Annotated in this window: 50 protein-coding genes, 1 pseudogene and 1 riboswitch (2 of these 52 only partly in view); of the genes and pseudogenes, 21 read left to right on the top strand and 30 right to left on the bottom strand. The window is 71.8% G+C overall.

Annotation, left to right across the window (positions count from 1 at the left end; translation table 11 throughout):
• Positions 1 to 731: the 5' portion of a RecQ family ATP-dependent DNA helicase gene (locus tag ACIQI8_RS35595; RefSeq protein ID WP_402360015.1), read on the bottom strand. 1075 nt of this gene lie to the left of the window's left edge; 731 of the gene's 1806 nt are visible here — the first part of the coding sequence; it begins with the start codon at positions 729 to 731; its stop codon lies off the left edge, out of view.
• 285 nt (positions 732 to 1016) lie between these two features.
• Positions 1017 to 1895 (bottom strand): helix-turn-helix domain-containing protein, encoded by an 879-nt coding sequence (locus ACIQI8_RS35590; protein ID WP_402360012.1) that lies wholly within the window; start codon positions 1893 to 1895, stop codon positions 1017 to 1019.
• Positions 1896 to 2150: 255 nt separating this feature from the next.
• Here ACIQI8_RS35590 and ACIQI8_RS35585 point away from each other — a divergent pair, with 255 nt between their 5' ends.
• Entirely contained in the window at positions 2151 to 3131 is a 981-nt protein-coding gene (locus ACIQI8_RS35585; RefSeq protein WP_402360009.1) for an aldo/keto reductase, read from the top strand.
• A 53-nt stretch (positions 3132 to 3184) separates the two neighbouring features.
• Positions 3185 to 3589 (top strand): nuclear transport factor 2 family protein, encoded by a 405-nt coding sequence (locus ACIQI8_RS35580; RefSeq protein WP_402360006.1) that lies wholly within the window; start codon positions 3185 to 3187, stop codon positions 3587 to 3589.
• Between the two features lie 116 nt (positions 3590 to 3705).
• On the opposite strand, the gene ACIQI8_RS35575 is transcribed toward ACIQI8_RS35580, so the two are convergent.
• Entirely contained in the window at positions 3706 to 4194 is a 489-nt protein-coding gene (locus tag ACIQI8_RS35575; protein WP_402360003.1) for a beta-class carbonic anhydrase, read from the bottom strand.
• A gap of 338 nt (positions 4195 to 4532) precedes the next feature.
• Between ACIQI8_RS35575 and ACIQI8_RS35570 the strand changes: the two genes are divergently transcribed.
• Positions 4533 to 5402, top strand: coding sequence for a TauD/TfdA dioxygenase family protein (locus ACIQI8_RS35570; protein ID WP_402360001.1), 870 nt, complete (start codon positions 4533 to 4535; stop codon positions 5400 to 5402).
• Between the two features lie 163 nt (positions 5403 to 5565).
• On the opposite strand, the gene ACIQI8_RS35565 is transcribed toward ACIQI8_RS35570, so the two are convergent.
• Positions 5566 to 6321, bottom strand: coding sequence for an anti-sigma factor antagonist (locus ACIQI8_RS35565; protein WP_402359998.1), 756 nt, complete (start codon positions 6319 to 6321; stop codon positions 5566 to 5568).
• 134 nt (positions 6322 to 6455) lie between these two features.
• Between ACIQI8_RS35565 and ACIQI8_RS35560 the strand changes: the two genes are divergently transcribed.
• On the top strand, positions 6456 to 6842 hold the full coding sequence (locus ACIQI8_RS35560) for a helix-turn-helix transcriptional regulator (protein WP_402359996.1): 387 nt from the start codon (positions 6456 to 6458) through the stop codon (positions 6840 to 6842).
• Between the two features lie 49 nt (positions 6843 to 6891).
• On the opposite strand, the gene ACIQI8_RS35555 is transcribed toward ACIQI8_RS35560, so the two are convergent.
• Positions 6892 to 7236: a DUF308 domain-containing protein gene (locus ACIQI8_RS35555; RefSeq protein ID WP_402359993.1), complete on the bottom strand. Its 345-nt coding sequence runs from the start codon at positions 7234 to 7236 to the stop codon at positions 6892 to 6894.
• 492 nt (positions 7237 to 7728) lie between these two features.
• Here ACIQI8_RS35555 and ACIQI8_RS35550 point away from each other — a divergent pair, with 492 nt between their 5' ends.
• Positions 7729 to 10251 carry a flippase-like domain-containing protein gene (locus ACIQI8_RS35550; RefSeq protein ID WP_402359990.1) on the top strand — a complete coding sequence of 841 codons (2523 nt, stop codon included), beginning with the start codon at positions 7729 to 7731 and terminating at the stop codon, positions 10249 to 10251.
• 194 nt (positions 10252 to 10445) lie between these two features.
• Here the strand turns inward: ACIQI8_RS35550 and ACIQI8_RS35545 are convergent, their stop codons facing one another.
• Both ACIQI8_RS35545 and eno read right to left on the bottom strand, forming a co-directional pair.
• The gene (locus tag ACIQI8_RS35545; protein ID WP_402361326.1) at positions 10446 to 11285 is read right to left on the bottom strand and encodes an alpha/beta fold hydrolase; all 840 of its coding nucleotides are present in this window, start codon (positions 11283 to 11285) and stop codon (positions 10446 to 10448) included.
• Between the two features lie 78 nt (positions 11286 to 11363).
• Positions 11364 to 12653 (bottom strand): phosphopyruvate hydratase, encoded by a 1290-nt coding sequence (eno, locus tag ACIQI8_RS35540; RefSeq protein WP_402359987.1) that lies wholly within the window; start codon positions 12651 to 12653, stop codon positions 11364 to 11366.
• A 100-nt stretch (positions 12654 to 12753) separates the two neighbouring features.
• Between eno and ACIQI8_RS35535 the strand changes: the two genes are divergently transcribed.
• Complete coding sequence (locus ACIQI8_RS35535) at positions 12754 to 13638, top strand: winged helix-turn-helix transcriptional regulator (protein ID WP_402359984.1); 885 nt, start codon at positions 12754 to 12756, stop codon at positions 13636 to 13638.
• 145 nt (positions 13639 to 13783) lie between these two features.
• Positions 13784 to 14227, top strand: coding sequence for a cyanase (gene cynS, locus ACIQI8_RS35530; protein WP_402359981.1), 444 nt, complete (start codon positions 13784 to 13786; stop codon positions 14225 to 14227).
• 34 nt (positions 14228 to 14261) lie between these two features.
• On the opposite strand, the gene ACIQI8_RS35525 is transcribed toward cynS, so the two are convergent.
• The 3 genes from ACIQI8_RS35525 to ACIQI8_RS35515 all read right to left on the bottom strand — a co-directional run bounded on the left by ACIQI8_RS35525 (position 14262) and on the right by ACIQI8_RS35515 (position 16431).
• Positions 14262 to 15188, bottom strand: a complete 927-nt coding sequence (locus ACIQI8_RS35525; protein ID WP_402359978.1) for a GNAT family N-acetyltransferase — start codon at positions 15186 to 15188, stop codon at positions 14262 to 14264.
• Positions 15189 to 15272: 84 nt separating this feature from the next.
• Positions 15273 to 15743, bottom strand: a complete 471-nt coding sequence (locus ACIQI8_RS35520) for a carboxymuconolactone decarboxylase family protein (protein ID WP_402361323.1) — start codon at positions 15741 to 15743, stop codon at positions 15273 to 15275.
• A 76-nt stretch (positions 15744 to 15819) separates the two neighbouring features.
• Positions 15820 to 16431 (bottom strand): TetR family transcriptional regulator, encoded by a 612-nt coding sequence (locus ACIQI8_RS35515; RefSeq protein WP_402359975.1) that lies wholly within the window; start codon positions 16429 to 16431, stop codon positions 15820 to 15822.
• Between the two features lie 105 nt (positions 16432 to 16536).
• Here ACIQI8_RS35515 and ACIQI8_RS35510 point away from each other — a divergent pair, with 105 nt between their 5' ends.
• The 3 genes from ACIQI8_RS35510 to ACIQI8_RS35500 all read left to right on the top strand — a co-directional run bounded on the left by ACIQI8_RS35510 (position 16537) and on the right by ACIQI8_RS35500 (position 19873).
• On the top strand, positions 16537 to 17223 hold the full coding sequence (locus tag ACIQI8_RS35510) for a class II aldolase/adducin family protein (RefSeq protein ID WP_402359972.1): 687 nt from the start codon (positions 16537 to 16539) through the stop codon (positions 17221 to 17223).
• Positions 17220 to 18146: a carbohydrate kinase family protein gene (locus tag ACIQI8_RS35505; RefSeq protein ID WP_402359969.1), complete on the top strand. Its 927-nt coding sequence runs from the start codon at positions 17220 to 17222 to the stop codon at positions 18144 to 18146. Before ACIQI8_RS35510 ends, ACIQI8_RS35505 begins: the two co-directional genes overlap by 4 nt.
• A 242-nt stretch (positions 18147 to 18388) precedes the next feature.
• Positions 18389 to 19873: an MFS transporter gene (locus ACIQI8_RS35500; protein WP_402361320.1), complete on the top strand. Its 1485-nt coding sequence runs from the start codon at positions 18389 to 18391 to the stop codon at positions 19871 to 19873.
• Between the two features lie 21 nt (positions 19874 to 19894).
• Here the strand turns inward: ACIQI8_RS35500 and ACIQI8_RS35495 are convergent, their stop codons facing one another.
• Complete coding sequence (locus ACIQI8_RS35495; protein WP_402359966.1) at positions 19895 to 20788, bottom strand: EamA family transporter; 894 nt, start codon at positions 20786 to 20788, stop codon at positions 19895 to 19897.
• A gap of 68 nt (positions 20789 to 20856) precedes the next feature.
• On the opposite strand from ACIQI8_RS35495, the gene ACIQI8_RS35490 reads away from it, so the two are divergent.
• Positions 20857 to 21717 (top strand): LysR family transcriptional regulator, encoded by an 861-nt coding sequence (locus ACIQI8_RS35490; protein ID WP_402359963.1) that lies wholly within the window; start codon positions 20857 to 20859, stop codon positions 21715 to 21717.
• On the opposite strand, the gene ACIQI8_RS35485 is transcribed toward ACIQI8_RS35490, so the two are convergent.
• The 5 genes from ACIQI8_RS35485 to ACIQI8_RS35465 form a co-directional block, all read right to left on the bottom strand.
• Positions 21692 to 22540 (bottom strand): LuxR C-terminal-related transcriptional regulator, encoded by an 849-nt coding sequence (locus ACIQI8_RS35485; RefSeq protein WP_402359960.1) that lies wholly within the window; start codon positions 22538 to 22540, stop codon positions 21692 to 21694. The two genes, ACIQI8_RS35490 and ACIQI8_RS35485, sit on opposite strands and share 26 nt — an antisense overlap.
• 122 nt (positions 22541 to 22662) lie before the next feature.
• Entirely contained in the window at positions 22663 to 23880 is a 1218-nt protein-coding gene (locus tag ACIQI8_RS35480) for a GDSL-type esterase/lipase family protein (protein WP_402359957.1), read from the bottom strand.
• Positions 23881 to 23913: 33 nt separating this feature from the next.
• Positions 23914 to 24483: a TetR/AcrR family transcriptional regulator gene (locus ACIQI8_RS35475; RefSeq protein WP_402359954.1), complete on the bottom strand. Its 570-nt coding sequence runs from the start codon at positions 24481 to 24483 to the stop codon at positions 23914 to 23916.
• 138 nt (positions 24484 to 24621) lie between these two features.
• Entirely contained in the window at positions 24622 to 26286 is a 1665-nt protein-coding gene (locus ACIQI8_RS35470; protein WP_402359951.1) for an NlpC/P60 family protein, read from the bottom strand.
• Between the two features lie 8 nt (positions 26287 to 26294).
• A riboswitch (cyclic di-AMP (ydaO/yuaA leader) is annotated at positions 26295 to 26469 on the bottom strand.
• A gap of 215 nt (positions 26470 to 26684) precedes the next feature.
• Positions 26685 to 27074, bottom strand: coding sequence for a DUF5997 family protein (locus ACIQI8_RS35465; RefSeq protein WP_402359948.1), 390 nt, complete (start codon positions 27072 to 27074; stop codon positions 26685 to 26687).
• 58 nt (positions 27075 to 27132) lie between these two features.
• Between ACIQI8_RS35465 and ACIQI8_RS35460 the strand changes: the two genes are divergently transcribed.
• On the top strand, positions 27133 to 27927 hold the full coding sequence (locus ACIQI8_RS35460; RefSeq protein WP_402359945.1) for a LysR family substrate-binding domain-containing protein: 795 nt from the start codon (positions 27133 to 27135) through the stop codon (positions 27925 to 27927).
• Between the two features lie 30 nt (positions 27928 to 27957).
• Here ACIQI8_RS35460 and ACIQI8_RS35455 read toward each other — a convergent pair whose 3' ends face one another.
• Positions 27958 to 30780 (bottom strand): beta-L-arabinofuranosidase domain-containing protein, encoded by a 2823-nt coding sequence (locus ACIQI8_RS35455; RefSeq protein WP_402359942.1) that lies wholly within the window; start codon positions 30778 to 30780, stop codon positions 27958 to 27960.
• Between the two features lie 191 nt (positions 30781 to 30971).
• Between ACIQI8_RS35455 and ACIQI8_RS35450 the strand changes: the two genes are divergently transcribed.
• Positions 30972 to 33575, top strand: coding sequence for an ATP-binding protein (locus tag ACIQI8_RS35450; RefSeq protein WP_402359939.1), 2604 nt, complete (start codon positions 30972 to 30974; stop codon positions 33573 to 33575).
• Positions 33576 to 33715: 140 nt separating this feature from the next.
• Complete coding sequence (locus ACIQI8_RS35445) at positions 33716 to 35104, top strand: FAD-binding oxidoreductase (RefSeq protein ID WP_402359936.1); 1389 nt, start codon at positions 33716 to 33718, stop codon at positions 35102 to 35104.
• Positions 35105 to 35307: 203 nt separating this feature from the next.
• Here the strand turns inward: ACIQI8_RS35445 and ACIQI8_RS35440 are convergent, their stop codons facing one another.
• Positions 35308 to 35784 (bottom strand): Lrp/AsnC family transcriptional regulator, encoded by a 477-nt coding sequence (locus ACIQI8_RS35440; RefSeq protein WP_402359933.1) that lies wholly within the window; start codon positions 35782 to 35784, stop codon positions 35308 to 35310.
• Between the two features lie 193 nt (positions 35785 to 35977).
• On the opposite strand from ACIQI8_RS35440, the gene ACIQI8_RS35435 reads away from it, so the two are divergent.
• Both ACIQI8_RS35435 and ACIQI8_RS35430 read left to right on the top strand, forming a co-directional pair.
• Positions 35978 to 37492: an FUSC family protein gene (locus ACIQI8_RS35435; protein ID WP_402359930.1), complete on the top strand. Its 1515-nt coding sequence runs from the start codon at positions 35978 to 35980 to the stop codon at positions 37490 to 37492.
• A gap of 124 nt (positions 37493 to 37616) precedes the next feature.
• The gene (locus tag ACIQI8_RS35430; protein ID WP_402359927.1) at positions 37617 to 38648 is read left to right on the top strand and encodes a lactonase family protein; all 1032 of its coding nucleotides are present in this window, start codon (positions 37617 to 37619) and stop codon (positions 38646 to 38648) included.
• Positions 38649 to 38739: 91 nt separating this feature from the next.
• Here ACIQI8_RS35430 and ACIQI8_RS35425 read toward each other — a convergent pair whose 3' ends face one another.
• From ACIQI8_RS35425 to ACIQI8_RS35410, 4 genes are all read right to left on the bottom strand, one after another.
• Positions 38740 to 39663, bottom strand: a complete 924-nt coding sequence (locus tag ACIQI8_RS35425) for a sirohydrochlorin chelatase (RefSeq protein ID WP_402359924.1) — start codon at positions 39661 to 39663, stop codon at positions 38740 to 38742.
• 119 nt (positions 39664 to 39782) lie between these two features.
• Entirely contained in the window at positions 39783 to 40796 is a 1014-nt protein-coding gene (locus ACIQI8_RS35420; RefSeq protein ID WP_402359921.1) for an N-acetylglucosamine kinase, read from the bottom strand.
• A complete protein-coding gene (locus ACIQI8_RS35415; protein WP_402359918.1) occupies positions 40793 to 41470 on the bottom strand; it encodes a uracil-DNA glycosylase in 678 nt (225 codons plus the stop codon). Before ACIQI8_RS35415 ends, ACIQI8_RS35420 begins: the two co-directional genes overlap by 4 nt.
• Before the next feature lie 130 nt (positions 41471 to 41600).
• On the bottom strand, positions 41601 to 42686 hold the full coding sequence (locus ACIQI8_RS35410; RefSeq protein WP_402359916.1) for a WD40/YVTN/BNR-like repeat-containing protein: 1086 nt from the start codon (positions 42684 to 42686) through the stop codon (positions 41601 to 41603).
• Positions 42687 to 42979: 293 nt separating this feature from the next.
• Here ACIQI8_RS35410 and ACIQI8_RS35405 point away from each other — a divergent pair, with 293 nt between their 5' ends.
• On the top strand, positions 42980 to 43579 hold the full coding sequence (locus ACIQI8_RS35405) for a hypothetical protein (protein ID WP_402359913.1): 600 nt from the start codon (positions 42980 to 42982) through the stop codon (positions 43577 to 43579).
• A 3-nt stretch (positions 43580 to 43582) separates the two neighbouring features.
• On the opposite strand, the gene ACIQI8_RS35400 is transcribed toward ACIQI8_RS35405, so the two are convergent.
• Together ACIQI8_RS35400 and ACIQI8_RS35395 are read right to left on the bottom strand one after the other, a co-directional pair.
• Positions 43583 to 45595, bottom strand: a complete 2013-nt coding sequence (locus ACIQI8_RS35400; RefSeq protein WP_402359910.1) for a HEAT repeat domain-containing protein — start codon at positions 45593 to 45595, stop codon at positions 43583 to 43585.
• Between the two features lie 115 nt (positions 45596 to 45710).
• Positions 45711 to 47372, bottom strand: a complete 1662-nt coding sequence (locus ACIQI8_RS35395; protein ID WP_402359908.1) for an acyl-CoA dehydrogenase family protein — start codon at positions 47370 to 47372, stop codon at positions 45711 to 45713.
• 71 nt (positions 47373 to 47443) lie between these two features.
• Here ACIQI8_RS35395 and ACIQI8_RS35390 point away from each other — a divergent pair, with 71 nt between their 5' ends.
• Positions 47444 to 48220 (top strand): PaaX family transcriptional regulator C-terminal domain-containing protein, encoded by a 777-nt coding sequence (locus ACIQI8_RS35390; RefSeq protein ID WP_402359905.1) that lies wholly within the window; start codon positions 47444 to 47446, stop codon positions 48218 to 48220.
• Positions 48221 to 48229: 9 nt separating this feature from the next.
• On the opposite strand, the gene ACIQI8_RS35385 is transcribed toward ACIQI8_RS35390, so the two are convergent.
• Entirely contained in the window at positions 48230 to 49024 is a 795-nt protein-coding gene (locus tag ACIQI8_RS35385; RefSeq protein WP_402359902.1) for a pectate lyase, read from the bottom strand.
• Positions 49025 to 49056: 32 nt separating this feature from the next.
• Positions 49057 to 50037, bottom strand: coding sequence for a polysaccharide lyase family 1 protein (locus tag ACIQI8_RS35380; protein WP_402359899.1), 981 nt, complete (start codon positions 50035 to 50037; stop codon positions 49057 to 49059).
• 431 nt (positions 50038 to 50468) lie between these two features.
• Between ACIQI8_RS35380 and ACIQI8_RS35375 the strand changes: the two are divergent.
• Positions 50469 to 51323: pseudogene (locus tag ACIQI8_RS35375) on the top strand (cellulose binding domain-containing protein); the annotation flags it as partial.
• Positions 51324 to 51336: 13 nt separating this feature from the next.
• Here ACIQI8_RS35375 and ACIQI8_RS35370 read toward each other — a convergent pair.
• Complete coding sequence (locus ACIQI8_RS35370; RefSeq protein ID WP_402359896.1) at positions 51337 to 52416, bottom strand: NADH:flavin oxidoreductase/NADH oxidase; 1080 nt, start codon at positions 52414 to 52416, stop codon at positions 51337 to 51339.
• Between the two features lie 92 nt (positions 52417 to 52508).
• Between ACIQI8_RS35370 and ACIQI8_RS35365 the strand changes: the two genes are divergently transcribed.
• On the top strand, positions 52509 to 52877 hold the full coding sequence (locus ACIQI8_RS35365) for an ArsR/SmtB family transcription factor (RefSeq protein WP_402359893.1): 369 nt from the start codon (positions 52509 to 52511) through the stop codon (positions 52875 to 52877).
• Here the strand turns inward: ACIQI8_RS35365 and ACIQI8_RS35360 are convergent.
• Both ACIQI8_RS35360 and ACIQI8_RS35355 read right to left on the bottom strand, forming a co-directional pair.
• On the bottom strand, positions 52797 to 54185 hold the full coding sequence (locus tag ACIQI8_RS35360; protein WP_402359890.1) for a nucleobase:cation symporter-2 family protein: 1389 nt from the start codon (positions 54183 to 54185) through the stop codon (positions 52797 to 52799). The two genes, ACIQI8_RS35365 and ACIQI8_RS35360, sit on opposite strands and share 81 nt — an antisense overlap.
• Before the next feature lie 126 nt (positions 54186 to 54311).
• Positions 54312 to 55655, bottom strand: coding sequence for an FAD-dependent oxidoreductase (locus tag ACIQI8_RS35355; protein WP_402359887.1), 1344 nt, complete (start codon positions 55653 to 55655; stop codon positions 54312 to 54314).
• Between the two features lie 197 nt (positions 55656 to 55852).
• Here ACIQI8_RS35355 and ACIQI8_RS35350 point away from each other — a divergent pair, with 197 nt between their 5' ends.
• The gene (locus tag ACIQI8_RS35350) at positions 55853 to 56320 is read left to right on the top strand and encodes a DUF6214 family protein (protein ID WP_402359884.1); all 468 of its coding nucleotides are present in this window, start codon (positions 55853 to 55855) and stop codon (positions 56318 to 56320) included.
• 66 nt (positions 56321 to 56386) lie between these two features.
• On the opposite strand, the gene ACIQI8_RS35345 is transcribed toward ACIQI8_RS35350, so the two are convergent.
• Positions 56387 to 56515 carry the final stretch of a DUF305 domain-containing protein gene (locus ACIQI8_RS35345; RefSeq protein ID WP_402359881.1) on the bottom strand. Its footprint extends 522 nt past the window's final position, so only the last 129 of its 651 coding nucleotides appear in the window; the start codon falls outside the window, past its right edge; its stop codon occupies positions 56387 to 56389.

Genomic DNA, 56515 nt, shown 5'->3' with positions numbered 1-56515 from the left:
GTCCCCGCGTAGAGGATGCCCGGCTTCTCCTCGACGGCCGCCCGCTCCACGACGAACCGCTCCTTGGCTGCTCTGTCCTGGAAGGCCGTCACCTCCAGGTGGATGTTGGGGCGGTCGAAACCGGCGACTATCTCCACCGGGTCGTTCATGCCGAGACGTTCGGCGATGTCCCGCCGTACCGGGGCCGCCGCGTTCGCGGTCAGGGCGAGCACCGGCGGGTTGCCGAGCCGCCGACGGGCATGGCGCAGCCGCAGGTAGTCCGGCCGGAAGTCATGCCCCCAGGACGACACGCAGTGTGCCTCGTCCACCACCAGCAGCCGGGGCCGCACGGCGGCGAGCCGGTCCGTGACGTCCGGCTTGGCGAGCTGCTCGGGAGCGAGGAAGACCACGTCGACCGAGGAGGCGCTGATGCGGGCCCATGCCGTCTCGTTGTCGCTCCGGCGCTGCGCGGAGTTGATGGCGGCGGCGCGCAGCGCGCCGGAACCGAGCAGGCTCTGCATCTGGTCCCGCTGAAGCGCGATCAGCGGCGAGACGACCACGACCGGACCGCCCAGCAGGACCGCGGGCACCTGGTACACGGCGGACTTGCCCGCACCGGTCGGCATGACGGCCAGTACGTCACGCCCCTTCATCACGGCCTTCATCGCGCTCAGTTGGGCCGGACGCAGCTGCTGCCAGCCGAAGACCCGACGGGCGATGCCGCGCAGACGACGGGACGTGAGTGCGAACATCGTTCTCCTCGAAGAGTGGGCGACCAACCGCCGGGTGTCTGGCGGCTACCCCGGTTCGCCGGAATATCGCCTCACGCGCTCAGGTCGCCCACATCAAGATCCCCACGGCGCGCGCCTCGACCGGCACGCGCAGGCCCGCCGCTCCCGGGGGAGTGAAGCGGCGGGCTCCCTTCGCGGGGAGAACAGACCGTACGCCCCAACCTCGCGAATCGAAAGATGTCGGACGCAAACGGGCACGCGACCGCATCCGCATGTGCACCCGCGGCGAACGCGCCAACGCCGCCCTCAAGAGGCGTCGGTCCGTTGGTCGTCGGCGTTCCAACTGGCCAGGAGGCGGATCGCGTCGGCTTCGGGGGTGCCGGGACGGGGGGTGTAGACACTGATGATCTGGCTGGAGGCGGCGTCGATGCGGAGGGTCTCGTAGGGCAGCGTGACCTCCCCGATGAGGGGGTGGCGGAAGGTCTTCGCGCCGGCTCGGGCGGTCCGTACGTCGTTGGTCGCCCAGCGCGTCCGGAATTCCGTACTGCGGGTCGCGAGCTCTCCGATCAGTTCGGTCAGGTCCGGGTCGTGGGGGTGACGGCCGGCCTCGATGCGCAGTATCGCCACAGTGTCGGCGGTGATCCGGTCCCACTCGGGGAACAGGTCCCGGGCCCGGGGCTCGTCGAGGAACAGGAAGCGGGCGCTGTTCGTCCGCCCGGGCAGGTCGAACACGGGGGCGAGGAGGGCGCGCCCCAGTGCGTTGACCGCGAGGATGTCGAACCGGCCGTTGAAGACCACCGCGGGCAGATGGTCCATGGAGTCGAGCAGCACCCGGATTCCGGGGGTGACCAGGTCTTTCGCCGTCCCGCGGCGCCGCTTGCGGGCCGCGGGGGTCAGCGCGGCCAGCAGCCGGCCGAGGTGGGCGCGTTCGTCGTCGTCCAGACGCAGGACACCGGCGACGGCGTCGACGACTCCGGCGGAGGGCCCGGTCGCCTGGCCGCGTTCGAGCCGCACGTAGTACTCCGGGCTGACCCCCGCGAGCAACGCGACCTCCTCCCTGCGCAGGCCTTTCACCCGACGGCGGGCGCCCTGCGCAGGAAGGCCGACGTCGGCGGGGGTGACCCGGGCGCGGCGGGTGGTGAGGAACTCGCGGACCGCCGCCCGTGCGGCCTCCTTCTCGTCCATGCGATCAAGGGTAGGCCCGGTCCGCCGCCCGGAAGGGGTCCCTGCGAGTACCCCTTTTCGCAGTGCCTGTCGGGATGTGGGGGACGGATGTTGGCTGGATGCCGGTGGGGGACGGGAACCGGGATCGGGATCGGGACCGGGAGCGGGAGCGACCTCGACTTTGATCGCGGCCCCGACTTTCGTCTCGACATTTCGACATTTCGACATCTCTACATTTCGGCAATTCGACGCTCTCGACGAGAAACGAGTTCTCTGATGCAGCACGCCATGCTGGGGAGCCTGCGGGTTTCCCGGATCGGTCTGGGTGCCATGTCCATGGCCGGCACCCTTCTCTCCGGCGGCGGCCTGGACGACGCCGAATCCATCCGTGCCGTCCATCGCGCGCTCGACCTCGGCGTCACCCACATCGACACCGCTGAGAGCTACGGCCCGTACCACAGCGAGGAGGTCGTCGGTCAGGCACTGGAGGGTCGGCGCGACCAGGTCGTCCTCGCCACGAAGTTCGGCATCCTGTCCCATGCCGGGGACGGAACCGACCTGTTCGACAGCAGTCCGGCCAACATCCGCACCGCCGTCGAGGGTTCCCTGAAGCGTCTGCGCACCGACCGGATCGACCTCTACTACCAGCACAGGGTCGACCGGAACACCCCCATCGAGGAGACCATCGGCACCGTGGCCGAACTGGTCGCCGAAGGCAAGGTCCTGCACATCGGCCTGTCCGAGGCATCTCCGGACACGATCCGCCGTGCCCACGCCGTGCACCCGATCTCCTCGCTGCAGACCGAGTACTCCCTGTGGACCCGCGACGTCGAGACCGAACTGCTGCCCCTGCTCCGCGAGTTGGGCATCGGCCTCGTCCCCTACGCGCCTCTCGGGCACGGGTTCCTGACCGGCGAGATCCGCACGCCGGAGGAGATCCCCGACGGCGACTGGCGCAAGACCAATCCGCGTTTCGTCGGCGAGGCCTTCCACCAGAACCTGCAACTCGTGGAAGAAGTACGGAACATCGCGGCCGAGGTCGGTGCCACCCCGGCCCAGATCGCGCTGGCGTGGCTGGTGGCCCAGGGCGGGGACATCGCCCCCATCCCCGGCAGCCGGCGCGTCGCTCGCGTCGAGGAGAACACCGCGGCCGACGGTGTCGCCCTGACCGTCGGCCAGTTGCGGCGGCTCGACACCCTCACACCGGCCACCGGTGCCCGGCACGACGACTTCAACGAGTCCACGATCGACCGCTGAACCCCAACGGGGTTCTCGACTCACCAGAGCCTTCGCCTCAGAGGAGATACGCCATGTCCGCAGCCACATCACCGACCGAGCAGAACCGCGCTGTCGTCGAAGCCATGTTCGCGGCGGCGAACCGCGGTGACGTCGAGGGAGTCTTCTCCTACCTCTCCGAGGACGTCGCGGTCATCGAGCCGGTGTTCCTGCCCTTCGGGAAGGCCTACCACGGCAAGGACGAGTTTCTCGGCCTCGCCCAGATCCTGCCGAACTACCTCGACGTCTCCAAGATCACCGTGCACTACACCATCGCCGACGGCGACCGCGTCGCGGCATGTGTCGGCATCACGGACGTCGCGACCGGTGAACTGACCCATTTCATCGAACAGTTCACGCTCAAGGACGGCAAGATCATCGAGAACCGGGTGTTCTACCACAACGTCGGAAGCATGATCGACCAGCCCAGGGTCGTGTAGCCACCAGCCATTGCGCCGCTGTCATTGCCGACGCCGTTCTCTACGGCGTCACCAACCGGGAGCGGCCCCTCACGCCGGGCCCGTCCGGGACCTCGGCGTGAGCGGCTGCCCGGCTGTCAGTTGACCTCGTTGAGCTTCCCGGTCGCGACGTCGAAGACGAAGCCCCGGATGCGGTCCTTGTGCACGACGAAGGGGTCGGCCTTGATGCGCGCGATCGACTGGCGGACGTCCGTGTCGAGATCGCCGAAGGCCTCCGCCGCCCAGGACGGACGGATACCGGTGTCCTCCTCGACCGTGGCCTTGAACCCGTCGTCGGTGAAGGTGAGCATGCCGCAGTCGGTGTGGTGGATGAGGATGATCTCCTGGGTGCCCAGCAGGCGTTGGCTGATCGCGAGCGAGCGGATCTCGTCCTGGGTGATCACGCCGCCCGCATTGCGGATGACGTGTGCCTCGCCGTCGTTCAGGCCGAGGATCGCGTACACGTTCAGCCGGGCGTCCATGCAGGCCACGACGGCGAGTTGCTTCGAAGGCGGCAGCGGGAGCGGGCCGGAGAAGGTCTCGGCGTAGCGGGCGTTGTTGGCCAGCAGTTCATCGGTCACGGACATGGTGGACCTCTGTTCTCGAGTGTTCTGAAGGGTGCTGCGCGGGCGGCGGGAACGGCGCGCGGCAACAGAACACGTCGAAGACGTAGACACGACGCGAGGGCCAGAAGCCCGTCAGCGTGGTGGCGAAGGTCGGCACCCGACCAGTGAACCTTTCGGTACCGAGGGCTGGCAAGGAAACGTGTGTTCGGGGGGCCGGCCGGTCGAAGGTTGATCGGCGGCGGATCGGCGGCAGATCGGCGGCAGGCCGGCGGGCCGGCGACGACGCCGATCGTTTCACCTTCGTGAACATCGCACCCGCGAGAGCGCGATCGGCAGATCCGGGGATCAGGATCGACACCATGACAGTCATCACCGACGCGGCGGCCGGCCTGCGCATCACCCCGCTCGGGCCGAGCTTCGGCGCCGAGGTGCACGGAGTCGACCTCGGCCGCCTGGGAGACGAGCAGGTCGCGGCGGTCCGGGCCGCGCTCGTGGCGTACAAGGTGCTGTTCCTGCCCGGCCAGGGAATCGACGACAACGCGCAGATCGACTTCGGCCGGCGCCTGGGCGAGGTCACGGCGGGTCACCCGGTGCACGACTCCGGTGACGTGCCCGACGAGGTGTACGCCCTGGACAGCCAGGACAACGGGTTCGCGGACGTGTGGCACACCGACGTGACGTTCATGCGGCGTCCGCCCGCGATCTCCGTACTGCGGGCCGTGGTCCTGCCGCCGCACGGCGGGGACACGTCGTGGGCCGACAGCCAACTCGCCTACGAGTCGCTCTCACCGGGACTGCGGGCGCTGATCGATCCGCTCACCGCCGTGCACGACGGCAGCCGCGAGTTCGGGTACTACCTGGCGCGGAAGCGCGGGGGACGCGGCAATGTCTGGGAGGGCGAGGTGGTCACGGCGCTGGCCCCCGTGGAGCATCCGGTGGTCCGCGTGCATCCCGAGAGCGGGCGCAAGGGCCTGTTCGTCAATCCTGGCTTCACCTCGCACATCGTCGGTGTCTCGGAGCACGAGAGCCGCGGGATCCTCGACATCCTCTACGCCCATCTCGTCAAGCCCGAACACACCGTCCGCCACCGCTGGCAGCCGGGCGACGTCGCCCTGTGGGACAACCGCGCCACCTCGCACTACGCCAACCGCGACTACGGCGACCAGCACCGCGTCATGCACCGGATCACCCTTCGCGGAGACGTTCCTGTGGGACCCGGGGGTCAGTGAGTCGGGGCCTGCCGGTGTCGATTCGCGCCGCCTGGATTCCTACCGCCTGGATTCCTACTGCCCGGACACCCTCCGCCTCGGTTCCCACGTCCGTCCCTCGGGTCCTCCGATGGTGTCCTCGGGTGATGCGGTCAACTCGGTTATGAAGACGGCGAGTTCACTGTCAGCCGCCCCACGGTGCCGCCGGCTCCGCTTGGACTCTGTCGACCGTCGCGGCCACCTGCTGCTGGAAGGACTCCGGGAGGGCGGCTCCCGTGACGGCGCCCACCAAGTCGTCGGCGACCTGATGGAGTTTGGTGTTGGTGTTCTGCGAGAGCGTGACCAGGACCTTCCAGGCGTCCTCGGCGCTGAGGCCGAACGAGGCCATCAGTACCCCGCGGGCGAGGTCGATCACGGGCCTGGTCTGCATGGCGCGTCGGAGCTGGACGAGTTCGATGCGCAGGTCCTGGTCGGCCTCGCCGAGTGCGATCCCTTCCGCCTCGGCGGGCGCACCCGATGCCGTAGGACCTTCCTCGTCGTCCTCGTCCAGGACGGCGAAGAGAGAGCGCGTGCCGGTGATCGAGAGGAGTCGGTGCACGACCGTGCTGGCGACCTGGATTGTGACGGTCCTGCCCGCGTCGAGAGCGCGCCGGCGAATGCTCAGGAGCGTGTTGAGGCCGGAGCAGTCGCAGAACTCCACGCCGCTCAGATCGAGGTCGATGCCGTGGACCGACCGGCCGAGGGCTTCGCGCAGAGCGTCGTGCAGGGCTTGCTCGGTGTGGATGTCGAGCACCCCGGACACGACCACGAGCGTCCAGTCGCCCGCGGGGTGTGTCTCGATCCCCAGCGGCGGCCGGCGACCGCTCGACGACGGGGCCGACTGTGTGAAAGCGACCTCGTCAACCGCTGTGCATGGCGTTGAAGGTGCTCGATCTGGCATGGCAGCCGCTCCGTGGGGGTCCGCGCGTGTTTCACCACCCCAAGACTTGCTCCGGGACGGCGCGTACGTCAAGAGATACAGGAAATCTGGTTCACCCTTTTGAATGCGCGAATCAAACGGCTTACGATGTGGGCATGTCTGGAGTACCGGAATCACACACCGGTTGGACGTTTCTCACCAACCACGCCCGCGTGCTGGCCGCGATCGCCGAGGATCCCACCACGCGCATCCGCGACATCGCCGCGCGCTGTCGACTCACGGAGCGCGCCGTCCAGAAGATCGTTTCCGATCTGGAGGACGGCGGCTATCTCAGCCACACCCGACAGGGCCGCTCCAACACCTATCGCATCGAGCGGGGGACCAGTCTGCGCCACCCCGCCGAGGCGGGGCTGACGGTGGCCGAGCTGCTGTCCCTGCTCGCGCAGCACGATGCCGCCCATGACGAGGGGCGGCAGGAGCGCCGAGAACTGCAGGACGCGGCGGGCGGCCCACAGGGGTGGACGGCCGAATCCGACCGGTGACGCCGGCGGCAGGGCCGACGCCCCACGGCGCCGCCCCCGCCGGAGCACGTTACGGCTGGACGCTGACCCGATCGGACCTGCTCGCCCCGGTACGGCGGCTGCGCGGATCGAACACGCCGAAGACCGCCGAGGCGCCGTAGAAGATGCTGAACAGCCCGAGGACGGTGGCCGGCGAGCCCGCGCCGATTTCCGGGCCGACGAGCAGCACGAACGCGGGCCGATCGAGACCGCGCGCCGGCAGCGGGAACAGGGTTCGCTCGCCCGCCGATTCGCCGCGCTGGAAAGCGAGGGCGATCTTTATGGCGCCCGTCGTCAGCGCCCACGCGGCGATCCGGATCGTGAGCGCGAGCGCCGTGCTGCCGGGCCATGCCGGCGCGACGACGTCGGCCGCCAACGACGGCACGGCGAGCAGCAGCCGGCCGAAGACCTGCCCCCCGGGTCGCCGGCGAAGGGCGGGTGCCGTCCCTCGCCGCGCTCATGAACGCGTAGACGGCGAAGAGGGTCACGTACGAGGGTGTCGACTCGTGTCTGGCATGCAGCGGGGGCGCGTCGCACGGTGCCCGACCTCGCCCGAGCTCCCGGTGCCCGACCTCGACCGAGCCCCCGGTGCCGGTCGCGGCCGTGGCCTTTGCCGTGAACGGTGGAGTCGCGGCCGTTCGCCGCGATCTGTCACACGACCGCGACCGCGACCGCGACCGCCACCTCAGCCTCGACCTGCTCACGACCGACGAGACCCGAGCGGCCGTCGCGGGACGCGTTGCAGTCATGTGAGGGATGCGCGGACCATGTTCTGAGGAGAGCATCGGGTCCGCCCGAGTGGGGGAGGACGCTGGGAGGAGACGCGAGTGCCGCGTCCCGCGTTGTCGGCAGGTCGACGAGGAGCCGCGTGATCAAGGTGATCGGAGACGGGACCGGCCGCCCGGCGTCGGAAGCCGGTGGAGCGCCGGACGGCTCCCCGGCGCCGGTGATCGACGTTCCGCCGCCACGGGCCGTGCGCCGGGCGGCCGATCTGTGGCGGCTGCTGGTGTCCCTGGCCGTCCTGGTGGTGACGGTGCTGCTGGCCGTCGCGACCCGTGACTTCGCCCGCGCGGCCCAGGACGGGCTGCTCAGCACGGTGACCGCCCTGCCTCCCGCGCTGCGGGACGGCCTCGTGGGAACGGTCCAGGTCGTCGCCGTGCTCGCGCCGGTCGCCACCCTGGCGGTGTGGTGCGTACGGCGGCGGATCGCGCCGGTGCTGCGGGTCGTGCCCGCGGCCGCCCTGGGCGCGCTGGCCGCGTGGTCGCTCACCCACCTGGCGTTGGCGCACAGCAGGCCGGACGGCTGGCCGGAGGTGCTGGTCGGCCGGGGCGGACTGGTCGGCGCGGGTCGGCCGTCGGCCGTGTACCTGGCGGCCTGCGCGGCCGCGGTCGTGGCCGCGGGGCCCTGGCTCGGGGCGCGGCTGCGGCGGACCCTGTGGGGGCTGACCTGCGTGTGCGCCGTGCTGAGCGTCGCCGCCGCGGGGATCGTGCCGCTGGACGCCGTCGCCGCGCTCGCCGTCGGTGGCACCGCCGGGTCCGCCGTACTGCTGATGATCGGCGCACCGCCCGACCGCCCGTCGGCGCGGGCCGTCGCCGACGCCCTTGTCGCCTCCGGGATCCCGGTCGCCACCCTGCGTGAGCTGCCCGCGACCGAGCAGCGGCCGGGGGAGGGAACCGTCTACCGGGCCGAGACCACCACCGGATCCCGCCTTGCGGTACGGGTGCTCGCCGCCGAGGAGCACAACCGCGATCTGTTCAGCCGGCTCGCCCGGCGGACCCTCCTGCGCCACCCGTCGGCCGCTGCCGTCCAGTCGGCGCTGGGGGCGGCCGAGCACGAACTGCTCATGCTGGTCTTCGCCGCCCGCACCGGCGCCAGGGTGGCCGAACCCGTGATGGCGTACCCGGTGGCCGCGGGTGGCGCGCTCGTGGCGACCGTGGACAAGGACGCCCGCGCGCTGTCCGCCCTGACCGACGAGGAGTGGACCGACCCCGTCCTCACCGGGGTGTGGACGTCAGTGGCCCGGCTCCAGGAACACCGGCTGGGACACGGGGAGTTGCGCCCGGAGCACGTGCTGGTCGAGGCGGACGGCGGGAGCCGGCTCGCCGCGTTCGCTCGCGGCCGGCTCAACGCGCCGCCCGAGATGCTCGGCGGAGACATCGCCGAACTGCTCGCCACGACCGCGATACGGGTCGGCCCCCGGCGCGCCACCGCGTGTGCGCTCGCCGGTCTGGGACCCGAACGCCTGGCGACCGCGCTGCCCTACCTCCAGCCGCTCGCGCTGATGGGCCCCGCGCGGCACGAGGTCGCGCGGTACGACGCCGCCCGTGCGCGGGCGGACAGTCGCGGGACCGGCCGGCGCACGCTGCGTGCCGGCGGGCGGCCCAGCCTGCTGCACGACCTCGCGACCGAGGTCGAGACGGCCGCCGGCACGAAGGCGGTGCCGCTCGCGCATCTGGCCCGCTTCACCTGGAAGAGCGTCCTGGGGCTGGTGGGCGCGTTCCTGATCCTCCACCTCGTCCTGCCGCAACTGGCCAACTTCCCGGCGGCGGTTGACGCGCTGCGCGACGCGAACTGGTGGTGGCTGCTCGCGGTGCTGCCCGTCACCTTCATCTCTCAGGGGTTCTCGACCTGCCTGCAGTTGGGCACCATCCCCGACCGCCTGCCGTTCCGTCCCACCTACCAGGTGCAGTTCGCCAGTTCGCTCCTCAACCGGATCACGCCGAGCAACGTCGGCGGCATGGCGCTCAACCTGCGCTATCTGCAGAAGACGGGGATCGAGACCGGCGCGGCCACGGCATCCGTCGGGCTGCAGAGCCTGGCAGGCGCCGTGTCCAACACCGTGGTCGCCGCGGTCTTCTTCGCCTGGGCGGGACGGCACCATGCCGGCGTGCACCTGGACCTGCCCGACAGCCGCTATCTGCTGTGGGCCCTCGCCCTGGTGCTCGCCGCCGGAGCCCTGCTCGCCTTCACCCCGCGCGGCCGTCGCTTCCTGCACGAGAAGGTGTGGCCGTTCCTGCGCGCGGCCGGATCGACCGTCGCCGGCATCGCGACCGAACCGTCCAAGGTCGTCGTGGGTGTCGTCGGCGCCCTCGGCCTGCCGCTCATCCAGGTGGTCGGCCTCGCCATGAGCGTCCACGCGCTCGGCGGTGACCTGCCCTTCGTCCAGATCGGCGCCGTCTACATGGCAGCCCGGCTGATCGCTAACGCGGCTCCCGTACCGGGGGGTCTGGGTGCGCTGGAGGCCGGACTCATCGCCGGCCTGACGGCCCTCGGCGTGCCGGCCGGGGCGTCCACGTCGGCCGTCCTTGTCTACCGGCTGCTCACCTTCTGGCTGAACGTCCCGTTGGGTGCCGTGGCCTTGAGCGTGGTGCAGCGGCGGGGATACGTGTGACCCGTGCGGTCGGCGATCGGACACGGGCGCGCTGCGGTTCAGGCGCAGCGGGGCGGTTTCTGGCGCAGCGATCCGGTCGCAGGTGCGGTCCCCTGACTCACGACCTCCGCCGAGGTTCTCCGGGCGCGGAGGGCGGCCGACAACCTGTCCGTCGTCCTCGGGGCGATTCGGGGTGTACCGGTCGAGAGGTGGACTCAGTCGCCGTACGCCCGCAGATGTTCGAGCAGCAGTCGGTTCAGCGTCTCGGGCGCCTCCTCGGGGATCCAGTGACTGACGCCCGGGAGGGTCTCGAACCGGTACGGCCCTCCGACCCACTTCCCGGTCTCCCGCGCCGCCGCCGGCCCGAACGCGATGTCCTCCGGGCTCCAGACATACAGCGTGGGTACGTCGATGACGCCGATCGCGGCGTCGGGGCGGCCGGACCGGTACCAGTTCAGGGCCGCGGTCAGAGCGCCCGGCTCGGACAGATGCCGTACGTAGGCGTCGGCACTGTCCTGCGGGATCCTGCCGGCGTACAGGGACCGAAGCAGCTCGGCGTCGTCGGCGAGCATCCGGTCCTCGGTCGCGGGCGTCTCGCGCCAGTCGCGCATGTAGGTGGACCGCGCGCGCTGGTCCTCGTCGGTGCGCATGGCCTCGGCCAGGGCGCCGGGGTGCGGGGTCGAGACCACCGTCAGGGTGCGGACGCGGCCCGCGTGCGCGTCGGCGGTCCACCAGGCCACCGCGCCGCCCCAGTCGTGAGCGACCAGATCGAACGTCGGCCAGCCCAGCTGCTCCGTGATCGCGACGACGTCGTCGACCAGGGCGCCGATGCCATAGTCCGCGGGCAGTTCGGGGCGGACCCCGGGGGAGTAGCCGCGCTGGTCCGGTGCGACCACGCGGCGGCCGTCCGCCGCCAGCGCCTCGATCTGCCGCCGCCACGCCCGCCCCGTCTCGGGAAAGCCGTGCAGCAGCAGTACCGGACGGCCATCGGGCGGACCCGCCACGAGGGCGTCGAACACGCCCGCGGCGGTGGGAATGCTCAGCTCGCGCACGATCCGCTCCCTCATACCGACTGGTCGGTCACCTTGGCTACCACCCTTCAGTTCGCCCGGACGGATTGTCAAGGTGGACACTCAGGGTCGGTTGCGCAACCCCAGCGCCTCCCGACCGGCGTACCGGGACTGCGTTCCCAACTCCTCCTCGATCCGTACGAGTTGGTTGTACTTGGCGGTGCGGTCGGAGCGCGAGAGGGAGCCCGTCTTGATCTGCCCGCACCCGGTTGCCACCGCGAGGTCGGCGATGGTGGTGTCCTCGGTCTCGCCGGAGCGGTGGGACATGACGACGGTGTAGCCGGCGCGGTGGGCGGTGGAGACGGTGGCAAGGGTCTCCGTGAGGGTGCCGATCTGGTTGACCTTCACCAACACCGAGTTGGCGATGCCGTCCCGGATCCCGGCGCGCAGCAGCGTCTCGTTGGTGCAGAACACGTCGTCGCCGGTGAGCTGGCAGCGGTCACCGAGCCGCGCGGTCAGCGCGCGCCAGCCGTCGTGGTCGTCCTCGGCCATCGGGTCCTCGATGGAGGCGACGGGGTAGCGGTCGACCAACTCCGCCAGGTAGTCGGCGTGTTGGGCGGGCGTGCGCCGGACGCCCTCGCCCGTGTAGTCGTAGACGCCGTCGCGGAAGAACTCTGAGGTGGCCGGGTCCATGACGAGCGTGATGTCCGTGCCGGGCTTGTAGCCGGTCTGCTCGATGGCGCGTACGACGAAGTCGAGGGCCTCGTCCGCGGTGCGCAGGTCGGGCGCGAAACCGCCCTCGTCGCCGACGTTGACGCTGTGGCCGGCGGCGAGCAGGTTGCCGCGCAGGGTGTGGAAGACCTCGGAGCCCATGCGGACGGCCTCGGCGAAGGTGGCCGCGCCGATCGGGGCGATCATGAACTCCTGGAAGTCCAGCGGATTGTCGGCGTGGGCGCCGCCGTTGACGATGTTCATCATCGGCACCGGAAGGACGCGGGCGTCGACCCCGCCGACGTAGCGGTACAGCGGCAGCCGGTGGGCGGCCGCGGCGGCCTTGGCGGTGGCCAGGGAGACACCGAGCAGGGCGTTGGCGCCGAGCCGCGCCTTGGTGTCGGTGCCGTCCAGCTCGGTCATGACGCGGTCCACGGTGGCCTGGTCCTCGGCGTCGAGGCCGGTCACGGCGTCCGCGATGCTCTCGTTCACGGCGTCGACAGCGCGCCGAACTCCCTTGCCGTGGAACCGGGTCGGGTCGCCGTCCCGCAGTTCCACCGCTTCCCTGGCCCCGGTGGAGGCGCCCGACGGCACGGCCGCACGCCCGAGCGACCCGTCCTTGAGTTCGACGTCCACCTCGACGGTCGGGTTGCCCCGGCTGTCGATGATCTCCCGTGCGACGACCCGGCTGATGACGGTCACAAGGCAACTCCTCACGCTGAGCCCGCGTCTCGGACATCGGCGGGCGGTAAGTTCCATCTGGAAACAAAGTGAGTCCCGAAAAGGAACCTACTATGGGCGCATGAGGATGCACAACGCCGACGAGAACTGCGGCATCGCGCAGGCCGCCATGGTCCTGGGGGACTGGTGGAACGTGCTGGTGCTGCGCGAGGTCGCCCGCGGCCATGTCCGCTTCGACGCCCTCGCGGCCGAGATCGGCCTGTCCCGCAAGGTCCTCACCGAGCGCCTGGGCCGCCTCGTCGCCCACGGGGTCCTGCACCGCAGCCTCTACCAGCGACGCCCGGTGCGCTACGAGTACCTGCTCACGGACGCCGGATCCGCACTGCTGCCGCTGCTCGTCGCCATGCAGGACTGGGGCGACCGATGGGTGCTGGGCGACGGAAGCGTCACCGCGACCGCGACCCAGGACAGCGCCGAACACGCCCGGGTGCATGCCCTGACCGGCACCCGCCTGCCCGACGGCCTCGAACTGCCCGGCCCGCGAGGCGCCCAACTGCCCGTCGTCGCACCGGACTCCGCCGCGACCGTGCTGTTCACCTACCCCGGCACGGGAGTCGACTGGGGCGACCCGGCCATCCCCGGCACCGCCGGCTGCACGCTGGAGAACCGACTGTTCCGGGACGCCTGGCCCGACTTCCGCCGGGCGGGCGTCGAGGTGCGGGGCATCAGCACCCAACTCCCACACGAGCAGGAGGAGTTCGCGAGCACCGAGGAGATCCCGTACCCCCTCCTCTCCGACGCTCATCATCAACTGGCCGCAGCCCTGCGCCTGCCGACCTTCCGCGGCGCCGGCCGACTGCGGCACAAACGCCTCGTCCTGATCGTCGACGCCGAACGGACCGTGCGCCACGCGCTGTTCCCGGTCCTCGACATCCCGCACGCCGTCACCGAGAGCCTGGCACTGGCCGCACGGGCCCAGGGCGAGTCTGTAACTGCGGGCGCGTGAGCGGAAGATGGTGACCCGCGTACGCGCGGCCCGCTTCGCGTGGCGCCGGGTCCCGCTGTACGAGGAGGCCGGTTCCGTCCACCGGCCGCCGCTCCTACGCTGATGCGACGTGCCACCAGGGCCACCGCCGTCAAGGGAGATGCACATGCTCAGCAAGCAGGAAGCCGCCGAAGCCGTCCGTCAGGCCAAGGTGCGGACCGGGGTCACGTGGGCCCAACTGGCCGAAGCCGTCGGCAAACCGCTCGCCTGGACCACCGCGGCCCTGCTCGGCCAGCACCCGATGGGCAAGGACGAGGCCGTCACCGTGGCGGCCCTGCTGGAACTCGGCGACGACGCCGCGCTCGCCTTCCAACTCCAGCCGACCCGGGGTGCGTTGGACGCTGCCGTCCCCGTGGACCCCACGATCTACCGTCTCTACGAGGTCATCCAGGTCTACGGCCCGACCATCAAGGAACTGATCCACGAACAGTGCGGTGACGGCATCATGAGCGCGATCAACTTCCGACTCGACGTCCGGCGGGTGCCCGACCCCGCGGGCGACCGGGTCGTCGTCACTCTCGACGGGAAGTACCTGCCCTATCAGTGGTGAGGGCTGGTGGTCGGTCGCCCACCACCGTGACGGTTCAGCGCAGCACCGTCTCCCATGTGTCGACCGCGTAGTGCACGCCCATGCCATGGCGCGCGTACAACTCCGGCGCGCCCGTGGCATTGGACGTGTCCACCCCGAGCCCCACCGTGTCCCGGCCCCGCGCCGCGAACGTCGCGAACGCGTGGCGCAGGAGGAGGCCGCCGAGGCCACGCCCGCGTGCCTCGCGCAGAACGCCGATGCTGCGGATCCAGCCCATGGCCTCGCGGTCGTCACGGGCCAGCAGGAAACCGGCGTCCCCCAGGTCGTCGGTGGCGACGATCCAGACCAGGTTCCAGTCGAGCGCCTCGGCGTCGACGTCGGACAGCCACTGGCCGTGGTCGCGCGGCTGGAAGTCGAAGTGCTCGGCGAAGGTGGCCTGGTAGAGCTCGTACACCCGCAGCCGGTCGGCCTCGGTCGTGCACGGCCGTACCCGCACTCCGGCGGGTACCTCCGGAGCGGGGTCCCGCGCGGGGTCAACGTCCTTGCGCAGTACGTGATATCGGCGCACGACCTGCCAACCCCGCGCCCGGATCAGCTCGGTGTCCAGCGTGGGCGCCACGTTCAGGTGCAGATGGACCACGGCGCGCTCGGCCCCGTTGTCCCGCGCTTTCTCCAGCGCCCTGGCCTCCATCGCGTCCAGGATGCGGACGCCGGCCTGCTGGTGCTCGGGCAGCACGTAGTGGTCCACGTCGATCCGCTCACCCCCCGACTCGTCCCACAGCAGCCCGTACGCCACCAGCCGGTCTCCCTCGAAGACCAGCCAGGAGTCGCGCGTGAGGTCGGCCTCCGGATGCTTCAGATCGGCCTCCACCTCGTGCAGGTCGGTCTCGGGCCGGCCGATCTCGATCCGGTCGATCTCGTTCAGGAGCGCGGCGACGGCGGGCGCGTCGGAGAGTTCGGCGGGGCGCAGACGGGAGGGCATGAGGATCAGGGTCCGGGGGAGCGGAGCCGGTCGCAACAGATTTTCGCGTACGGGCCTGCCGCCTGCCGCCCGATCGGGGCGATGTCAGCCCGCGGGACGTACCGGATGCTTGCTCATGATCGACACACGGTTGAAGGCGTTCATGGTGATCGCCACCCAGATCACCGCGGAGATCTCGTCGTCGGTGAGAGCCGCGCGGGCGGTCGCGTAGGCCGCCTCCTGCGCGCCCGCGTCGGCGACGTGGGTGGTCGCCTCGGCGAGGGCGAGCGCCGCGCGCTCCCGGTCGGTGAACAGCTGGGCGTCGCGCCAGGCGGCGAGCACGCCCAGTCGCTGGGTGCTGTCACCCGCGCGCAGCGCGGCCCGGGTGTGCACGTCGAGGCAGTAGGCACAGCCGTTGAGCTGGGAGACCCGCAAGTTGACCAGTTCGACGAGCCTGCGGTCCAGGCCCGCCTCGGCGGCGACCGCACGCGTCGCCTCGGCCGTCTCGACCAAGGCGTGGTAGGCCTTCGGGCTCTGCTTGTCGACGAAGACCCGCCCCGCGGGACCCGCTGCCATGTTGCTCAACCTGGGCTCCTTCGAAAGACACGGTTCCGTGCGCACGGTTCCTTGTCATGAAATCACCCCGTGTCCGTCACTGATCGCGGCGGCCCCCGTAGCGCTCCTCCAGTGCCGCGAGATAGCCGCGCAGCATGACCTTGGCCTCCTCCAGCAGCGCCGCGTCCCCCTCCGGGTCGCGGCGGAAGGCCTCCTGCGCGAGCGCGTCGGCGGTCAGCACCGCCGCGTGGCAGGCGCGCGGCAGCGAGTCGTCGTCCCGGGCGACCCCGAGCGCGACCAGGACCCGGCCGATGCCGTCCGCCATACGGAGCTTGTGCTCACGGTCCGCGGCCCGCGTCCGCTCGGTCAGCCCGCTGCCGAACCACAGGGCCCGGAAGCCGTGTTCGGTGCGGTAGAGCCCCGCGTACGCGTCCACGAGCACCCCGACCGGATCGCCCCAGCGCTGCTCCGCCGCCCCCTGGACGAACCCCTCCATGAGGGCCTCCAGCTTGCCGAAGTAGCCGCTCGCCAGGGCATCGATGATCGCGTCCCGGTCCGGCAGGTACTGGTACAGCGAGCCGATCGACACCTTGGCCTCCGCCGCGACCCGGGTGGTGGTCAGCGCCTCGACCCCCTCCTCGACCAGCAGCCGCTCGGCGGCCTCCAGCACCCGCGCCAACCGCGCCTTGCTGCGCGCCTGTTGGGGCATACGACGCAGGGGAGCGGACCCCACGGACTCCGCGGCCGGCTCGCCCACGCACTACCTCCGAATGTGAACGTGACTTTGTTTCACGTTTAGGTTACGGTCCCGCACATGACCGACTCAAGCGCGGTGCTGGGTCAGGAACGCGCCGCTGTGGCGGACTCCTGTCGCCGGCTCGGGGCCGCGGGCCTGCTCATCGGCACGGCCGGGAACGTCAGCGTACGCGTGGAGGGGCTCGTCGCGATCACCGCGACCGGAGCGGTCCTCGCCGAACTGACCCCGGACCAGGTCACGGTGGTCGACCTCGACGGAAAGATCGTCGACGGCACCCTGGAACCGACCTCCGAACTCGACCTCCACCTCGGCGTCTACCGGCGCTACGGCACCGGCGCGGTCGTCCACACCCACGCCCCGATGGCCACCGCCCTCTCCTGCGTCCTGGACGAACTGCCCTGCATCCACTACCAGTTGCTCGCCGTGGGCGGCACCGTCCGGGTCGCGCCGTACGCCACCTTCGGCACCCCCGAACTCGCCGAGTCGGTCATCACCGCACTGGACGGCCGCAGCGCCGCGCTGATGGCCAACCACGGCGCGCTCACCCACGCGCAGACCCTCGAAAAGGCCGTCGAGCACGCCCTGTTGGTGGAGTGGGCGTGCGGTGTCTACCAGCACGCCGCCGCCCTCGGACCGCCGCGCGTCCTCGACGAACAGCAGCAACTCGCGGTCATCGAGGCCGCGATCGCCCGCGACTACGGCACCACCCACCCCGTACCACCCGCGCAGGAGGGAACCTCATGAACGTCGTCACGATGGGCGTGCACGTACTGGACGTGCTGGTGCGGCCGGTGGAGGCCATACCCGAGGGGCAGGGCGCCACCCTGGTCGACGACATCAGGATGACCGCCGCCGGGACGGCCGCCGGCACCGCGCTCACCCTGGCCAAGCTCGGCGCCTCGGTACGCACGGCGGGCGCCATCGGCACCGACCCGACCGGCGACCTGCTCGTCCAACTCCTGGACCGCGCGGGGATCGACACCGGCCTCCTCGTCCGCCGCACCGACACCTCCACCTCGGCCACCGTCCTGCCGATCCGCCCCAACGGCGACCGCCCCACCCTCCACCTGCTGGGCGCCAACATCACCTACGGTCTCGACGACGTGCCCTGGGGCGCGGTCGCCGAGGCCACCCATCTGCACCTGGGCGGACCGGAGTTGATCGGCGCCGAGGTCGCCGCGCGTATCCTGGCGCACGCAAAGGAACACGGCGTGGTCACCTCCGTCGACCTCCTCGCCCCCGGCGAACTGGGCACCTTCGACCAGATCGAGCCGCTGCTCCCGTACGTCGACTTCCTGCTCCCCAACGACGACCAGGTCCTCGGTTTCAGCGAGGAGACCGACCTCCTCACCGGTGCGCGCAAGTTCCTCGCCGCCGGCGCCGGACTCGTCGCGGTCACCCGCGGCGCCGACGGCGCGCTCCTGGTCACCGCCGAGGACACCGAGACGGTCCCCGCTTACGCGATCGACGTCGTCGACACCACCGGCTGCGGCGACGCCTTCTCGGCCGGCTTCCTGCGCGCCGTGAGCCTGGGCCGCACGCCCCGCGAGGCCGCCGTACTCGGCAGCGCCGCCGCCGCACTGGTCGCGCAGGGCCTCGGCAGCGACCACGGGGACTTCGACCTGACCGCCGCCGACGAGTTCGCGGCGACGCACAAGACGCGCTGACGCACAGGACATGTGCTGACGCGCTGTCGGTGGGGGCGTCATCGCCCGTTCCGGGCGAGATGCCCGTTCCGGTGGTGACGCCCACGGCACCGGCGTACGGTCGAACAGTGGACGGAACCGTTCACTGATCCGACTCCCCGCGGGGCTTCGCTCCCGGGAGGGCGACGCACATGAGCCAGAGCGCACAGCCGACCTCTTCGTCGCAGGCCACCGCCAAGGACACCGGCGGTGGCGGAAACGGCATGGCGCTGCTGGTCATCGCGTCCTGCCAGCTGATGGTGGTCCTGGACATCACCATCGTGAACATCGCGCTGCCGGACATCCAGCGCTCGCTGGACTTCTCCACCACCAGCCTGTCGTGGGTGGTCAACGCCTACACGCTGACCTTCGGCGGCCTGTTGTTGCTGGGCGGCCGGGCCGGCGACATCCTCGGCAGGCGGCGCGTCTTCGTCTTCGGTGTACTGCTCTTCGTGCTGGCCTCGCTGCTCGGCGGGCTGTCCCAGAACTCCGGCCAACTCCTCGCCGCCCGCGCCCTCCAGGGCGTCGGCGGCGCCATCGCGTCCCCGACCTCGCTGGCCCTGATCAGCACCACGTTCCGCGAAGGACCCGAGCGCAACCGGGCGTTCGGCGTCTTCGCCGCGGTCTCCTCGGGCGGCGGCGCCATCGGACTGCTCGCCGGCGGCATGCTCGTCGAGTGGCTCAACTGGCGTTGGGTCCTCTTCGTCAACGTCCCCATCGGCCTGCTGATCGTGCTCGCAACTCCCCGCTGGATCAAGGAGTCCGAACGTCACCCCGGCCGCTTCGACGTCACCGGCGCGCTCACCTCCACCGTGGGCATGGTGCTGCTGGTGTACGGCTTCATCAGAGCCGCGCAGGAGGGCTGGCGCGACGCGTTCACGCTGGCCTCGTTCGCGGCGGCGGTCGTCGTCCTGGTGGCGTTCGTCCTGATCGAGCGGCGCTCCAGGCAGCCCATCACCCCGCTGCACATGTTCGCCGACCGCAACCGCGCGGGCACGTACGGCATCATGCTGAGCCTGTCCGCCGCGATCTTCGGCATGTTCTTCTTCCTGACCCTCTTCGTCCAGGACGTGCTGGGCTTCAGCCCGTTGGAGGCAGGCCTCGCCTTTCTGCCGGTGAGCGCGGTCATCGCGGTGGGCGCGGGCCTGGCCTCCAAGTTCCTTCCCGTGTACGGCCCCAAGCCCTTCATGGTGATCGGCGCGGTCCTCGCGGCGGCGGGGCTGGCCTGGCTGACCCTCACCGACGTGCACTCCACCTACGCGGGCAGCATCCTCGGCCCGATGCTCGTCTTCAGTCTGGGCATGGGCATGGAGTTCGTCGCGCTCACGTTGATGGCGCTCTCCGACGTGCCGGTCGCGGAGTCCGGCGCGGCCTCCGGACTCCTCAACGCCACCCAGCAGGTGGGCGGCGCGCTCGGACTCTCCATCCTGGTCACGATGTTCGGCACCGCGAGCAACAACGAGGCGAAGAAACAGGTACGCCAGTTCCTGGCCCAGGCGACTCCTGCCGAACGCCTCCAGTTCCGGCGCACCGGCCAACTGCCGTCCCCCTGGTCCGACGAGGTCCTCACCGCCGGCGTCTCCGCCGCGTTCGTCATGGCCGCGATCTTCACCCTGGTCGCCGCCCTCGTCGCCGTGATCGCCATCCAGGTCCGCCCGTCCGACCTGGAACGCCTCAAAGGCGGCCCGACCATGCCCGGGCAGAGCTGAGAGCCGTAAGCCGTACGACGGTCACGTCCGCCGCGTGGCGATGCTGAGCGCGTTCGCCATCACGACCGCCCCGATGCTCGCCCACTCCGCCCACCCGAGACGCTGCCCGAGCCCCACCAGTCCGACGACCGCCGCCAGCACCGGATTGACGCTCATGAACAGCCCGAAGGCCTGCGCCGGCACTCGCCGCAGAGTGAACAGATCGGCGAGATACGGCACCGCGGAGGACAGCACACCGGCGACCACCGCGCAGCCGACCGCACCCACGGTCGGCGGCTGCCGCAGCACGACGACGACCCCGACCGGCAGGAACATCAGCGCCGACACGGCGGCAGCCGCCGCGGACCCCTGAGCGCCCGGCAACCGCCGGCCCACGGTCCGGTTGAGCAGGATGTACGAGGCCCAGCAGACGGCGGCGAGCAGCCCCAGCGCCATCCCCACGTAATCGGCCGAGGGCCGCGGCCGCATCAACGCCACCGCGCCCACCGCCGCGATCACCGCGCAGCAGGCGTCGATCGGGCGCCGTGCCGCCACGAGCGCGACGGTCAGCGGACCGAGGAACTCCAGGGTCACCGCAAGGCCGAGGCCGACGCGGTCGATGGCGGTGTAGAGGGACAGGTTCATCGTCCCGAACACCAGCGCCAACAGCAGCACCGGCCACCACTGCCCCCAGGTGAAGGACCGCAGCCGGGGCCGCCCCACGGCCAGCAGCACGGCCGCGGCGACGTACTGCCGTACCGCGACCACACCGACCGGCCCGAGCACGGGAAACGCGAGGGAACCGATCGCGGCGCCGGTCTGGTTCGACAGTCCGCTGCCGACCATCGTGGCCACGCCGGCGAGGCGCAGCCGATCGGCGGCGGGGGGCGTAGGGGCAGGGTGGACCCGGGCGGGCGTGGCGGGTGCGTCCGGCATGCTCCGATCGTGCTCCGTGGCCCTCGATGCGCAAAATGCGTCCGGCCGGAGATCTATACGCTGGAGTCATGGATGCGGATGTGGAACTCCGGCAGCTGCGCTGTCTCGTCGCCATCGTCGACGAGGGCAGCTTCACCGACGCGGCCATCGCACTCGGCGTCTCCCAGGCCGCCGTGTCCCGGACCCTGGCCTCGTTCGAACGAGCCCTGGGCGTACGGCTGTTGCGGCGCACCTCGCGCGAGGTGGCGCCGACCCCGACGGGACTGCGGGTGCTCGCGCAGGCCCGCCGGGTGCTGGGCGAGGTGGACGACCTGGTGCACACGGCCACCTCCGGGCACACCACCCTCCGCATCGGCTACGCCTGGTCGGCGCTCGGCCGGCACACGCCCGCCTTTCAGCGCCGCTGGGCGCAGACCCACCCCGCCACGGACCTGCACTTCGTCCGCGTCAACTCCACCTCGGCCGGCCTGGTGGAAGGCGCCTGCGACCTGGCCGTCGTCCGCAGGCCGCTGGACGAGAAGCGTTTCGACAGCGCCATCGTCGGCCTGGAACGACGTCTGTGCGCCCTCGCCGCCGACGATCCGCTGGCCCGGCGCCGGTCCGTCCGGCTCGCCGACCTGTCCGGGCGCGTCCTGCTGATCGACCGCCGTACCGGCACCACCACCACGGACCTCTGGCCGCCGGACGCTCGCCCGGCCACCGAGGAGACGCACGACGTCGACGACTGGCTCACCTCCATCGCCGGCGGCCGGTACGTAGGCATGACGGCCGAGTCGACGGCCAACCAGTACCCGCGCCCCGGCGTCGTCTACCGGCCGGTGCGCGACGCCGAACCCATCGCCGTCCGCCTCGCCTGGTGGCGCGACGACCCGCATCCCGCCACCCCCGCGGCGATCGAACTCCTCACCGCCCTCTACCGCGGCGACTGAGATCACGGGCAGGGTGCTGCTCGGACCGGCCGCGGGACAGGGCGGGCGTGGGGACGAGGCCGAGCTGCTGGGCGCGCAGGACCGTGCCGAGGCGGTCGCGGGTGCCGAGCTTGCGGTAGATGTTCTCGACGTGCTTGTGGACCGTACGGTCCGAGATGCCGAGCCGTCGGCCGATGGCGGTCGCGGTCAGGGCATCGGTGAGGAGCAGCAGGACGGTTGTCTCCCGGGGCGTGAGGCCGCCCGCCGCGGCCGGTTCTCCGACGACGGCCGGGGCGGCCAACTGCCGCCACTGCATCAGCAGTTGCCGCTGCTGCTCGACGGCTGCAATCAAGGGTTGCAGCAGTTGGGCCGTGCGGACGTGGTCGTCGGTGAAGTCCTTGCCGGAGCGGTAGACCATGCACCCGGTGATGGGGGTGGTGACCTGCGGCAGCGGGACCGCCAGCACATGGTCCATGTCCATGGTCGCGTCGAGCAGTTGTGCCGTGGGGCTCGTGGACCACTCCCGGCCCGCCGCCGCGCGGGCAGTGCGCGGAGTGCGGTCCGGGCCGGTGGCGTAGTGGTCGGCGAACGGATAGCCGGAGCGGAGCAGACCCAGATCCTCGTCCCCGAGCGCGTCGAGCCGGTCGGCGATGCCGGGCGACATGCCGACCGTGCCCGCGCGTTCGCTCCAGTCGTCCAGCTTGTAGACCAGCAGCTCACCGCCGCACAGCTCGGGCAGGGCATTGGCCAGCAGCGGCCACAGGCGCTCCGGCTCCCTCTCGTGGAGCGCCCCGACGGCCACCGCCAGCATCCGTTCATAGGCCTCGCCCGGCCCCTGTGCCACGTTCCTTCTCCGCTCGTTCGCCGCGTACGCAGTTCTACCCATACCGGCGACGTCCAGTGGTGCCCGAGACTTTCGTCGTCCGTGCGGGCCGCCGGTACGGGGGAATGGCGGCCCGCACGGTCTCACATCCGAACCGGCGCCGCAGCCTCGGGACGCGCCTGCGCGGTGCCGAAGACGCCCTCCGTCGCGAAGACCAGTCCCGCGAAGCGCTTGCCCATGCTGCGGTGGGTGGCGGCGTCCGGGTGGAGGTCGTCGGGCAGCGGCAGTTCGGCGAAGTCGTCCTCGCCGTACAGCTCGCGTCCGTCGAGATAGTGCAGGTTGGGGTCGTCGGGCCGGCGCCGTTCCACGATCCGCGCCAGTTCGTCCCTGATGACGTTCAACGTCAGCTTCCCCTCGGCCACTTCGGCCGGATCCCCCATCGCCTTGAACCGCAGCCGCCCGTCGGCCAGCGCGTCGAAGTCCGCCGCGCTGGGACCGGGCGTGTCCTCGTGGATGGGGCACAGGATGGGGGAGACGACCAGCAGCGGAGTGGTCGGATGGCCCTCGCGCACGGTGTCGAGGAAGCCGTGCACGGCGGGCGTGAAGGCACGCAGCCGCATCACGTCGGTGTTCACCAGGTTGATGCCGATCTTGACGCTGATCAGGTCGGCCGGGGTGTCGCGCAGGGCCCGCGCGGTGAACGGGTCCAGCAGCGCGCTGCCGCCGAGCCCGAGGTTGATCAGCTCCACCCCGCCCAGGGAGGCGGCGAGCGCCGGCCAGGTCGTGGTCGGCGTGCCGGCGAAGGAACCGTGACTGATCGAACTCCCGTGATGCAGCCACACCGGGCGACCCGGGTCCGGCGCGGGCTCGACAGGAGCGTCGGTGCGCAGCGCGACGAGTTCCGTGGCCTCGTCGTGCGGAAGCCAGATCTCGACGACCTTCGAGTCGCCCGACAGCCCGTCGAAACGGAGCGTGCCGATCTCTCCCCGCCGGACCTCGGCGGTCCCCCTCTCCATGTCGATGGTCAGGGCGTTGCCGCCGGGCACACTGCCCCGACCGGCGGGGCGGCCGTCGACGAGCAGGTCGTACACGCCGTCCGGGCGGAGCGGGGCGCCGACGTAGACGCGCTTGGTGGGCAGCGTGTCCAACTCGACGGCGGTCGCGCGGGTGCGGAACACCAGCCGCACGCCGGAGGGTTGGGCCTCGACCATGGCCAACTGCGGGTCGTCGCACTGGGCGCGGGCCCGCGCGGGCAGCCGGTGCGGCAGCACCCCGTGCTCGGTGTGCTCGACATCGAGGGCGCCGCGCAGCAGTTCGGCGGTGATGTAGGTGGTGGTCCAGTCGCGCTGGGGGGTGTCCATGGTCTCAACCTGTTGATAGAGGTGGGTGGTTGGTCAGGGCGCCGGCCAGTTCCGCAACAGTGAGTCGAGGGCGTCCAGAGTGCGGGTCCAGCTCTCCTGCGAGTCGGGGGCGCTGTGACTGAACCCGCCCGCCAGCTCCAGACTCACGTACCCGTGAAAGACGCTGCCGAGCAGTCGGACCGCATGTGTCTCGTCGGGTTCCGTCAGGTCGTAGCCGCGCAGGATCGCGCGGGTCATCTGCGCGTGCCGGACGCCGGCGCTCGCGGCGGCCTCCTCGGGGGCCAGCCGCAGTCGGGCCGCGTCGTAGCGGCCGGGGTGGGCGCGGGCGTAGTCGCGGTAGACGTTCGCCAGCGCGACCAGAGCGTCCTTGCCGGCCCGGCCCGCGAGCGCCGCGGCGGCCCGGTCGGCCATCTCCTCCAGGGCGAGCAGCGCGATCCTGGTCCTGAGGTCCTGCGAGCTCTTCACATGCGAGTACAGGCTCGCGACCTTGACGTCGAATCGCCGCGCGAGCGCCGAGACGGTCACGTGCTCGAAGCCGACCTCGTCGGCCAGCTCGGCACCCGCCCGCGCCAGCCGCTCCGCGGACAGTCCCGCACGCACCACAGCCGCTCCTCCCGTTGGGCTTCCGTGCTGCCGAGTATGCGTTTACCTAAACCCTTTAGGCAAATGGCTGCACGATTTAGCCGGACGGGGGAGCGGCTGAGCGGGATGCCGGCGGATACCGGTGGGTGCCGGTGGAGGTCAGACGGGACGCACGGCGATGCGGACCGCGGCCTCCCCGGCGTAGTACACGGACTCCTCGCGTACGCAGGTGCCGGGGCCCGGGGCGTGGACCATCATGCCGTTGCCGGTGTAGATGCCCACGTGGCTGAAGTTGTCGTTGTAGAAGATCAGGTCCCCGGGCCGGCTCTCGGCGAGGGGCACGACCGTACCGGCACTCGCCTGCTCCTGCGCAGCCCGCGGCAGGGCGACCCCCGCAGCCTTCCAGGCGGTCTGGGTGAGACCGGAGTCGTCGTACGAGCCAGGACCGACCGAGCCCCACACGCACGGCCTGCCGATCTGCGCACGGGCGAAGGCGATCGCCCGCTCGGCCTTGCTGCCGACGGCGGGCCCGGTGTCGGCCGGGACGCCGGTGTCGAGGACGCTCGACTGCCAGCTCTGGGCGGGCATCGCGCCGGTGTCGAGCGCGCTCGGCTGCCAGGCCTGGGCGGCCGGCACTCCGGTGTCCAGCACGCTGGGCTGCCAGTTCTGTGCGGGGATCGCGCCGGTGTCGAGGACGCCGGGCTGCCAGGACTGTGCGGGGATCGCCCCGGTGTCCAGCACGCTGGGCTGCCAGTTCTGTGCGGGCATCGACCCCGTCTCGTAGGCGGTCGGCTGCCAGTTCTGTGCCGGTGTCGCGCCGGTGTCCAGGGCGCTCGGCTGCCAGGACTGCGCGGGGATCGTCCCGGTGTCGTACGTGCTGGACTGCCACGTCTGTGCGGGGATCGCCCCGGTGTCGTAGGCGCTCGGCTGCCAGGTCTGGGCGGCCGGCACTCCTGTGTCCAGGACGCTCGGCTGCCGCAGTCGCCACTCCTCCTCGGCCCTGCGCTGGGCCTGCTGCGCCGTGTCGGACCACGGGGCGGCGGCCGGGAGGGGCGCGGCCTCGATCGCGAGGGCCGGTGCGGTCCGCTGTCCGGTGTACCGGGCGAACAGCTCACGGGCCGCGGCGAGCTTGCGCTGGTTGCGCTCCTTGGCCGTCCGGAGCGCAACCTGGCGGGTAGGTGTGGCCGGGGCTGCCGGGGGCAGTCCGCGCAGGACCGCGGGCTGGAGTTCAGGTCGGGGTGTGGAGGCGGCGGCCAGGGCGGGCACCGCGCGGCCCGTCAGTGCCGGGGCCGGGCCCGCGGGCAGCTCCGCGACCGGGCCCGCCGTCAGTTCCGCCACCGGGCGGCCGGTGGGGGCCGCGGGCAGTTGGGGCACGTCACGCCTGCGCTCGATGAGGTCGTCGCCGGGGCGCGCGGGCCGGGGCATTGCGGGGCGGGCGGGCATCCGGTCGGCCGGCAGCACCGCCGGAGCGGTCGGCCCCACCGAGCTGCGGGCCGCGTCGAACCAGCGCCGGGCGACCTTGTCGAGTTCGGGGTCCGAGGTCTGGCGCGGGATGCTGCCGGTCTGGGCGCCGCGGCCTCGGGTGCCCGCGGTCATCGCGCGGGTCGCGTTGAAGTTTCCGGTGTCGCTCTCGGCCCGGTCGTAGAGGGTGCTGACCCGTTGCTGGACCTCTTCGCGGCTCGGGCCGTCATCGGCGGCCTGGGGTGCGGCATCGGCGGTCTGCGAGAACAGGGCCACCGAGGTGAGAGCCGCCGTCGCCAAAGCGGAGTTGCGCATGCCGGGCTGGCCGAAGCCTCCCGCGCGCGGCATTCGTTCCGGCGCCATGGGAGCCGTACTCCTTCCGTACTCCGCCTACCGAGTTAGCTGTCGGGTTCGGGCGGTCACGATGTGGAAGGCATGCCCTACGGCCCTTGCCCCGAAGGGCAGTTGGGCCGATTCACCCCATGAATCGGTGGGTCCCCGGCTCCGGCTGCCACAGGGGCGAGCCGGACTCAGCGGAGGTCGCTCGACCCGACGGGGTCCGCCGGAGAGAGTCACGCGACCTGAGAATCAACTTAACCAACTTGTGTGCCCTGTGTGAAGGTTGAAGCGCGATATGTCCGATACGCTTTTGTGACCTTCGTCTTAATGGACCGTCAGAACTGGTTTCTGTGTACACACAGGTCCCGACCGGCGACTCACCGTGGCCGGAACGGGATCAGGACCCGGATCGTCAACCGGATTCAGGAACCGGCTTCGCGCTCCGCGTCCCGCTGCTTGAGGCGCGCCGCCTCCTTGCGGACCTCGGCCTGAGTGGCGCGCTCCTTCTCCAGCCACTCGGGCGCGTCCTGCTTGATGGCCTCGATCTGCTCGGTGGTGAGCGCCTCGGTGATACCGCCGCGGGCGAGACCCGAGATCGAGATCCCCAGCTTCGCCGCGACCACCGGACGCGGGTGCGGCCCGTCGGCCCGCAGCGCGCGCAGCCACTCGGGCGGATTCGCCTGGAGCTCGTCGAGCGTGGCGCGCGAGACGTCGCCCTCGCGGAACTCGGCGGGGGTGGCTTCGAGGTACACACCCAGCTTCTTCGCCGCGGTGGCGGGCTTCATGGTCTGGGTGCTCTGGTGCGACTTCATGGTGTCCAGGGTATCGATCGTGTGAGAGCCCGCCGACCACGGACGGTAATCTGGCGGGGTGACAGGCTCCGCAGACCCCGAGGCATCCCCCACGTTCCGGCTGGCATACGTCCCGGGAGTGACGCCCGCCAAGTGGGTGCGGGTCTGGAACGAGCGGCTGCCCGACATCCCCCTCGTCCTCAGCCAGGTCGAGGCCGCCCAGGCGCCCGAGCTGCTGCGCGCCGGTGCGGCTGACGCGGCCTTCGTACGGCTGCCGGTCGACCGTACGTTCCTCAGCGCGATCCCCCTCTACACCGAGACGACGGTCGTCGTAATCCCCAAGGACCACGTGATCACGGCGGTGGAGGAGGTGACCGTGGGCGATCTCGCCGACGAGGTCCTCTTCCACCCCCTGGACGACGTCTTCGACTGGGACCGGCCGCCCGGGGAACCCGCCTTCGAGCGCCCCCCGACCACGGTCGACGCCATCGAACTGGTCGCGGCGGGCGTGGGCCTGCTGATCGTGCCCCAGTCCCTGGCCCGGCTCCACCACCGCAAGGACCTCACCTACCGTCCGGTCGTGGACGCCCCGGAGTCGAGCGTGGCCCTGTCCTGGCCCGAGGACGCCACCACCGACCTGGTCGAGGACTTCATCGGCATCGTCCGCGGCCGCACGGCCAACAGCACCCGGGGCCGCAAGGCCGCCGACCCCGAGCCGAAGACGAGGCGAGCCGAACCGACCACCGCCCGTCGCAAGCCCGCGACGCCCTCGAAGCCGACGGCCCGCGGTGGCCGGGGCGGTACGGGCGGTGGTGCCAGGGGCGGTGGCGCCAAGGGCGGTGGCAGGCGGGGCAAGCCGCGCGGCCGGTCCTAGTCCACGTCTCCTCAGGACAGGTCTGGCCGCTTACGGGACGAAGACGGCCCTCTCCGCCGTGCCGACGACCTTCGCCCCGTCGCTTCCGCCAAGCAGCCCGCCGGTCACCCACGCGTCCACCGTCGACCGCACCCGCGCCACGAGCGCACCCTTGTCACCGAACGGCGCTCCGGCCCAGATCTCGTCCAGCAACGTCGTGCCGTCGGCCTTCACCGGATTGGCCACGCCGGAGTCGGTGTTCCCGAGGACGACTCTCGGCTCCACGCGCCTGAAGTAGGCATGGGTCGGATCCTCCGTCCCCTCGAAGAAGGGGGCGAACTCGATGCCGTCCAACGTGTAGTGGAGGGGCCTGTCGGTCACGGGGGCGAGGGACGGCAGCAGATCACCCGACAGACCGGCGTTTCGGTAAAGACCCAACTCCAGGTAATCCGTGGCCGAGTCGCGGGCGACCAGGTTGACCGGACCGTGGAAGAGGGTCTGGAGGGTCGGATCGTCCAGCGCCTTTTCGACCCGGAGCCGGAAGGGCACGGCGACGCGCACGGTGTCCCCGGCACGCCACTTCCGGGACACGGCGAAATAGCTGCCGGGTGTCGGACTCCCGGGCGCCGCCCGCCCGTTGACCGTGACGCGGAAGCCGGCCGTCGCCCAGGACGGCACCCGTATCCGCAGTTCGAAGGTCGCGGCGCCGTCCCCGACGGTGAGAGTGGTGCCCTGCTCGCGGGGATAGTCGGTCGTCTGGGTGACCGTGACTCCCTTGTCCGCCCAGGTCAGTCGGGACGGGCTGAACAGGTTGACGTACAGGGCGCTGCCGTCGGACGCGGCGAAGTACACCGAGTCCTGGTACTTGGTGGCGCTCTCCATGCCGGTGCCCTCGCAGCAGGTCGTGCCCTGCTTGGGCGTGTAGTCGCGCACATGCCCCGGCGTCAGCCCGATGAAGTAGGTGACGAGCGGCTTCTCGGCGTCCGCCGTGTCCTGCTTGGAGCCCAACACCTGGTTGTAGAGGGCCCGTTCGTAGTAGTCCAGGTACTTGGAGTCCTGCTCGTGGAAGAACAGCGTCCGGCTGAGCTTCAGCAGGTTGTACGCGCAGCACGTCTCCGCTGTGGTCGCTGCGATCGTGCCCGCGATCACGTCCCGCGCCTTCCAGAACTCGCCGGTGCTGGTGCCGCCGATGCCGTACATGCGATGCGGTACGGCCATGCCCCAGAAGTTCTTCGCCGCGGTCAGGTAGCGCTCCTCGCCCGTCGCGTCGTACAGGCGGACCAGGCCGGTGAAGATCGGGATGTGCTGGTTGGCGTGCAGTCCGTCGAGCGTGTCGGTGTTCGCGGCGCAGGCGTCGATCAGCCTGTCGAGGTCGAAGAGGCGGGCCAGCGCCAGGTGTTGGGCCGTTCCGGTGAGCGCGTGCAGATCGCAGATCGCCTCGACGACGCCCCCGAACTCGCCGCTGGAGAAGATGCCCCACATCCGTTGCAGAGTGGCGGCGGGCAGCACGGACAGACGCGCGTACATCCAGTCACCCATGCCGGACGCGAGGTCCAGCGCCCGGCCGTCGCCCGTGGCGGTGTAGGCGTCCAGCAGGCCGCGGAGGATCTTGTGCGCGGTGTAGTAGGGCGCCCACACCCTCGTGTAGTCGCTGCCGGTCATCGACTCCAGCAGGATGAACTGCGTCTCCGGGTACGCGGCCAGGAATCCGGGATGGCTCGGGCCGCCCCACGTACGGCGCAGCGTGGCGGTCAGACCGCGCCCGGAGCCGTCCGCGAAGCTGCCGCCACCGCTCTCGTCGAAGGCGTACGAGGCCAGGTCCCCGCGACCGGCCGAGCTGTCCGCTGCCCGGCTGCCCTGCAACTCGGCGATCTCGGCGGCGGACAGGGTGCGCGACCAGACGTCGAACCCGCCGAAGGCGCCTGAGAGGACGGGGTCGGCGGGGTAGGTGGAGCGGCCGAGCCAGTGGTGGGCGAGGGGGCCGAGGGCGGCCGGGGTGAGGGTCATCGCCGTGTTCCGGGCCACGGCCGTCCCGTTGACGTAGAGCGTCCCGGTGCCGTCCGCGAGGGTCACCGCGAGGTGGCTCCACTCGTTCGACGGCAGTGCGGACGTGCCGTTCAGACCCTGCTCGTCACCGGCCCCGCCCGTGGTGACGGCGAAGCGCGGGACGCCGTTCGCGTTGCGCGCGGCCAGGTAGAGATAGCGGGTGGTGTCGTTGCCGAAGTCGAGGACTCGTGCCCAGTTGTCGTCATGCACGGGCTTCACCCACGCGGCGAGGGTGATCGCGGCGGCGCCGAGCACGGCCGGCGGCAGCTCGACGTACTGGTAGGACCCGCGCTCGTTGAGGGCGGCGGACCCGAACCGGCCGGACACGCTCAACACGTTCGGATCCGCGCGCAGGGCGGCTCGTACGTCGGTCAGCGCGCCGACCATCGCGGCGATCCGGTCCGCGAACACCTGCTCGCCGGTGCCGGCCCAGGCCTGGGAGAGCATGGTCAGGAAGTGCCCGGTGTAGTGGCCGCGGAGATTCCCGTTCGCCTCACCGTCGAGCCCCTCCCATCCGCCGGGCGCGACCGCGTCACCGGTCGACAGCCCGGCGTTGGCCCGGAAGACCTGCAACAGCCGGTTCACGTCGTACCCGCGGGCGTGGTCGAGCATCAGCCGCCGCTTGTCGGCGAAGAGACCTGCCCCGAGCGTCACCTCGTCGAGTGCGAAGGGGCGCACGGTCCAGGCGGTCGGGACGGCGGCGGCCGAGGCGGTGGCGAGGGTTGCGAGGCCGGTCGTCGTGTGGGCGATCGCCGACGTGGTCGTGGGGGTGGCCGCGCCGAGGGCGGCGGCCTGCAGAAGGGATCGTCTGGAGAGGGGCGGTGCCATGGGTGCTCCTCAACGGGTCCGGCGATTTCGGGGTGTCCTGCGATGCCGAGCTGTTCGGCATCGCGAACGCCGTACGAAAGGTCGACCAGACGATAGAGAGGAGGCGGGTGAGGGTCAACGGGTCGGGAGGGTTCGGTTCCGGTCGGGCAGGACACCTCGCGGAGCGACCCGGTGGTGACAGAATCGGCGACGTGGACCGGGGGATCCTCGAACGCGAGCCCGAGCTGGCGCGACTGGCCGCGGCCGCACGGCAGGCGGCGGGCGGTGCCGGTTCGGTGGCGCTCGTCTTCGGTGAGGCGGGGATCGGCAAGTCCAGCCTGGTGAAGGCCATGCCGGACCTGCTGCCTCCCCATGCCCGGGTGCTGGTCGGGCAGTGCGACGACCTGGCCACCAGCCGGCCGCTCGGTCCGTTCCGTGACCTCGTCGGCAGCGTCGGCGCCGAACTCGCCCGCGCCGTCACCGACGGCGGCGACCGCCACCGCGTCTACGAGGCGCTGCGCGCCGAACTGGCCGGCGCCCCCCATCCCGCCGTGCTCGTCGTCGAGGACGTGCACTGGGCCGACGAGGCCTCCCTGGACGCGCTGCGCTTCCTCGTGCGGCGCATGGAACGGCTGCCCGCCCTGCTCGTCCTCACCTACCGGGACGACGAGTTGAGCCGCGGCCACCCCCTGCGTCACCTGCTGGGCCAGGTCTCCCGCGTACCCCGCGTGCACCGCCTGCCGCTGGCTCGGCTCTCGCTGAGCGCGGTGCGCACGCTCAGCGCGGCGGGCCGGCTCGATCCGGCGCAGGTGTACGAAGTGACGTCGGGCAACCCCTTCTTCGTCGCCGAGGTCGTGGCGGCCGGCGGCACCGGGGGAGTGCCCCCGACGGTCGTCGACGCCGTGCTCGCGCGGCTGCGCGGTCTCGACCCCGTCACCGTGGACGCGCTGGAGCAGCTCGCCGTCGTGCCCTCCGCGGTCGAACGCCCGCTGGTGGACGCGCTGTTGACCGACGGTGTGGCCGCGCTCGTGGCCGCCGAACAGCGCGGACTGCTCGCCGTGGAGCCGGAACGGGTCGCCTTCCGGCACGAGTTGATCCGGCGGGCGGTCGCCGACTCGCTGCCCGCCGCCCGGCGCATCGACCTCAACCGCAACGCCCTGGCGGCCCTGGTCGCCCGGCCCGGCTCGGACGCGGCCCGCATCGTCCATCACGCCGCCCAGGCCGGTGACCAGGACGCCATCGCCCGCTACGGCCCCGACGCGGCCCGGGACGCCGCCGGAGCCGGCGCCCACCGCGAGGCCGCCGCCCAACTCCGGCTGGTCCTGCGCCGACGGCGGCGCTACGGCCCCGCCGAACTCGCCGATCTGCTCGAACGCTACGCCGTGGAGAGCTACACCATCGCCGACTCGGCCGCCGCCGTCGCCGCCCAGCGCGAGGCGGTCGCCCTGCGCCGCTCGCTCGGCGACACCCTCGCCCTCGGCGCCGACCTGCGCTGGCTGTCGCGGATCCACTGGTGGGCCGGCGACGCCGACGAGGCACAGGAAGCCGCCCGCGAGGCCGTCGCCGTCCTTGAACAGGCGGGCGACGAGCGGCTGTTGGCCCTCGCCGTCAGCAACATCGCCCAACTGCGCATGCTCTCCGACCGCTACCCCGAGGCCGTCGCCCACGCCGAGCGCGCCATCGCCCTGGCCCGCCGGACCGAGGACACGGCGATCCTCTCGCACGCCCTCAACAACGTGGGCATGGCCCGCTGGCGGGGCGGCGACCCGGGCGGGCGCAAGCAGGTGGAGGAGAGCCTCGACGTCGCGCTCGCCGCCGGCGAGGTCGAGCACGCCTGCCGCTCCTACGCCAACCTCATCTGGACGCTGCTCGACAACCTCCAGTACGCGGAGGCCGACCGTCTGCTGCCCCCGGCCATGGAACTCGCCGACCGCGCCGAGCACTTGGGCTTCCTCACCTACCTGCACGTCGAACTCGCCATCCGCCGGCTCGCCGCCGCCGACTGGGAGGAGGCCGAGCGGCACGCCGAGTTCGGGATGCACGACTTCCTCCCGGCCCGCTGTCCCGCGCTGACCGTCCTCGCCCGCATCCGGACCCGCTGCGGCCGGCCCGGCGCGGACGAACTCCTCGCCGAGGCCCAGGAGATCGCCGTACGCACCCGTGAGCTCCAACGCGCCGGACCGGTGGCGGCGGCCCTGGCGGAAGCCGCCTGGCTGCGCGGCGACCACGATGCCGTGGTCGAGGCCGCCGGCCCTGTCCACGCCGAGGCTCGCCACCTCACCGGCATCCCCTACGGCGCCGAACTCGCCTACTGGCTCGGCAAATCCGGGCACCCCGTCCCGGTGGACGACGACTCGCAGCATCCGTACGCCCTGCAGGCCCGCGGGCGTTGGCGGGAGGCCGCGTCGATCTGGCAGGCGGCCGGCTGCCCCTACGAGCACGCGGCCGCCGTCGCCGAGAGCCCGCACCCCGCGGACAAGCTCACCGCCCTGGCCGAACTCGACGCCCTCGGCGCCGAACCGTTGGCCCGTCTCGTCCGCACCGAACTCCGCGCCCTCGGCGTCCGCCGCATCCCGCGCGGCCCCCTCGCCGCGACCCGGGGCAACCCCGCCGGACTCACCGACCGCCAGCTCCAGGTCATGCGCCTGCTCGCCGAGGGGCTGACCAACTCCGAGATCGCCGCCCGCCTCGTCGTCTCGGTCCGCACGGTCGACAACCACGTACGAGCCGTCCTGGACAAGCTCGACGCACCGACCCGGCGCCACGCGGCCGTCCGCGCCGCGCAGCTCGGCCTCCTGCCCGAGCACGAGGCGTAGGTATCGCGAGGACCGGGGCTGCGGGCAAAACGTAGGTAGCCGGCGGGCCCGAGCTAGGTGACCCGCACGGATGCCCGGGGGTGCGCAACACGAGTAGAACGTGCAGATCGACCCGACACCGAACAAACGGGGGATATCGCATGTCCAGTACACCCGCTCAAGCCGCGCGCAGGGAACTGACCGGGTTCACAGGGGAGTTGATCGGGCCCGAGGACTCCGGCTACGAGCAGGCCCGCGCCGTCTACAACGCGATGATCGACCGCCGGCCCGCCCTGATCGCCCGCTGCGTGGACGCGGACGCCGTCGCCCGCGTGATCGGCTTCGCCCGCGCCCACGAGCTGCCGCTCGCGGTGCGCGGCGGCGGTCACCACGGCGCCGGCCTCGGCACCGTCGACGGGGGAGTGGTGGCCGACCTGTCACCGTTGAAGGAGATCCACGTCGACCCCGAGGCCCGTACGGTCCGGGTCGGCGGCGGCTGCGTCTGGGGCGAGGTGGACCGCGCGACCAACGCACACGGCCTGGCCACCCCCAGCGGCATCGTCTCCACCACCGGAGTCGGCGGCATCGCCACCGGCGGCGGGCTCGGCCACCTCACCCGCAGGTGCGGGCTGACCATCGACAACCTCCTCGCCGCCGACGTCGTCCTCGCCGACGGCCGACAGGTCCGGGCGAGCGCCGGCGAGAACACCGACCTGTTCTGGGCGATCCGCGGCGGCGGGGGCAACTTCGGCGTCGTCACGTCCTTCCTCTTCCGGCTGCACGAGATCAGCACCGTCATCGCCGGGCCGACCTTCTGGCCGGTCGAGATCAGCGCCGAAGTCCTCACCGCCTACCGGGACTTCCTCCCGAACGCGCCCCGCGAACTCAACGCCTTCTTCCTGCACGGCACCGTCCCGCCGGCCCCGCCGTTCCCCGAGGAGATCCAACTCCGCAAGACCGCGGGCGTCGTGTGGTGCTACACCGGCGACGACATGGAGGCGGCGGCCCGCGAGATGGCACCGCTGCTGGACGCGCTCCCGGCACCCCTGCTGCACGCCGTCGGCCCGATGCCGCACCCCGACCTGCAGTCCATGTTCGACGGGCTCTACCCGCCCGGCCACCAGTGGTACTGGCGCGCCGACTTCGTGGACGACATCCCCGACGAGGCCGTCGACCTGCACGCCAAGTTCGGCGCCGAGGTACCGACCGTCCAGTCGACCATGCACCTCTACCCGATCGACGGCGCCGCCCACGACGTCGGCCCCGACGAGACGCCCTGGGCCTACCGCGGCGCCCGTTGGGCCTCCGTCTACGCCGGCGTCGACCCCGACCCGGCCAACGCCGACCTGGTCAAGCGCTGGACCGTCGACTACTTCGACGCCCTGCACCCGTACTCCGCGGGCGGCGCCTACGTGAACATGATGATGGACGAGGGCCAGGAGCGGGTCCGCGCCAGCTACCGCGGCAACTACGACCGACTGGCCCGCATCAAGGCCGACTACGACCCGGAGAACGTCTTCCGCCTCAACCAGAACATCCGCCCGAGCTGACGGACCTCGACCGACCGGCGACGCCTCCCCTCCGGCGCCGCCGGACGGTCGGGCAGCCGCGGCCGCCGCGCCGGCCCCGCGTGGCGAACTGCGACCGGCCTCCCCGCAGGAGCAGCCCGCGGCGGCGAACTCCCGTACGCCGGCCCGCACGGCGGCGTACGGGACGGCGTCCCCCTGTCAGGGAGCCACCGGTCGGGGAGGCCTCACTTTCCGGCCGTGCGCCCGATCGACTCGACCAGCGGCAGCAGCCGATGCGGCACCCGCTCGCGCAGGGCCACCTCGGTACGGGTGCGGACGACGCCCGGCATGCTGATCAGCTTCTGGATCACGTCCTCCAGATGAGCGTTGTCCCGCGCCACGACCCGGGTCAGCAGATCCCCGCCACCCGTGATGGAGAAGGCCTCGACGATCTCGGGCACCGCGGCCAACGCGTCCCCCACATCGTCCAGATGCCCCTGCGTGACCTCGATGTGCACGAACGCGAGCACCGGGTGACCGAGCGCGCCGGGCGAGAGCACCGGGCCCGTCCCCGTGATCACCCCGTCCCGTTCGAGACGGTCCAGACGTGCCTGGAGCGTGCCTCGGGCGACGCCGAGAACCCGGGCGTACTCACGCACACTGGTGCGCGGCTGCTCCAGCACCAGCCGCAGAATGCGGGTGTCCAACTCGTCCACGGCCATGGCGCCGACCTCCTGGTGCGTGGTCCGTTGGTCCGCCGATGGACCTGACCGGACCGTCGTGGCTGTACCAATGGCACAGTAATCCAGAGTCCACTTGAGCCACCGTACGTCTTGATGTTGCAATGAGCACGTCGATGGCGCTGCGGACCCCGCGGCGCCTTTTTCATGCCATGGAGCCAGGGGGCGGAGAGCAGTGCTGAAGAGGGTGTTCGTGGCGCCGGACCCGGGGCGCGCACGGCTACGGTTCGCCGCCCGGGCCGTCCTCGGCATCGGGCTCGCGGTCGTCGTCTGCGGCCTCGCCGGGCACTCGCTCGTCGGCGCCGTGACCGGCGGTCTCGCCGCGCTGCTCGCCCTGTTCACCGTCACGGACGCAACGGTCCGCGCGCAGGCCCTCACCACCGCGCTGCTGCCCGCTGTCGGCCTGCCGGTACTCGCCCTCGCGGCCGAACTGCACGACCATCCCGTGGCCCGCGACCTCACCTTCCTCGCGGTCGTCGGCGCGGGCGTCTACGCCCGCCGGTGGGGCCCGCGCGGGCACAGCCTCGGCGTGTTCGCGTTCATGACCTTCTTCGTGGCGCAGTTCCTGCACGCCACCACCGACCAACTGCCCCAGCTGTACGCGGCGGTCGTGCTGTCGGTGCTCACCGCGGCGGCGGTCCGCTTCGGCCTGTGGTGCTACGAGCGCGGGTTGCCCCCGGCTCCCGTACCGGCGCAGCCGGCCCGCACCGGCCTCGCGCGCGTCACCACCCGCCAGGCGGTGCAGGCGGCCACGGGCGCCGGCTTCGCCCTGGTCGTGGGGCAGTTGGTGTCCGGGCAGCGCTGGTACTGGGCCGTCGGCGCCACCTGGTGGATCTTCGTCAACACCGCCTCCCGCGGCGAGACCCTGGTCCGGGGCTTCCGCCGGGTCCTCGGCACGGTGATCGGCATCGGGCTCGGCCTGCTCGTCGCGGTCCCTGTGGGCGGGGCGCCCGCCCCCACGGCCGCCCTCCTCACGGTCTGCGTCTTCGGCATCTTCTACACCGCGGCCGTCTCGTACACCTGGATGATGCTCTGGGTGACTTTGCTTGCCGAGCTGCTCTACGGCCTGCTCGGCGTCCTCAACCCCGGCCTGCTCGCCCTCCGGGTCGCGGAGACCGGCGTCGGGGCGCTGGGCGCCGTACTCGCCGTGCTGTTCGTCCTGCCGGTCACCACGCACACCACCACCCACGCCTGGATCCGGCGCGCGCTGCGCTGCGTCCACGCCTGCACCGCCGAGGCCGCTGCCCGCCTGGCCGGCTCCCCGACCGCCGATCCGGCCCCGCGCGTGGCCGAACTGGAGCAGCTGGTCGCCCGCGTACGCCTGTCCGTCGCGCCCCTGGTGCACCCGCTCAACCCGATGCTCGGCCGCAAGCGCCGGGCCCGCCGGGTGCTGGCCCTGCTCGACGACTGCGCCCGCGAGATCCGCGGTCTGGTCGCCGTCGCCGCCGATCCGGAGGCCTCCCACGACGCGCGCCTCGCCGCCGCGTGCTGGCGGGTGGAGACCGCGGTCGAGGCGCTCACCGGGAGCGCCGGTGAGCGCGCCGTCGACGGCGAGCACGTCACCGCGCACGCGTTCCCGCCGACCGTCGCGGAGCCGGCCCTGGCCCATCTCCACGGCCTGGAGCGGGCTTTGGCGGAATTGGCCGCGCCACTGCGGACGCCGCCGGGATCACCCCTGGTCGGCGCCTGAAACGCACCCGGCGCGATCATGGCCGTACCACCGCGGCCGAGCGAGATCGGCCGAACATGGTCTAGACCGCTCATGATCGACTGCTAACGTCGCCCCGACGGCACAGGACCGAGAGGGGACAGCGGTGGCAGAGGTCGGCGGGCGGCGAAGGGCCTTCATCGGATCGTTCACGGCGGCCGGCGGCCCCGGGATCGTCACGGCGGCCGTGGCCGCGAGCGGCGGCGCGCTGATCGCCCTGAACAGTGTGGACGGTGTGCCCGACCCGTCGTATCTGGCGCTGGCGCCCGGCGGGGACACCCTCTACGCGGTCAGCGAGACGGCGCAGGGCGCGGTCGCCGCGTACCGGGTCAGCGGTCCGCGGCCCGAGCAGGTCGGACCGCCGGTACCGGTCGGCGGGCAGGAGCCGACGCACCTCAGCGTCTTCGCCGGCCATGTCCTGACCGCCAACTACGGCTCGGGCAGCGTCACCGCCGTCCCTGTCCGTGCCGACGGCACCCTCGCACCGGTCCCCTCCGGCGTTCTGCGGCACACCGGCTCCGGTCCGCACACGCGCCGCCAGCAGGGGCCGCACGCCCACCAGGTGCAGCCCGACCCGAGCGGGCGCTGGGCGGTCAGCGTCGACCTCGGCACGGACTCGGTGCGGGTGTGCGCCCTGCGCGACGGCGCCCTCGAACTCCACCGCGAGATCGCCCTGCGCCCCGGCTCAGGACCCCGCCACCTGGCCTTCCACCCGGACGGGGACTACGCGTACGTCCTCAACGAACTCACCCCGACCGTCACCGTGTGCCGCTGGGACGCCGAGGACGGCTCCCTGAAACCGCTCACCGAGGTCCAGGTGCTGGCCGGCGCACCGGCCGGCGACGCCTACCCCTCCGGCATCGTCGCCGCACCCGACGGCCGCTTCGTCTGGACCGCCACCCGCGGCGAGGACGTCCTGTCCACCTTCGCTGTCGAGGGCACGCGACTCCGCCTCATCGGCACGGTCCACTGCGGCGGCCACTGGCCCCGCGCGCTCGCCGAGTCGGAGGGATTCCTGTACGTCGCCAACGAGCGCTCCGGCGATGTGGCCTGGTACGCCGTCGACCCGGCGACGGGCCTGCCGCGCTACGAGGGCTCGCTCAAGGTGCCGGCCGCGTCCTGCGTGATCTTCGACTGACGCCGGCAGGCGTACTGCCCCCGGCATGCCGAGGGCCCGTCCCGGTGTTCGGGAGCGGGCCCTTCGGCGTTCCTGCGGCCGTGCCCGCGCGTCAGCGGACCGGCGCGCCCTGCGGCTGCGGCGGGACGATGCCCAGGGCCGACGTGTACTTGGCCAGGGCGAGCTTGCCGATCGCCGGGTACGGGCCGAGCGCCTCGGCGGCGGAGCAGCCGGCCTCCTTGGCCGCGGCCTCGATCAGACCCGGGTCGATCTCCGGCCCTATCAGGTACGGCGCTAGCGCCAGCTGCTGCGAACCCGAGGAGCGCAGCTGCTCGGCGATGGCCGCGATCGAGCCCTCCTGGTCCAGGGCCGCCGCCATCACCGGCACGGCCAGGCGCGCGGCGAGCAGCATGCCGGTGATCCCGGCCGCCTGCACGGCCTCGTCGCCGCCCACGGAGGCCAGGACGATGCCGTCCGCCGCGGTCGCCACGGTGAACAGCCGGGCGCGGTCGGCGCGGGCCAGACCGGCCTCCGACAGCCGCACGTGCAGCGCCTCGGCGAGCAGCGGGTGCGGGCCCAGCACATCGGTCAGCTCGGCCGCGACGCGGCTGTCCATCACCGCCTGGCGGACCTGACGCAGCAGCGCACTGTCCGGTCCTGCCAGCAGCGGGACGACGACGCCGACGGGACCGTCGGGCTCCTTGGCATCCACTCCGGCGGCCTTGGCCTGCTCGAACCGGGCGGAGCGCTCTTCGGCGGCGTGCACGAGCACGGCCTGCAGTGTGGGGAACTCCGCGTCGTCCCCGTCCAGGTAACCGATGCGGGCGTCCAGGCCGGGCAGCTCGGAGCGCGCGATGCTCACGACCTCCTCGGCGAGGCTGCGTGTGCCGGCGCTGGGCGTGCCCGGCACGGCGAGAACGAGCGCGGGCGCGCCCTCGGGAGCCGCCAGCGGCTCGGGACGGCGGTGCCGCCCGGCCTGGCGAGGTCGCGGCATTCGTACTGGCAGGCCGGACGCGGGCCCAGTGGGGGAGCTCATGGCGTCGCATGTTACTGGCTTCCTGGGCTCCCCTGTTCGGGGAGGGTGCAGGTGAGCGGTATCCGTCCGGTTTTGTCTGATGAGTTACGTACGGATCGGAAGTGAGCGGCCGCTGTCGATCACTGCCCCGAGGTGGTCACCACCGACAACATCGCCGCGTCACTCGGCAGGGTGAGCGAGCCCGCCGCCAGATCGGCCGCGATCCGCACCGCCCCCGCCAGGGGGTCGCCCGCGGCCGGCACCCGCCGCGCACCGGGCAGCACGCTCGCCAACTCCTCCGCCAGCGGTACGAGGAGCGGCTCGCCCATCTTGAACAGGCCCCCCGTGAAGGCGATCCGGGGTTCGCCCCCCGTCGGGCACACCGCCGCCGCGGACTCGACCATGTGCCGGGCCGCCGCACGCAGGATGCCCAGGGCCACGGAGTCGTGCTGCTCGGCACAGGCCGCGACCTCGGGCACGAAGGAGGCGAGGACGGCGGGCCGGTCCGAGCGGGGGTAGACCCGGCCGGGCAGCCCTGAAGCGGGGCCGAACAGCTTCTCGGCCCGGGCCAGCAGCCCCGCCGATCCGCCGGGCCGCCCGTCGTGGGCGCGCAGTGCCGCCTCAAGACCGGCCCGTCCGATCCAGGCGCCGCTGCCGCAGTCGCCCAGCAGATGGCCCCAGCCGTCCGCGCGGCTCCAGCCGCGCAGGTCGGTGCCGACGGCGATCAGACCCGTACCGGCGGCGACCACGGCCCCGGGGTGCGCGCCCAGCGCTCCGGTGTACGCCGTGACCGCGTCGGCGGCGAGCGCGACCGTCCGAACCCCGAACTCCCGCCGCAGGGCGCCCGGAAGCTCGGCGCGCAACGCGTCGCCCAGGGTGGCGAGCCCGGCGGCACCGACGGCAGCCGCGCGCAGCTCGGTCACTCCGCTCTCGGCGAGCAACTCCCGCACCCTGGGCGCCAGTTGTCCCATCAGGTGCCCGGGGTCGATCCCTCGTGCCCCCGTGCGCACCGGCTCGGGTGATTCGCGCCGGGCCAGGACCGTCCCGTCACCGGTCGCGACCACGATCCGCAGGCCGGAGCCTCCGGAGTCGACGGCGAGGACGCCGGCCGCGCCCGCTCCGGGACCCGGTCCGCCGCTCGCCCCGCCGGTCACGGCAGGCGCCAGTCCACCGGCTGTCCGCCCTGCCCGATCAGCAGGTCGTTGGCCCGGCTGAAGGGACGGGACCCGAAGAAGCCGCGGTCGGCCGACATGGGGGAGGGATGCGCGGACTCCACCGACGGCAGATTCCCGAGCAGGGGGCGCAGATTGCGCGCGTCACGCCCCCACAGGATGGACACCAACGGCTTGCCGCGCGCCGCCAGGGCCCGTATCGCCTGCTCGGTGACCGCTTCCCAGCCCTTGTCGCGGTGCGCGCCCGGCTTGCGCGGGGCTGTGGTGAGCGCCCTGTTGAGCAGCAGTACGCCCTGCCGGCTCCACGGCGTCAGATCGCCGTTGGCCGGCTGGGGCAGGCCCAGGTCGGTGTTCAGTTCCCGGTAGATGTTGAGGAGGCTGCCGGGCAGCGGACGCACGTCGGGCGCCACCGAGAACGACAGCCCCACCGCATGCCCCGGTGTCGGGTAGGGATCCTGTCCGACGATCAGGACGCGTACGTCGTCGAAGGGCTGCTGGAAGGCGCGCAGGACGTTCGGTCCCGCCGGGAGATAGGTGCGCCCGGCGGCGATCTCCCCGCGCAGGAAGTCCCCCATCTCGGCGATCTTTCCGGCGACGGGTTCCAGGGCCTGCGCCCAGCCCGCTTCGACGATTTCATGCAACGGTCGTGGTGCCACGGGCGTCACCCTACTGCCGTAACGACAGTGCGGATCAACCGGTGGCCAACGCCCGGTGTCCGAACGGCAGTTCCCCTCGTCTGATTCACCCCTGTCCGGTTCACCCTCGCCCCGTTCACCCCCGTCTGGTTCATCCGACCACCGCGGCCCGCACGCACAGCACGTCCGGCAGATGGGAGGCCAACTGCCGCCAGCTGTCGCCGTCGTCGGACGAGGCGAACACCTCGCCGTTGCGATTGCCGAAGTACACGCCCGCCGGGTCGGCGTCGTCGGTGCACAGCGCGTCGCGCAGCACCGTGCCGTAGTGGTCGTCCTGGGGCAGCCCCGCCGTCAGGGGCTCCCAGCTCTTGCCCGCGTCGGCCGTGCGGAAGACCCGGCACCGACGGTCCGCGGGCACCCGGTCCGCGTCGGCGTTGATCGGGAACACGTACGCCGTGTCGCCGCGGTGCGGGTGGGCGGCCGCCGCGAAGCCGAACGTGGAGGGCAGGCCCTCGCCGATGTCCTTCCACTGCGCGCCGGCATCGTCGCTGCGGTAGACACCCCAGTGGTTCTGCAGATACAGCCGGTCCGGGTCCGCCGCGTCCTGGGCGATCTTGTGCACGCACTGCCCGAACTCCGGATTCGGATCGGGCAGGAACACCGCCGCGACACCGGAGTTGGACGGCGCCCAGCTCGCGCCGCCGTCGCCGGTGCGGAACACTCCGGCCGTCGAGACGGCGACCGTCACGGCCCGCGGATCGCGCTCGTCGGTGAGCACGGTGTGCAGGCCCTCACCGCCACCGCCGGGCACCCACTTGGAGCGGGTGGGGTGCTCCCACAGCGGCCGGACCAGTTCGAAGGTCTCCCCGCGGTCCTCCGAGCGGTACAGCGCGGCCGGTTCCGTACCCGCGTACACCACGTCCGCCTCGGCTGCGGCCGGGTGCAACTGCCACACCCGCTCCAGCGAAGCGCCCGTGTCCTTGGGGAACTTCACGGCGGGCTGGGCCGGTTCGGTCCACGTGCGGCCCAGGTCGTCGGAGTGGAACACCGACGGGCCCCAGTGCGAGCTGTCCCCGCCGGCCAGCAGGCGAGGGCGGTCGCCGCGGGTGTCGATGGCGACCGAGTACACCGCCTGCGCGTTGAAGTACGGACTCTCGTCGAACTCCCATGTGCCACCGCGCCGCCGCCCGATGAACAGGCCTTTGCGCGTGCCCACGGCGAGCAGTACCTCGGTCATGCCGATCACCTCCGTGACGTCTTTGTCCCAGACACCTGCCAGTCTGCACCCCGCCACTGACAGTCACCCCTGGATGTGTCATCACCCCAGGTCAGAGCGGTCGCGGCGACTTGACGCGGACCTGCGGTCGATGCTTTTCGGCCAGTCGCGCGGGCGATTTCGCGCAGACGCCTGCGCGAGCGGGACCTCTCGTGCGACCGTCGCCTGGGGGACTCGACCTGAGCATCCAGCGGCCTTCGCGCGTATGGGAGGACGGTCCGGATGGTCGTGCGCTCATGAGGAGGATGCCTTCGATGGCGTTCCGTGGTCCGAAGGTGTGGCTCTGGCGCTGGCGGCGCAATCCGCTCAAGCGCCGCGCCGACGCGGTGGAGGCCTGGGTGGTCCTCGGCACCTGCCTGTTCACCGTTCTCGCGGGAGTGCTGGCGGGCCTCGCGGCAACCCACTCCGTGGAACGGGGTCTGGCGCGTGAACGCGTCGAGTGGCGTGCCGTGGAGGGACACCTCACCGAGAAGGCGCCCGGTACGGCCCTCGCGCGCTCCGGGGCGGCGAGCGGCGACCGGGTGTGGGGCAAGGTGCGCTGGACCGCCCCGGACGGCTCCCGGCACACCGGTCAGGTCAGGGTCCGCCCGGGCAGCGCCGCCGGGACCGAGGTCACCGTGTGGACGGACCCGCAGGGCAGTCTGGTCACCAAGCCCGCCACCGCCGCCGAGGCCCGACTGCGGGCCTCGCTCATCGGTGTCCTGGTAGGGGCGGGCGCCGCCCTGATCCCGTTCGTCGGCGGCCGCATGCTCTGTGGCCGTCTGGAGCGCCGCCGCATCGCCCAGTGGGACGTCGAGTGGGCCGGCTTCGACCCGCTGTGGGGGCGCAAGACCTGGGCCGACGGGGACACCTGACCCCTACGTGCCCCGCAACACCCCCCGGCAGATCCGCAGCAACTGCTCGTCGTGAAGGACCTCGCTGCCGTACCTGGCGGCCGGGTCCAGATGGCGGCGCCTCTCCGTCAGCTCCGTGCGCAGCAGGCCGTGGAGGGGTGCGCCCGCCGGGCCCAGGTCGGCGACACACGCGGCGATCGTGCGGCGTGTGTCGGGGTTCTGTGCCCAGGCGGCCCGAAGGAGCGGGACCACCACGTCCGGGTCCCCGCCGATCCGCCACACGGCGCACGCGCCGTCCAGCCGCTCCCAGAAGTCCTCGGACCCGGTCATGCGGTACAGCCCGGGCAGCGCGGCTTGAGCCGCCGGGCCCAGCAGACCCAGCGTCTTCGCGGCCGCCCGCGGCCGGAATGTGCGCGCGTCCGTCAACGCCCGCAGGAGCACGGGCAGTACGGCCGACGCGTCACCCTCCACCCGCCACAGGGCCTCCGCCGCGGCGATCGCGGACTCCGTGTCCAACAGCCCCCGCAGCGTGGGTATCGCCTCGCGCGCGGCCGGCCCGAACGCCCCGAGCGCCTCCGCCGCGATCCTCACCACCACGTCGCGGACCGGCAGTTCGTCGGACATGCCCAGCAGCAGGCGCAGCACCTCGGGCACACACTGGGTGTCGCCCAGCGCCGTGAGCGCGTGCAGCAGAGGCGCCGCCAGGTCGTAGGTCCCGCGCGAGTCGAGCGGCACGGCGCCCAGCCTGCGCCGCAGTTCGGGGGCGAGGGGAGCGGCGATGGGCCCCAGGTGGGCGATCACGTTCCCCACCTCGACCGGCACGACGGGCGCGTCCAGCATCTCCGCCAGGACGGGAACGGCTCGCGGATCCCCTGTCCTCGCAAGGGACTTGACCGCCTCACCCACGGTCGGCGCTCCGTGCTGCCATTGCCGGACCCGTAGCTCGGGACGCGAGGTCACCAGTGCGAGGAGGTGGTCGGCGGCGGGAGCGGCCAGCGCGAAGAGATCGCCGAGGACGGACTCCGCGGCCTCCCGCAACCGGTCGTCCGGAGTGGCCAGTTGGGTACCGATGAGCGCCACGAGTTCCCGGTAGTCGGCACGCCATCCGCGCAGCAGCTCCGACGACATCCGCACCGCGTTGCACCGGTCGACCGCGGACGGACTGCTCAACTGCCCCGTGAGCAGGGCGATCCGGTCGGCCACCCGCCCGTCGAGCCCTTCGTGCAGGGTGCGCAGCAGCTGTGCGCCCTCCTCGTCCGTCGGCCGCAGTTTCCGCAGCTTGCCGATGAGCGTGTCGGTGTCGGGCCGGTCGGGCTCCTGCGACCGGCACGGCGGCCGCTCGGACCGGTCCCGCAGCAGTCGTACGACGGTGGGCACCAGGTCGGCCGGGAGCCGGTCGGGCGCACAGCCCGCGAGCTGTCCCAGCGCGGCCAGCCGCAGCCCCGGGCCGAACGGCGGCGCGCTCTGGGCGGCCAGGAGGTCCACCGCGTCGGCCGCGTGCCCGGGGTGCCGGCGGGCGAAGACGCCCAGGCTCTCGGCGAGCGCGAGCAGCACCCGGTCGTCGCGCTCCACGGTGATCCGCTCGCGCAACAGGCTCAGCACCCGGGCCGGTTCGTCGTGGAAGCGCACGAGCGCGACCGCCGCCGTCCGCCGGACCCCGGCGTCACGGTCCGCCGTCAGTCCGACGAAGACCTCGGCGCCCGCGCGGACCGCGGCGCACGCCATGGCGTAGGCGCCATCGGTGCCCCCCTCCGGGGGCTCGCCCTCCTGCCCGATGCTGACGAGCAACTCCACGATCCCGCACCGCTCCCGCACCGCCTCGTTCGCCACGAGTTCGAGGAGAAACGGAATGCTGGCCAGCGTCGAGTCGTACACGTCACCCTGGTGGTGCACCCCGCCGTACATCGCGTCGAGCGCGATCTCCCGCTCGGCGGGGTCGGTGGAAGCCAGCCCCCTCAGCAGTCCGGGCACGTCCTCGGCGCTGCCGTAGGCATGCCGCATCGAGGCCCAGTCGACCTCGTCGATCCCGCTGAACACGTAGTCCTCCCCCGGAGAAGTGCCTCCTCCTCGTGAGTCTGCACCACCGCACTGACAACGAAGCGGAATCGGGAGATGACTCTGCGCCAACTGTGCGCCGACAGCGCTGAACCGCTCAGTCGGCGGGCAGCGCGCGGTCCAGGATCGCGCTCAGATCGGCGGTGTCGGGCAGGGTGCCGAAGGCGTGGCCCCAGTCGCCGCCCAGCCGGGTCGCGCAGAAGGCGTCGGCGACCGCGGGCGGGGCGTGCCGGACCAGGAGGGAGGCCTGGAGGGTCAGGGCCATCTGCTCCACCAGCCGGCGTGCGCCGGTCTCCGAGCCGTTGACCAGCAGGCTCTCGACGCGCGTCACGGCGGCGTCCAGTCGGGTGTCCGCGCCCTGGGCCAGGGCGAGTTCGTCGAAGAACGCCTGGGCGGTGCCGGGCTCGCGCCGCAGCGCCCGCAGCACGTCCAGCGCGTTGACGTTGCCCGAGCCCTCCCAGATCGACAGCAGGGGAGCCTCGCGGTAGTGGCGGGGCATGCCCGACTCCTCGACGTAGCCGTTGCCGCCGAGGCACTCAAGGGCCTCCGCGGTGAAGGCCGGACCGCGCTTGGTGACCCAGTACTTGCCCACCGCGGTCGCGATCCGACGGAAGGCCGCCTCGCCCGCGTCCCCGCGCACCGCCCGGTCGGCCGCCCCCGCGAGCCGCAGGGTGAGCGTCGTGGCCGCCTCGGACTCCAGCGCGAGATCGGCCAGCACATTGCGCATCAGCGGCTGGTCGACCAACCGCGCCCCGAACGCGGTGCGGTGGCGCGTGTGATGCCCTGCCTCCACCAGCGTCTTGCGCATCAGGGTCGCCGACATCATCACGCAGTCGAGACGGGTGCAGTTGACCATCTCGATGATCGTCTTGACCCCGCGTCCCTCGGGTCCGACCAGCCAGGCGACGGTCCCGTCGAACTCCGGCTCGGAGGAGGCGTTGGAGCGGTTGCCCAGCTTGTCCTTGAGGCGCTGGATGCGGAAGGTGTTGCGGCTGCCGTCGGGCAGGATCCGCGGCACCAGGAAGCACGAGAGACCCTCCGGCGCCTGGGCGAGGACCAGGAAGACATCGCACATCGGCGCCGACGTGAACCACTTGTGCCCGCGCAAGGTGTACACGCCGGGCTCGGCCGTCGGCGTCGCCGCGGTCGTGTTCGTACGGACGTCGGAGCCGCCCTGCTTCTCCGTCATCCCCATGCCGGCCAGCAGCCCCGACTTCTGTGTCGGCACCCGCAGTTCGGGCTCGTACTCCCGGCCGGTCAGGAGGGGCTCGTAGACCTTGGCGAGGTCCGGCTGGGCGCGCAGCGCGGGGACGGCCGCGTAGGTCATCGACGTGGGGCAGCCGTGTCCGGCGTCGGTGTGTCCCCACACCAACCCGCCCGCGCTGCGCGCCACATGGGCGCCGGGCCGTGCGTCGGCCCACGGCGCGCCGGCCAGGCCCTCGGCGATCGAGGCGCGCATCAGGTGGTGCCAGCTCGGGTGGAAGTCGACCTCGTCGATCCGGTTGCCGTACCGGTCGTGCGTGCGCAGCACCGGCTCGTGGGTGTTGGCCTGCTCGGCCCACTCCTGCGCCTCGGCGCTGCCGGCCCGCAGACCGAGCCGCCGGATGCCCTCCTCGGCCCAGTCGGCGCCCTCGCGGCGCAGCCCTTCCAGCAGGGCGGTGTCCTCGGAGGCGTCGTAGGGCGCCAGGAGCGGGGGCTGGTTGGCGACGTCGTGCGTGGCGTTCAGCGGCTGCCGTGTGGGTGCGGGTGTCGAGACCATACGGCCATGTTGCACCTTTCCTGCGGCTGTAGCAATGATGCAACAAGAACCCGCACGTAAGGTACGTGACCATGCGCATGAACGTCCCCGAGCGGTCCGGCGAGGCCGGACCGCGGCCCCTGTCCGCGCGGTCGGTCGTGCTGAGCCTGCTGCTGGGCACGCATCCGCCGCAGCTCGCGGTGAAGGACCTGGTCCGCGCGGTGGAGCCGTTCGGCGTCGGCGGCTCGACCCTCAGGGCCGCGCTCAGCCGGATGGTGGCCGCCGGTGACCTGCGGCGCACCGACGCCGTCTACCGGCTCAGCGACCGGCTGCTCGCCCGCCAGCGCCACCAGGACGAGGCCGTCCACCCCCGTACGCGCGCGTGGGACGGCGACTGGGAGATGCTGGTGATCACCGCGACGGGCCGCGAGCCCGCCGAACGCGCCGAACTGCGCGCCCGGTTGACCGCCCTGCGCCTCGCGGAACAGCGCGAGGGGGTCTGGCTGCGCCCCGCCAACCTGAACCGACCCCTGCCGGACGATCTGGCCTCCGTGGCCCAGTCCTACGCGGCCCGCCCCGACCGTCCGGCACCCGAACTGGCCGCGCTCCTGTGGCCGTTGGACGCCTGGTCCGCCACCGCCCGGGCCCTCCTGGCCCACCTCGCCGAAGCGGACCGCCCGGCCGACCGCTTCACGACCTTCGCCGCGGTCGTACGCCACCTGCTCACCGATCCGGTCCTGCCCCCCGAACTCCTGCCCGCCCACTGGCCGGGCGAGCCCCTGCGCGCCGCCTACGCGGAGTACCGGCGCGAGATCACCGGGTCCCTCGGAGCCATCGGTCTCGACGGACCCCCTGGACCCGGTGATTGACCACCCGGCCTACTTGTAGGTGATGTCGCTGGTCGCGTACTTGCAGTACGTCGAGTCGGGGCCGGTGCCGTTCGCGGTCGGCTCGGCGCCGGTGTTGTTCCCGATGTACTTCTGGCAGGGGATGATCTTCTTGCTGGAGTCCCCGACGATGGTGATCTTCTTCAGGGTCGCGCTGTCGCCGTAGTTGGTGTTGATGCCGACGAGCTTGCTGCCCTTGTAGGTCGCCTCGATGGTGTTGAGGTTGATCGTGCGCTTGTACTGAGTCTTGCAGTTGCCGCACGAGCGGACGAAGGTACCGAAGGTCTGTGCCGCGAAGTTGGAGACGTTCAGGGTCCCCGCGCCGTTGAACTGGAACACCTTGTCGCTGGCCTCCTTCGCGCCACCGCCGGAGACGGTGTACACGTTCGACGACGAGGAGCCCAGGAAGGTCGCCGCGTCCTCGCCGACGTCCTCCCACCACACGTTCTGCAGCGTGCAACTGCCCAGGCAGTGAATGCCGTCGGCGGCCGGAGCACCGATGATGACGTTCTTGAGCGTGGCGCCGGCCGCGAGCTCCAGGATCGGCCCCTGGTCCTCGTCCTGGCTGCCGCTGCCGAGGTCACCGCTGCCGTACAGGCGCAGCATCCCGTAGTCCTTGGTCCCGGACACGGAGATGGTCTTGGTCACCGCCTGGCTGCCGCTCGCGGTGGGCCAGGTGGCGGCGTCGGCGGGCGAAAACGTGCTGGATGCCATGAGCATGCCAACCGTGAGTCCGAAGGTCGCCACCGCGCCGGTGAGCGCGCGTGGCCGTATGGAAGAAGTCATGTCCCGATTCCTTCTCCGAGGTGGGGGAGTGGTCAGAGCTTTCCGGTGCCCGCGCCCGCGGTCACCGAGGCGACGACGGTCGAGGCGGGCTCGGCGGTGTAGCCGTACGGCGGACTGGTGAAGGTGCCGACCTGCGAGACCTCGGTCGCGGCCCCGCCGAGGTCGTTCCCGGTCAGGTTGGCGTAACCGTCCACGTCGCTGTCCCGGTTGGTGGTCACGGCGACCGCCGTGTCCCGGAACACGTTGTTCTGGACGAGCATCTGGGCGCCCATGCGCGAGTGCACGGCGGTCGAGGCGCCGACGACGTAGTTGTCGTAGAAGTGCCCGGTGCCGAAACGCAGGCTGGGGATACGGGAGTTGACCTTGTCGAACCAGTTGTGGTGGTACGTCACCCGCAGATGCCCGGTGTCCTCGCTCGCGTTGTTGTCGCTGTGGCCGACCAGCGAGCCCTTGTAGTGGTTCTTGAAGGTGTTCCAGGAGACGGTGACGTAGTCGGAGCCGTGATTGATGTCGAGCAGACCGTCGTAGTAGTCCTTGCCGTGGTCGAGGTCGGACGAGAAGGCGTTGTGGTCGAGCCACACCTTCGTCGAGGCCTGCACGGTGATGCCGTCGGCGGGCGCGACCGGCTTGCTGATGTTCAGGTTGCGGACGACGACGTTCGTCACCTTCTTCAGCCGCAGCCCGCCACCGGTGAACCCGGACGCCGAACCGACGCCCAGCACCGTGGTGTTGGACCCGATGTCGACCTGACCGCTCAGCGGGATCAGGCCGTTCACCTTGACCACCTTCGAAGTGCTGCCGGTGACCGCCGACTTGAAGGCGTCCAACGTCGACACCGTGACCGCCGTGGCGCTGCCACCACCGGTCGTCCCGGCACCGAACCCGACCGGCGAGGACTCCGCCGCGGCGGCCGGCCGGGGGACGACGAGGGTGGCGGTCACGGCGAGAGCGACCACGGCCGTCGTTGCCAGTGCGGATCTTTGCGGATGTGCACGTGGGGGGCGATTACGCATGCGGGTGCGTCCCTTCGGGAGGGTGTACGGAGTTCGTGTACGTGATCGTTGTGCGTCGATCTGAACGGCATGTGCGGGTGTTGTGGCCGATTCGGGGCGACTCCGCCCCGGCAGGTCACGCTGCTGAACGGAACGTAGAGGGCAAGCGCTTTCTAGTCAACGCTTTGCGCAGCGGGTGTTCCGTCTGTGCTGGTGGATGGCAAGGGCTGTCTGAATCGGGCCGCAGTGCTGCAGTGGGAGCGCTTCCATGGAGGTCGTGTTCATGCCACTATGCCGAGCGAGCCGCTGCCTTCCGCGAGAGGAGGACGGACGTGCCCCCACCAACCTGCACCGCGACGAGGAGACCGCCGCGGCCGGTCCTCCTGGCACTCTTCGCAGCGCTCGCGCCCTTACTGGCGGCCGCACTCCTAGGTGCCGCCGCACCGCACGCAGCCGACCCGACGAGGATCTTCGCGACGGGCATCTCCTCGGGCGCGATGATGACGAACGTCCCGCTCGGGGACTACCCGGACGTGTTCGCGGCCGGCGCCGCCTTCTCCGGTGTTCCGTTCGGCTGCTTCGCCACCACCGACGGCTCCGAGTGCAACAGCGCCTGCTCGGGCGGCACCGTGCTCCACACCCCGCAGGAGTGGGGCGAGCTGGCCCGCGGCGCCTACCCCCGCTGCACCGGCCCGCGCCCCCGCATGCAGCTCTGGCACGGCACCGCCGACGTCCTGCGCTACCCCGACTTCGGGGAGGAGATCAAACAGTGGACGAACGTGCTCGGTGTCGGCCAGACCCCGGCCGCCACCGACACCCCCGCCACCGGCTGGACACGCACCCGCAACGGCGGCAGCGGTGGCCGCGCCCCGGTCGAGGCGATCAGCCTCCAGGGCGTCGGCCACAACCTCTACACCTACGGCATGGCCGCCCGCGTCCTCACCTTCTTCGGCCTGGACGCCGACGGCCCCGCGCCCCAACCCCCGCCGGGCGCCTGCAAGGTGACGGCCACCACCAACGCCTGGAACACGGGGCCGACCGCCGCCGTGACGATCACCAACACCGGCACGATGACGATCAACGGCTGGCAACTCACATTCACCCTGCCGGCCGGCCAGACCCTCACCAACGGCTGGAACGCCACGTACGCCCCGGCCTCCGGCTCGGTGACCGCGACGAACGCCTCGTACAACGCGACGATCGCGCCGAACGCGAGCATGTCACTCGGGTATCAGGCGACGCATACCGACAACCGCGCGGCGCCGGGCGTCTCCGTGCTCAACGGGACGTCCTGCAGCGCGGGTTGACCCGGTCGACCGGTCAGACGGAGCGGTGGTACTGATCCGGCACGTGTACCTCGCCGCCCAACTCCCGTGCCGCGTCCCGTGCCCAGGACGGCGAGCGCAGCAACTCGCGGCCAAGGAGCACCGCGTCGGCGTCGCCGTTCGCCAGGATCTTCTCGGCCTGTCCGGGCTCGGTGATCAGGCCCACCGCGGCGACCGGCATCGGGGTCTCGAAGCGGACGCGGGCCGCGAACGGGACCTGGTAGCCCGGCCCCGTCGGGATACGGGCCCCGGACGCGTTGCCGCCGGTGGAGACGTCGAGGAGATCGACGCCGTGGGCGTGCAGATCGGCGGCGAGGCGGACGGTGTCGTCCGGCGTCCAGCCGTCGGCCTCCAGCCAGTCGGTCGCCGAGACGCGGAAGAACAGCGGCTTGTCGTCCGGCCACACCTCCCGTACGGCGTCGACCACTTCGAGGGCGAGGCGGGTGCGGTTCTCGTACGAGCCGCCGTAGGCGTCGGTGCGGTGGTTGGAGTGCGGGGAGAGGAAGGAGTTGATCAGGTAGCCGTGGGCGCCGTGGATCTCGGCGACCTCGAAACCGGCGGCGAGGGCGCGGCGGGCCGCGTCCGCGAACTGGCCGACGATGTCCTGGATTTGATCGACCGTCAGTTCCGTCGGTACCGGATGTCCGTCGGCGAACGCGATCGCGCTCGGTCCCAGTGGCTGCCAGCCGTGCGCCTCCGGTCCGACCGGCGCGCCGCCCTTCCAGGGGCGCTCGGTCGAGGCCTTGCGGCCACTGTGGGCGAGCTGGATGCCGGGCACCGTGCCCTGGGAGACCAGGAAGCGCGTGATCCGGCGGAACGCCTCGACCTGGGTGTCGTTCCAGATGCCCAGGTCGTACGGCGAGATCCGGCCCTCGGGCGACACGGCGGAGGCCTCGACGATGATCAGGCCCGTGCCGCCGGTCGCGCGAGCCGCGTAGTGCGCGAAGTGCCAGTCGGTGGGAGCGCCCGCGTCCGGCCCCTCCGGGGCGGCCGAGTACTGGCACATCGGGGGCATCCAAACCCGGTTCGGGATGGTGACATCGCGCAGGGTGAAGGGCTGGAAGAGGGAGCTCATGGTGAGCTGCTCCGTTCTCGCGGGACCGAGGGACGGTTCGTACGATAGGCATCGTAGTACGGGAAGTGTCAAACTACGAGACCTCTCGTACAATGGCTGTCGTGAGTACCGCTACCCCCGCCGCCGGCAGTCGGGATCTGCCGCACCCCGTGCGCGACGACATCCGGTTGGAAGGCGTGCTGCACGCGTTCTCCGACCCGATGCGGCTGAGCATCGTGCGGGAGCTCGCCGCCGACGGCGACGAGCTCTCCTGTTCGCATTTCGACCTGCCCGTCACCAAGTCCACGACCACGCACCACTTCCGGGTGCTGCGCGAGGCCGGGGTGATCCGGCAGGTCTACCGGGGCACGGCCAAGATGAACGGCCTGCGCCGGGACGACCTAGACGACCTCTTCCCGGGACTTCTCGACGCCCTCCTCGCGGCCGCCGCCCGCCAGTCCCTCCGGCTCGGGAGCGACTGAACCGCCCTTCGAGGGAAGGTGGTTGAAGAGCAGGTTCAGTACGATCGCGGTCACACAGCCCGCGCTGATGCCGCTGTTCATCACCGTCTGGAACCAGTCGGGGAACTTCGCGTAGACCGTCGGCACGCCGACCGGCAGCACCCCCACGGCCACCGAGACCGCCACCACTGTGAGGTTGTGGTTGTCCCTGAAGTCGACCTGCGCCAGGGTCCGTACGCCGCTCGCGGCGACCGTCCCGAACATCACCAGACCCGCGCCGCCCAGCACCGGCGCGGGTATCGCCGCGACCACCGCGCCCAGCTTGGGCAGCAGGCCGAGCAGGACCAGGATGGCGCCGGCGGTGGCCACCACCCAGCGGCTGCGCACCCGGGTCATACCGACGAGCCCGACGTTCTGCGCGTACGCCGTGTACGGGAAGGTGTTGAAGACGCCGCCGAGGACGGTCGACAGGCCATCGGCGCGCAGACCGTCCGACAGCGAGCGCGGCTCGACCTTGCGCCCGGTCATCTCCCCGACCGCGATCAGGTCACCGGTCGTCTCGGTCATCGTCACCAGCGCCACCACCAGCATCGAGATGATCGCCGACGCCTCGAACGTGGGCGCTCCGAAGTGGAACGGTGTGCTGATGCCGAGCCAGTCCGCGTCGCCGACCCCGCCGAAGTCCGTGAAGTCGAAGGGGACCGCCACCGCGAGGCCCACCGCGATGCCGATCAGCACCGCGATCCGGCTCAGGAACGCGGGCGCGAACCGCTGCACGCCGAGCACCACCGCCAGCACGAACCCGGCCAGGGCGAGGTTCTTGGGCTCCCCGAAGTCCGGCGAACCGACCCCGCCCGCCGCCCAGTTGCCCGCGACCGGCAGCAGCGAGACGCCGATGATCAGGATGACGGTGCCGGTGACCAGCGGCGGGAAGAAGCGCAACAGCCTGCCGAAGACCGGCGCGAGCAGCACGATCGCGAGCCCCGCCACGATCACCGAACCGTAGATCGCGGGCAGTCCGCCACCTGTTGTCCCGATGAGCACCATCGGCGACACGGCCGCGAACGTGCACCCCTGCATGATCGGCAGCCGCACGCCGAACCGCCAGAACCCCACGCACTGGATGAGCGTCGCGATGCCGCACACCAGCAGATCGGCGGTGATCAGATACGCCAGGTCCGCGGGCGACAGCTTCATCGCACCGCCCACGATCAGCGGTACGGCCACCGCCCCCGCGTACATCGCGAGCACATGCTGCAGACCGAAGGCGGCGAGCTGCCGCACGGGCGGGACCTCGTCGACGGGATGGACGGGGGCGGTCGTCGTCATGGGCACTCCAGAGCGGCGGCGGGGGATGAGATCCGGACAGGACGAGACCGTATGGCCTTTGAACAGTTTGTTGATGTCCGGTTCGTTGCCGGTGTGTGTCTGCCCACCACGTGCCGTTTCACTCCGCTAGGAGGCCGTCGTACGCGCCGCCGCCAGCAGTGATTCCCAGTCGGCCAGCTTGACCACGCTCCGCCCCAGCGAGGTCCCGAGGGCGGCCTCGGCCCGCTCGATGGCCAGCCACCCCGGCCACGGGACCGGGTCGGTCCCCTCGGCCCGGAGCACGGCGACCGGATCCACCGGCAGGCCATTCGGTACGAGGGTGGCGGCGTCCGCGAGCAGAGAGGTCACCGTCTCCTTCGCGCACGGCCGGTTGGTGCCGATGACGCCCGTCGGGCCGCGCTTGATCCAGCCCGCCACGTACTCGCCGGGGGAGGGGGCCCCGTCACGCAGGACGCGGCCCGCCCTGTTCGGGACGGTGGCGCTGTCCGGGTCGAACGGCAGCCCCTCCAGGGGGACTCCGCGATAGCCGACCGAGCGCAGCACCAACTGGGCCTCGATGTCCACGTGTTCGCGGGTACCCGTCACCCCGCCCTGTCCGTCCGGCTCCGTCCGCTCGAAGCGCACCGCACCCACGCGCCCGCCCTCGGCGAGGAGTTCGACCGGGCGGAGATAGAAACGCAGCCTGATCCGGCGGGCGGCACCCTCGTCCGGCCGCGCCGCCCAGCCGCGCAGCACCTCGATGTTGCGGCGCTGCGCCGGAGGCAGCGCGGAGGGGTCGGCGAAGGCCGGGTCCAGGGCCAACTCGTCCGGATCCACGGTGACTTGGGTATCGGGCAGCCCGCCCAGTTCCCGTAGCTCCTTGGTGGTGAACCGGCCTTGGGAGGGGCCGCGTCGGCCCACCATCTGGACGTCGGTCACCCGGCTCGCGGCCAGCGCGGTGAGGGCCGCCTGCGGGATGTCGGTCGGGCTGAGCTCCGCCGTCGCGCGGGCCAGCATCCGGGCCACGTCCACCGCGACATTGCCCATGCCGATGACCACCGCCGAGCGGGCGCCCCGGACGAAACCGTCGTCGGCCGCGTCGGGATGGGCGCTGTACCAGGACACGAACTCGGTCGCCGACCAACTGCCCGGCAGGTCCTCGCCGGGGATCCCGAGATGCCGGTCGGTGGCGGCGCCGACGCAGTACACCACCGCGTGGTACAGCGCCCGCAGCCGAGCGACCGGCAGCCCGCCGGGGCCGACCTGGATGCCGCCGAGGAACCGCACCCGCTCGTGCTCCAGGACCGTACGCAGGTTGTTCTGCAGGGACTTGATCTTCTCGTGGTCCGGCGCGACCCCGTAGCGCACGAGTCCGTACGGGCACGGGAGCCGGTCCAGGACGTCGACGAGCACCGCGGAGTCCTGCTGGACGAGACTCTGAGCGGTGTAGACCCCGCTCGGCCCGGAGCCGACGACGGCGACACGAAGCACGGCGGTACTCCTTACGTCTTACGACGGGAGTTCGCTGACGTCTCCAGGATCGCACCGGCGGTGCTCGGCTGACAGGGTGCAGGCGCGGGACGGGCGCGCGTGTCCGTTCGTATGGAATGTGATCATGTGGTTACGGTGCGTGTGTGCTAGACGCATCCTTTTTTAATCTTTCTGATCGTTGTCCGACGGATGGCGCGGTGTCCGTGTGGCCCGCGTGGGAAGTGCGGGAGGACGAGGGCAGCACCTCGTGGTTCAACGTCCGGCTGGAGTTCGCCGACGGCGCCCGGATCGACGCGCTCGCCGTGGTCGGTGAGGCAGGCGTCTCCGTGGAGGACGTCCGCGCCCAGCCGGCGCTGTCCCTGGACGACCTGGCGGTCCTCGCCGACTGGATCGAGGACCCGCTGTTCGAGGCGTGCGGCCTGCCCGCGGGGCCGGCGGACGACGCCGAGGGGTACCCGGCGTCCCGCCGCGCCCGCCCGGCCTGGCCGCGCGGTATCGAGGGCCGCTGGCTCATCGCGGAGGAGTACCGCGCGGCTCAGGGGGAGGGCGTCGACCCGGTCCTCGCGGTGATGTCCGCGACAGGCCACAGCCGCCGCAAGTCGCTCAGGCTGATCTCGCAGGCGCGGGACGCGGGCTTCCTGACGCCGCGTCACGCCCGCCGCTGACCTTCCGCACGGGCTGCCCGGGGGCCGGTTCACCTGCCCCGGGCGTCAGTTCAGGCACCTCGGCCGTCAGCTCATGTCCCGCATCCGCGTGATCTCGCTCGTCTGCTGGGCGATCACGTCGTCCGCCATCTCCTCGATCTGGATGTTGTTGCCCTGCGCCTTCACCTCGGTGGCCATGGTGATCGCGCCCTGGTG

The sequence above is a fragment of the Streptomyces sp. NPDC092369 genome, from assembly GCF_044755245.1.
Taxonomy (GTDB): domain Bacteria; phylum Actinomycetota; class Actinomycetes; order Streptomycetales; family Streptomycetaceae; genus Streptomyces.
The sequence above is the reverse complement of the archived record's forward strand: the minus strand, read 5'-3'. Positions and strand labels throughout refer to the sequence as shown.

Bases quoted from the DNA above. Each gene is read 5' to 3' on its own strand.
- cynS (WP_402359981.1), top strand. From the start codon at position 13,784: ATGCTCAGCAAGCAGGAAGCCGCCGAAGCCGTCCGTCAGGCCAAGGTG.
- ACIQI8_RS35360 (WP_402359890.1), bottom strand. From the start codon at position 54,185: ATGACGACGACCGCCCCCGTCCATCCCGTCGACGAGGTCCCGCCCGTG.
- ACIQI8_RS35470 (WP_402359951.1), bottom strand. From the start codon at position 26,286: ATGGCGCCGGAACGAATGCCGCGCGCGGGAGGCTTCGGCCAGCCCGGC.
- ACIQI8_RS35590 (WP_402360012.1), bottom strand. From the start codon at position 1,895: ATGGACGAGAAGGAGGCCGCACGGGCGGCGGTCCGCGAGTTCCTCACC.
- ACIQI8_RS35505 (WP_402359969.1), top strand. From the start codon at position 17,220: ATGAACGTCGTCACGATGGGCGTGCACGTACTGGACGTGCTGGTGCGG.
- ACIQI8_RS35565 (WP_402359998.1), bottom strand. From the start codon at position 6,321: ATGCCAGATCGAGCACCTTCAACGCCATGCACAGCGGTTGACGAGGTC.
- ACIQI8_RS35535 (WP_402359984.1), top strand. From the start codon at position 12,754: ATGAGGATGCACAACGCCGACGAGAACTGCGGCATCGCGCAGGCCGCC.
- ACIQI8_RS35395 (WP_402359908.1), bottom strand. From the start codon at position 47,372: ATGGTCTCGACACCCGCACCCACACGGCAGCCGCTGAACGCCACGCAC.
- ACIQI8_RS35525 (WP_402359978.1), bottom strand. From the start codon at position 15,188: ATGCCCTCCCGTCTGCGCCCCGCCGAACTCTCCGACGCGCCCGCCGTC.
- ACIQI8_RS35510 (WP_402359972.1), top strand. From the start codon at position 16,537: ATGACCGACTCAAGCGCGGTGCTGGGTCAGGAACGCGCCGCTGTGGCG.
- ACIQI8_RS35480 (WP_402359957.1), bottom strand. From the start codon at position 23,880: ATGGACACCCCCCAGCGCGACTGGACCACCACCTACATCACCGCCGAA.
- ACIQI8_RS35575 (WP_402360003.1), bottom strand. From the start codon at position 4,194: ATGTCCGTGACCGATGAACTGCTGGCCAACAACGCCCGCTACGCCGAG.
- ACIQI8_RS35455 (WP_402359942.1), bottom strand. From the start codon at position 30,780: ATGGCACCGCCCCTCTCCAGACGATCCCTTCTGCAGGCCGCCGCCCTC.
- ACIQI8_RS35520 (WP_402361323.1), bottom strand. From the start codon at position 15,743: ATGGCAGCGGGTCCCGCGGGGCGGGTCTTCGTCGACAAGCAGAGCCCG.
- ACIQI8_RS35390 (WP_402359905.1), top strand. From the start codon at position 47,444: ATGCGCATGAACGTCCCCGAGCGGTCCGGCGAGGCCGGACCGCGGCCC.
- ACIQI8_RS35440 (WP_402359933.1), bottom strand. From the start codon at position 35,784: ATGGCCGTGGACGAGTTGGACACCCGCATTCTGCGGCTGGTGCTGGAG.
- ACIQI8_RS35370 (WP_402359896.1), bottom strand. From the start codon at position 52,416: ATGAGCTCCCTCTTCCAGCCCTTCACCCTGCGCGATGTCACCATCCCG.
- ACIQI8_RS35365 (WP_402359893.1), top strand. From the start codon at position 52,509: ATGGCTGTCGTGAGTACCGCTACCCCCGCCGCCGGCAGTCGGGATCTG.
- ACIQI8_RS35495 (WP_402359966.1), bottom strand. From the start codon at position 20,788: ATGCCGGACGCACCCGCCACGCCCGCCCGGGTCCACCCTGCCCCTACG.
- ACIQI8_RS35425 (WP_402359924.1), bottom strand. From the start codon at position 39,663: ATGAGCTCCCCCACTGGGCCCGCGTCCGGCCTGCCAGTACGAATGCCG.
- ACIQI8_RS35405 (WP_402359913.1), top strand. From the start codon at position 42,980: ATGGCGTTCCGTGGTCCGAAGGTGTGGCTCTGGCGCTGGCGGCGCAAT.
- ACIQI8_RS35570 (WP_402360001.1), top strand. From the start codon at position 4,533: ATGACAGTCATCACCGACGCGGCGGCCGGCCTGCGCATCACCCCGCTC.
- ACIQI8_RS35385 (WP_402359902.1), bottom strand. From the start codon at position 49,024: ATGACTTCTTCCATACGGCCACGCGCGCTCACCGGCGCGGTGGCGACC.
- ACIQI8_RS35585 (WP_402360009.1), top strand. From the start codon at position 2,151: ATGCAGCACGCCATGCTGGGGAGCCTGCGGGTTTCCCGGATCGGTCTG.
- ACIQI8_RS35380 (WP_402359899.1), bottom strand. From the start codon at position 50,037: ATGCGTAATCGCCCCCCACGTGCACATCCGCAAAGATCCGCACTGGCA.
- ACIQI8_RS35445 (WP_402359936.1), top strand. From the start codon at position 33,716: ATGTCCAGTACACCCGCTCAAGCCGCGCGCAGGGAACTGACCGGGTTC.
- ACIQI8_RS35500 (WP_402361320.1), top strand. From the start codon at position 18,389: ATGGCGCTGCTGGTCATCGCGTCCTGCCAGCTGATGGTGGTCCTGGAC.
- ACIQI8_RS35580 (WP_402360006.1), top strand. From the start codon at position 3,185: ATGTCCGCAGCCACATCACCGACCGAGCAGAACCGCGCTGTCGTCGAA.
- ACIQI8_RS35515 (WP_402359975.1), bottom strand. From the start codon at position 16,431: ATGCCCCAACAGGCGCGCAGCAAGGCGCGGTTGGCGCGGGTGCTGGAG.
- ACIQI8_RS35410 (WP_402359916.1), bottom strand. From the start codon at position 42,686: ATGACCGAGGTACTGCTCGCCGTGGGCACGCGCAAAGGCCTGTTCATC.
- ACIQI8_RS35465 (WP_402359948.1), bottom strand. From the start codon at position 27,074: ATGAAGTCGCACCAGAGCACCCAGACCATGAAGCCCGCCACCGCGGCG.
- ACIQI8_RS35560 (WP_402359996.1), top strand. From the start codon at position 6,456: ATGTCTGGAGTACCGGAATCACACACCGGTTGGACGTTTCTCACCAAC.
- ACIQI8_RS35490 (WP_402359963.1), top strand. From the start codon at position 20,857: ATGGATGCGGATGTGGAACTCCGGCAGCTGCGCTGTCTCGTCGCCATC.